Origin of the sequence: Enterococcus sp. S183_ASV_20 (genome assembly GCF_018919685.1) — a bacterium.
Taxonomy (GTDB): domain Bacteria; phylum Bacillota; class Bacilli; order Lactobacillales; family Enterococcaceae; genus Enterococcus; species Enterococcus faecalis.
The window spans coordinates 1-57,671 of record NZ_JAHLRI010000011.1; the positions used below are offsets into that span (position 1 = coordinate 1).

General features: G+C 37.7%; 54 protein-coding genes, 2 other RNA genes and 1 other annotated feature (1 of these 57 running past the window's edge). Of the genes, 37 read left to right on the forward strand and 19 right to left on the reverse strand.

From position 1 onward, the window contains the following. Nucleotides 1-795, forward strand: a 795-nt coding sequence (locus KQI94_RS05760; protein WP_216454334.1) for a LysM peptidoglycan-binding domain-containing protein, incomplete at its 5' end; no start/stop codon positions are given. 260 nt (nucleotides 796-1,055) lie between these two features. Here the strand turns inward: KQI94_RS05760 and ssrA are convergent. Continuing rightward, nucleotides 1,056-1,422: a transfer-messenger RNA gene (gene ssrA / locus KQI94_RS05765) on the reverse strand. A gap of 138 nt (nucleotides 1,423-1,560) precedes the next feature. Beyond that, a complete protein-coding gene (locus KQI94_RS05770; protein ID WP_002360604.1) occupies nucleotides 1,561-1,866 on the reverse strand; it encodes a DUF898 family protein in 306 nt (101 codons plus the stop codon). Nucleotides 1,867-2,200: 334 nt separating this feature from the next. Between KQI94_RS05770 and ace the strand changes: the two genes are divergently transcribed. From ace to KQI94_RS05785, 3 genes are all read left to right on the forward strand, one after another. Continuing rightward, nucleotides 2,201-4,225, forward strand: a complete 2,025-nt coding sequence (gene ace / locus KQI94_RS05775; RefSeq protein WP_216454335.1) for a collagen-binding MSCRAMM adhesin Ace — start codon at nucleotides 2,201-2,203, stop codon at nucleotides 4,223-4,225. Nucleotides 4,226-4,349: 124 nt separating this feature from the next. Continuing rightward, complete coding sequence (locus tag KQI94_RS05780) at nucleotides 4,350-5,945, forward strand: ABC transporter ATP-binding protein (RefSeq protein WP_002369640.1); 1,596 nt, start codon at nucleotides 4,350-4,352, stop codon at nucleotides 5,943-5,945. 69 nt (nucleotides 5,946-6,014) lie between these two features. Further along, nucleotides 6,015-6,749 (forward strand): class I SAM-dependent methyltransferase, encoded by a 735-nt coding sequence (locus tag KQI94_RS05785; protein ID WP_002390074.1) that lies wholly within the window; start codon nucleotides 6,015-6,017, stop codon nucleotides 6,747-6,749. Here KQI94_RS05785 and KQI94_RS05790 read toward each other — a convergent pair. From KQI94_RS05790 to KQI94_RS05805, 4 genes are all read right to left on the reverse strand, one after another. Further along, nucleotides 6,746-7,147 carry a YxeA family protein gene (locus KQI94_RS05790; RefSeq protein WP_002369637.1) on the reverse strand — a complete coding sequence of 134 codons (402 nt, stop codon included), beginning with the start codon at nucleotides 7,145-7,147 and terminating at the stop codon, nucleotides 6,746-6,748. The genes KQI94_RS05785 and KQI94_RS05790 overlap by 4 nt on opposite strands. 109 nt (nucleotides 7,148-7,256) lie before the next feature. After that, complete coding sequence (locus KQI94_RS05795; RefSeq protein ID WP_002390076.1) at nucleotides 7,257-8,609, reverse strand: amino acid permease; 1,353 nt, start codon at nucleotides 8,607-8,609, stop codon at nucleotides 7,257-7,259. A gap of 170 nt (nucleotides 8,610-8,779) precedes the next feature. Next, nucleotides 8,780-8,965 (reverse strand): hypothetical protein, encoded by a 186-nt coding sequence (locus KQI94_RS05800; RefSeq protein ID WP_002358046.1) that lies wholly within the window; start codon nucleotides 8,963-8,965, stop codon nucleotides 8,780-8,782. Nucleotides 8,966-9,145: 180 nt separating this feature from the next. Then, nucleotides 9,146-9,433, reverse strand: coding sequence for a hypothetical protein (locus KQI94_RS05805; protein ID WP_002390077.1), 288 nt, complete (start codon nucleotides 9,431-9,433; stop codon nucleotides 9,146-9,148). A 369-nt stretch (nucleotides 9,434-9,802) separates the two neighbouring features. Between KQI94_RS05805 and KQI94_RS05810 the strand changes: the two genes are divergently transcribed. The 9 genes from KQI94_RS05810 to pheT all read left to right on the forward strand — a co-directional run bounded on the left by KQI94_RS05810 (nucleotide 9,803) and on the right by pheT (nucleotide 25,228). Further along, nucleotides 9,803-10,564 (forward strand): (Fe-S)-binding protein, encoded by a 762-nt coding sequence (locus KQI94_RS05810; protein WP_002360596.1) that lies wholly within the window; start codon nucleotides 9,803-9,805, stop codon nucleotides 10,562-10,564. A 12-nt stretch (nucleotides 10,565-10,576) separates the two neighbouring features. Continuing rightward, entirely contained in the window at nucleotides 10,577-12,049 is a 1,473-nt protein-coding gene (locus KQI94_RS05815) for a LutB/LldF family L-lactate oxidation iron-sulfur protein (RefSeq protein ID WP_002365496.1), read from the forward strand. After that, nucleotides 12,042-12,761: a lactate utilization protein C gene (locus tag KQI94_RS05820; RefSeq protein ID WP_002369632.1), complete on the forward strand. Its 720-nt coding sequence runs from the start codon at nucleotides 12,042-12,044 to the stop codon at nucleotides 12,759-12,761. The genes KQI94_RS05815 and KQI94_RS05820 overlap by 8 nt, the downstream gene beginning before the upstream one ends. 220 nt (nucleotides 12,762-12,981) lie before the next feature. After that, nucleotides 12,982-13,530, forward strand: a complete 549-nt coding sequence (lepB, locus tag KQI94_RS05825) for a signal peptidase I (protein ID WP_002358039.1) — start codon at nucleotides 12,982-12,984, stop codon at nucleotides 13,528-13,530. A gap of 110 nt (nucleotides 13,531-13,640) precedes the next feature. Beyond that, nucleotides 13,641-17,231 carry a PD-(D/E)XK nuclease family protein gene (locus KQI94_RS05830; RefSeq protein ID WP_002369631.1) on the forward strand — a complete coding sequence of 1,197 codons (3,591 nt, stop codon included), beginning with the start codon at nucleotides 13,641-13,643 and terminating at the stop codon, nucleotides 17,229-17,231. Continuing rightward, the gene (gene addA, locus KQI94_RS05835) at nucleotides 17,224-21,018 is read left to right on the forward strand and encodes a helicase-exonuclease AddAB subunit AddA (RefSeq protein ID WP_002369629.1); all 3,795 of its coding nucleotides are present in this window, start codon (nucleotides 17,224-17,226) and stop codon (nucleotides 21,016-21,018) included. The genes KQI94_RS05830 and addA overlap by 8 nt, the downstream gene beginning before the upstream one ends. Before the next feature lie 69 nt (nucleotides 21,019-21,087). Beyond that, the gene (locus KQI94_RS05840) at nucleotides 21,088-21,432 is read left to right on the forward strand and encodes a helix-turn-helix domain-containing protein (RefSeq protein WP_002358035.1); all 345 of its coding nucleotides are present in this window, start codon (nucleotides 21,088-21,090) and stop codon (nucleotides 21,430-21,432) included. A gap of 43 nt (nucleotides 21,433-21,475) precedes the next feature. Next, nucleotides 21,476-21,694, forward strand: a binding site (T-box leader). Between the two features lie 56 nt (nucleotides 21,695-21,750). Next, nucleotides 21,751-22,797 carry a phenylalanine--tRNA ligase subunit alpha gene (pheS, locus tag KQI94_RS05845; RefSeq protein WP_002358034.1) on the forward strand — a complete coding sequence of 349 codons (1,047 nt, stop codon included), beginning with the start codon at nucleotides 21,751-21,753 and terminating at the stop codon, nucleotides 22,795-22,797. A 7-nt stretch (nucleotides 22,798-22,804) separates the two neighbouring features. Further along, nucleotides 22,805-25,228 carry a phenylalanine--tRNA ligase subunit beta gene (gene pheT, locus KQI94_RS05850; protein ID WP_002369627.1) on the forward strand — a complete coding sequence of 808 codons (2,424 nt, stop codon included), beginning with the start codon at nucleotides 22,805-22,807 and terminating at the stop codon, nucleotides 25,226-25,228. Nucleotides 25,229-25,425: 197 nt separating this feature from the next. On the opposite strand, the gene KQI94_RS05855 is transcribed toward pheT, so the two are convergent. The 4 genes from KQI94_RS05855 to KQI94_RS05870 are packed head-to-tail and all read right to left on the reverse strand — an operon-like array spanning nucleotide 25,426 to nucleotide 28,455. Beyond that, nucleotides 25,426-26,091, reverse strand: coding sequence for an amino acid ABC transporter permease (locus KQI94_RS05855; protein ID WP_002382114.1), 666 nt, complete (start codon nucleotides 26,089-26,091; stop codon nucleotides 25,426-25,428). 11 nt (nucleotides 26,092-26,102) lie between these two features. After that, nucleotides 26,103-26,816 carry an amino acid ABC transporter permease gene (locus tag KQI94_RS05860; RefSeq protein ID WP_002363695.1) on the reverse strand — a complete coding sequence of 238 codons (714 nt, stop codon included), beginning with the start codon at nucleotides 26,814-26,816 and terminating at the stop codon, nucleotides 26,103-26,105. A 45-nt stretch (nucleotides 26,817-26,861) separates the two neighbouring features. After that, complete coding sequence (locus KQI94_RS05865) at nucleotides 26,862-27,689, reverse strand: transporter substrate-binding domain-containing protein (protein ID WP_002360586.1); 828 nt, start codon at nucleotides 27,687-27,689, stop codon at nucleotides 26,862-26,864. Nucleotides 27,690-27,723: 34 nt separating this feature from the next. Then, nucleotides 27,724-28,455 (reverse strand): amino acid ABC transporter ATP-binding protein, encoded by a 732-nt coding sequence (locus tag KQI94_RS05870; RefSeq protein WP_002369624.1) that lies wholly within the window; start codon nucleotides 28,453-28,455, stop codon nucleotides 27,724-27,726. Between the two features lie 264 nt (nucleotides 28,456-28,719). On the opposite strand from KQI94_RS05870, the gene racE reads away from it, so the two are divergent. From racE to KQI94_RS05885, 3 genes are read left to right on the forward strand one after another with little or no spacing between them, the layout of a single operon-like run. Then, entirely contained in the window at nucleotides 28,720-29,547 is an 828-nt protein-coding gene (gene racE / locus KQI94_RS05875; RefSeq protein WP_002369623.1) for a glutamate racemase, read from the forward strand. Then, on the forward strand, nucleotides 29,540-30,895 hold the full coding sequence (gene rph, locus KQI94_RS05880; RefSeq protein WP_002369622.1) for a ribonuclease PH: 1,356 nt from the start codon (nucleotides 29,540-29,542) through the stop codon (nucleotides 30,893-30,895). The genes racE and rph overlap by 8 nt, the downstream gene beginning before the upstream one ends. Before the next feature lie 12 nt (nucleotides 30,896-30,907). Next, nucleotides 30,908-31,420, forward strand: a complete 513-nt coding sequence (locus tag KQI94_RS05885; RefSeq protein ID WP_002369621.1) for a metallophosphoesterase — start codon at nucleotides 30,908-30,910, stop codon at nucleotides 31,418-31,420. 93 nt (nucleotides 31,421-31,513) lie between these two features. Here the strand turns inward: KQI94_RS05885 and KQI94_RS05890 are convergent, their stop codons facing one another. Then, entirely contained in the window at nucleotides 31,514-32,278 is a 765-nt protein-coding gene (locus KQI94_RS05890) for a DeoR/GlpR family DNA-binding transcription regulator (protein ID WP_002382117.1), read from the reverse strand. A gap of 193 nt (nucleotides 32,279-32,471) precedes the next feature. Here KQI94_RS05890 and ulaG point away from each other — a divergent pair, with 193 nt between their 5' ends. The 10 genes from ulaG (at nucleotide 32,472) to KQI94_RS05940 (ending at nucleotide 40,779) form a co-directional block, all read left to right on the forward strand. Then, entirely contained in the window at nucleotides 32,472-33,539 is a 1,068-nt protein-coding gene (ulaG, locus tag KQI94_RS05895; RefSeq protein WP_002369620.1) for an L-ascorbate 6-phosphate lactonase, read from the forward strand. 17 nt (nucleotides 33,540-33,556) lie between these two features. Beyond that, nucleotides 33,557-34,015, forward strand: a complete 459-nt coding sequence (locus tag KQI94_RS05900; RefSeq protein WP_002369619.1) for a PTS sugar transporter subunit IIA — start codon at nucleotides 33,557-33,559, stop codon at nucleotides 34,013-34,015. 12 nt (nucleotides 34,016-34,027) lie between these two features. Then, entirely contained in the window at nucleotides 34,028-35,515 is a 1,488-nt protein-coding gene (locus tag KQI94_RS05905) for a PTS ascorbate transporter subunit IIC (RefSeq protein ID WP_002366460.1), read from the forward strand. A gap of 14 nt (nucleotides 35,516-35,529) precedes the next feature. Continuing rightward, nucleotides 35,530-35,829, forward strand: a complete 300-nt coding sequence (locus KQI94_RS05910; protein WP_002358018.1) for a PTS sugar transporter subunit IIB — start codon at nucleotides 35,530-35,532, stop codon at nucleotides 35,827-35,829. Between the two features lie 13 nt (nucleotides 35,830-35,842). Continuing rightward, on the forward strand, nucleotides 35,843-36,481 hold the full coding sequence (locus KQI94_RS05915; RefSeq protein WP_002381985.1) for a 3-keto-L-gulonate-6-phosphate decarboxylase UlaD: 639 nt from the start codon (nucleotides 35,843-35,845) through the stop codon (nucleotides 36,479-36,481). 4 nt (nucleotides 36,482-36,485) lie between these two features. Then, nucleotides 36,486-37,346 carry an L-ribulose-5-phosphate 3-epimerase gene (locus KQI94_RS05920; protein WP_002369617.1) on the forward strand — a complete coding sequence of 287 codons (861 nt, stop codon included), beginning with the start codon at nucleotides 36,486-36,488 and terminating at the stop codon, nucleotides 37,344-37,346. Further along, complete coding sequence (locus KQI94_RS05925) at nucleotides 37,336-38,046, forward strand: L-ribulose-5-phosphate 4-epimerase (protein WP_002369616.1); 711 nt, start codon at nucleotides 37,336-37,338, stop codon at nucleotides 38,044-38,046. The genes KQI94_RS05920 and KQI94_RS05925 overlap by 11 nt, the downstream gene beginning before the upstream one ends. A gap of 256 nt (nucleotides 38,047-38,302) precedes the next feature. Next, on the forward strand, nucleotides 38,303-38,791 hold the full coding sequence (cbpB, locus tag KQI94_RS05930) for a cyclic-di-AMP-binding protein CbpB (RefSeq protein ID WP_002358013.1): 489 nt from the start codon (nucleotides 38,303-38,305) through the stop codon (nucleotides 38,789-38,791). Nucleotides 38,792-38,871: 80 nt separating this feature from the next. Next, a complete protein-coding gene (gene dapD, locus KQI94_RS05935; RefSeq protein ID WP_002358012.1) occupies nucleotides 38,872-39,573 on the forward strand; it encodes a 2,3,4,5-tetrahydropyridine-2,6-dicarboxylate N-acetyltransferase in 702 nt (233 codons plus the stop codon). Nucleotides 39,574-39,609: 36 nt separating this feature from the next. Continuing rightward, nucleotides 39,610-40,779 (forward strand): N-acetyldiaminopimelate deacetylase, encoded by a 1,170-nt coding sequence (locus tag KQI94_RS05940; protein WP_002390083.1) that lies wholly within the window; start codon nucleotides 39,610-39,612, stop codon nucleotides 40,777-40,779. A gap of 44 nt (nucleotides 40,780-40,823) precedes the next feature. Here KQI94_RS05940 and KQI94_RS05945 read toward each other — a convergent pair whose 3' ends face one another. Continuing rightward, a complete protein-coding gene (locus KQI94_RS05945) occupies nucleotides 40,824-41,744 on the reverse strand; it encodes a mechanosensitive ion channel family protein (RefSeq protein WP_002382128.1) in 921 nt (306 codons plus the stop codon). Between the two features lie 169 nt (nucleotides 41,745-41,913). On the opposite strand from KQI94_RS05945, the gene KQI94_RS05950 reads away from it, so the two are divergent. Next, complete coding sequence (locus tag KQI94_RS05950) at nucleotides 41,914-42,276, forward strand: hypothetical protein (RefSeq protein WP_002358008.1); 363 nt, start codon at nucleotides 41,914-41,916, stop codon at nucleotides 42,274-42,276. 28 nt (nucleotides 42,277-42,304) lie between these two features. Then, entirely contained in the window at nucleotides 42,305-43,177 is an 873-nt protein-coding gene (locus KQI94_RS05955; protein WP_002382129.1) for an aldo/keto reductase, read from the forward strand. A gap of 50 nt (nucleotides 43,178-43,227) precedes the next feature. On the opposite strand, the gene KQI94_RS05960 is transcribed toward KQI94_RS05955, so the two are convergent. Beyond that, complete coding sequence (locus tag KQI94_RS05960; protein WP_002369613.1) at nucleotides 43,228-43,950, reverse strand: gamma-glutamyl-gamma-aminobutyrate hydrolase family protein; 723 nt, start codon at nucleotides 43,948-43,950, stop codon at nucleotides 43,228-43,230. A 142-nt stretch (nucleotides 43,951-44,092) separates the two neighbouring features. Next, a complete protein-coding gene (locus tag KQI94_RS05965; protein WP_002369612.1) occupies nucleotides 44,093-44,467 on the reverse strand; it encodes a VOC family protein in 375 nt (124 codons plus the stop codon). Between the two features lie 148 nt (nucleotides 44,468-44,615). Between KQI94_RS05965 and KQI94_RS05970 the strand changes: the two genes are divergently transcribed. Further along, nucleotides 44,616-45,062, forward strand: coding sequence for an NUDIX hydrolase (locus KQI94_RS05970; protein ID WP_002358001.1), 447 nt, complete (start codon nucleotides 44,616-44,618; stop codon nucleotides 45,060-45,062). A gap of 63 nt (nucleotides 45,063-45,125) precedes the next feature. Here KQI94_RS05970 and yidA read toward each other — a convergent pair whose 3' ends face one another. From yidA to KQI94_RS05985, 3 genes are read right to left on the reverse strand one after another with little or no spacing between them, the layout of a single operon-like run. After that, nucleotides 45,126-45,938: a sugar-phosphatase gene (gene yidA, locus KQI94_RS05975; RefSeq protein WP_002358000.1), complete on the reverse strand. Its 813-nt coding sequence runs from the start codon at nucleotides 45,936-45,938 to the stop codon at nucleotides 45,126-45,128. A gap of 18 nt (nucleotides 45,939-45,956) precedes the next feature. Further along, a complete protein-coding gene (locus KQI94_RS05980; RefSeq protein WP_002357999.1) occupies nucleotides 45,957-47,327 on the reverse strand; it encodes a dNTPase in 1,371 nt (456 codons plus the stop codon). Next, nucleotides 47,324-48,139, reverse strand: coding sequence for a lipoate--protein ligase family protein (locus tag KQI94_RS05985; RefSeq protein WP_002390086.1), 816 nt, complete (start codon nucleotides 48,137-48,139; stop codon nucleotides 47,324-47,326). The genes KQI94_RS05980 and KQI94_RS05985 overlap by 4 nt, the downstream gene beginning before the upstream one ends. A 331-nt stretch (nucleotides 48,140-48,470) precedes the next feature. Between KQI94_RS05985 and KQI94_RS05990 the strand changes: the two genes are divergently transcribed. The 3 genes from KQI94_RS05990 to KQI94_RS06000 all read left to right on the forward strand — a co-directional run bounded on the left by KQI94_RS05990 (nucleotide 48,471) and on the right by KQI94_RS06000 (nucleotide 51,520). Further along, nucleotides 48,471-48,908: a DUF1934 domain-containing protein gene (locus KQI94_RS05990; RefSeq protein ID WP_216454336.1), complete on the forward strand. Its 438-nt coding sequence runs from the start codon at nucleotides 48,471-48,473 to the stop codon at nucleotides 48,906-48,908. A gap of 76 nt (nucleotides 48,909-48,984) precedes the next feature. Continuing rightward, nucleotides 48,985-49,602, forward strand: a complete 618-nt coding sequence (gene rpoE / locus KQI94_RS05995; RefSeq protein ID WP_002357996.1) for a DNA-directed RNA polymerase subunit delta — start codon at nucleotides 48,985-48,987, stop codon at nucleotides 49,600-49,602. A gap of 307 nt (nucleotides 49,603-49,909) precedes the next feature. Next, nucleotides 49,910-51,520, forward strand: coding sequence for a CTP synthase (locus KQI94_RS06000; protein WP_002357995.1), 1,611 nt, complete (start codon nucleotides 49,910-49,912; stop codon nucleotides 51,518-51,520). 83 nt (nucleotides 51,521-51,603) lie between these two features. Here the strand turns inward: KQI94_RS06000 and KQI94_RS06005 are convergent, their stop codons facing one another. Both KQI94_RS06005 and recU read right to left on the reverse strand, forming a co-directional pair. After that, nucleotides 51,604-53,940: a PBP1A family penicillin-binding protein gene (locus KQI94_RS06005; protein WP_002360569.1), complete on the reverse strand. Its 2,337-nt coding sequence runs from the start codon at nucleotides 53,938-53,940 to the stop codon at nucleotides 51,604-51,606. A 41-nt stretch (nucleotides 53,941-53,981) separates the two neighbouring features. After that, a complete protein-coding gene (gene recU, locus KQI94_RS06010) occupies nucleotides 53,982-54,599 on the reverse strand; it encodes a Holliday junction resolvase RecU (protein ID WP_002388848.1) in 618 nt (205 codons plus the stop codon). Between the two features lie 62 nt (nucleotides 54,600-54,661). On the opposite strand from recU, the gene KQI94_RS06015 reads away from it, so the two are divergent. From KQI94_RS06015 to KQI94_RS06035, 5 genes are all read left to right on the forward strand, one after another. Further along, nucleotides 54,662-55,204, forward strand: a complete 543-nt coding sequence (locus KQI94_RS06015; protein ID WP_002369608.1) for a DUF1273 domain-containing protein — start codon at nucleotides 54,662-54,664, stop codon at nucleotides 55,202-55,204. Nucleotides 55,205-55,297: 93 nt separating this feature from the next. Next, the gene (gene gpsB, locus KQI94_RS06020; RefSeq protein WP_002357990.1) at nucleotides 55,298-55,708 is read left to right on the forward strand and encodes a cell division regulator GpsB; all 411 of its coding nucleotides are present in this window, start codon (nucleotides 55,298-55,300) and stop codon (nucleotides 55,706-55,708) included. A 107-nt stretch (nucleotides 55,709-55,815) separates the two neighbouring features. Next, nucleotides 55,816-56,184, forward strand: an RNA gene (rnpB, locus tag KQI94_RS06025) — RNase P RNA component class B. A 237-nt stretch (nucleotides 56,185-56,421) separates the two neighbouring features. Beyond that, nucleotides 56,422-57,585 (forward strand): class I SAM-dependent RNA methyltransferase, encoded by a 1,164-nt coding sequence (locus tag KQI94_RS06030; protein ID WP_002357989.1) that lies wholly within the window; start codon nucleotides 56,422-56,424, stop codon nucleotides 57,583-57,585. A gap of 18 nt (nucleotides 57,586-57,603) precedes the next feature. Continuing rightward, nucleotides 57,604-57,671 carry the 5' portion of a carboxypeptidase M32 gene (locus tag KQI94_RS06035; protein WP_002369606.1) on the forward strand. Its footprint extends 1,429 nt past the window's final position, so only the first 68 of its 1,497 coding nucleotides appear in the window; its start codon is at nucleotides 57,604-57,606; its stop codon lies off the right edge, out of view.

Below are 57,671 nucleotides of genomic sequence, written 5' to 3' on the forward strand. Positions count from 1 at the left end.
TTTACACTAAATCATGTAAACTATCAACAAATCATCAAAGAGTTTCCTAACTCTTTATGGATTGCTGCGTATCCTATCGATGGTGTGTCACCATATCCATTGTATGCTTATTTCCCAAGCATGGATGGTATTGGTATTTGGCAATTCACATCCGCTTATATTGCAGGTGGTTTAGATGGTAACGTAGATTTAACAGGAATTACGGATAGTGGTTATACAGATACCAATAAACCAGCAACAAACACACCAGCTATTGAGGAAGGTAAAGAAGTAGAAAATACGCCAAGTTCCGATGTTAAAGTGGGCGACACTGTTAAAGTGAAATTTAGTGTTGATGCTTGGGCAACTGGCGAAGCTATTCCAGATTGGGTAAAAGGAAACAGCTATATAGTACAAGAAGTAACTGAGAGCAGAGTATTGCTTGAAGGTATCTTGTCATGGATCAGCAAAGGCGATATTGAATTATTGCCAGATGCGGCAACTGTTCCTGATAAACTACCAGAAGCGACTCATGTGGTACAATACGGCGAAACATTATCAAGCATTGCTTATCAATACGGAACAAACTATCAAACATTGGCTGCATTAAATGGATTGACAAATCCAAATCTTATTTACCCTGGCCAAATTTTGAAAGTAAATGGATTAGTAGTAAGCAACATTTACACAGTTCAATACGGTGATAATTTATCAAGCATTGCAGCTAAGCTTGGTACGACTTATCAAACCTTAGCTGCATTAAACGGATTAGCAAATCCTAACTTGATTTATCCTGGTCAAAGCTTAAATTATTAATTAAAAACGTAAAAGCCTACTTCTCTTTGTGAGAGGTAGGTCTTTTTTTTGTATACGATTTTCAATACTATTTGTATGTATAAATATGCAAATAGTATTTGATGAAATAAAAGTAAACATTAAAATAATCATAATGCAAAATCAGTGCAAAATATTTTGCATTTCTCTACTTTTTTACCCTTTTCTTTTAGAAATAAAAAGAGCTAAAACCTCATAAAATAAAGGTTTTAGCTCTTTTTTGTTTTTCTCTACTTTTCTAAAAATGGAGACGGCGGGAGTCGAACCCGCGTCCAAACATATTGCCACTTAAATCTCTACGTTCATAGACACTCATTTAAAGGTTCGCTTTACAGCGTGCCGAGTGACAGGCATTCTGTATTGCTAGTCTGGTAAGCTCTTCTAAATTTTACAGACGGAAAAATTTAGCGTATCCCACTTCGATTAGGACCCTGACCCGAGCACATGGGCGATGCCGGGAGGATCTTCGCTAGCTGGTTTTTAGGCAGCTAAAGCGAAAGAATTGTTTTCGTTTTTAGCAGTTATATTTAACTGTAACGTTTTAACGTAGCCGTAACCTACGAAACGCAATTCAAGCTCAACTATGCCTGTCGAATCCGTAACGCCCCCGAAATAACATAAGTATCCCTTGATACTTATCAAAGTATAGCATAAATTCCTTGTTTTTTCAAAGAGTAGGATAACACTCTGTTAGATATTCATAAAAAGAGGAAGGATGGACCGTAATTCAGTTCATCCTTCCTCTTTTTATGAAAGTGTGTGGGTATGTTTTGTAATCCATTGTTGCAAACGGATATTCAACCAAAAACCATAAATTCCTAAAGTAATTATAGTTAATAAAAGCCATTTAATCCAATGACCGAATAATTGCATAGCTGTACCGTCAAAATAAAGGCGTTTACCATCAATAACGGTATGCTTGATTTTCCAGTTGTACATCATACAAATTCCCCAAGGTGCGCAAATGCCTAATGTAAAGACAGTAATCAAGGTTGCTAAAATTGAAGTCCCGATATACGTTGCTAAACCACCGTCAAAATATGAATTTTTCATTCTTTTCCTCCTTATCTCATAAACTTTATTATAACAAGAATAAATGGCCTGGGAAACAAAATGAGGATGAAATAAGTATTTTTATTCATTATTGATGTGAAATATGTTATTTATGCAACTCAAACTTGGCAGCATGAGATATTTTGTAACAAATGTTATCTAATGTAATTACCATAATAAAACGTTTTCCTTAGGAAGTGAATTAGAAATTTAAAAAAAAGGCTACTTAAATGAGCATTAATATTGTGCGAGACATATCTTTTTGCTATTGTCAACTTCTGAAAAAGACCACTAAGTGGAAAAAATAAGAGAAAAGAAGGGTGAATAATTTTTTATGACAAAAAGTGTAAAATTTTTAGTGTTACTGTTGGTAATGATTCTACCAATTGCGGGGGCGTTATTAATTGGTCCAATTTCATTTGGAGCCGAATTGAGCAAAAGTCCAATCGTTGACAAAGTAGAATTAGATCACACTACTTTATATCAAGGGGAGATGACCTCCATTAAAGTATCTTTTAGTGACAAAGAAAATCAGAAAATAAAACCCGGAGATACAATTACTTTAACCTTACCAGACGCACTAGTCGGAATGACCGAGAACGATGGCTCACCACGAAAAATCAATTTAAATGGTTTAGGAGAAGTTTTCATTTATAAAGATCATGTTGTAGCAACATTTAACGAAAAAGTTGAATCTTTACATAATGTGAATGGGCATTTTTCTTTCGGGATTAAAACGCTTATCACCAATAGTTCGCAACCGAATGTGATAGAAACGGATTTCGGAACAGCAACGGCGACTCAACGTTTGACGATTGAAGGAGTGACTAACACAGAGACTGGTCAAATTGAGCGAGACTATCCGTTTTTTTATAAAGTAGGCGATTTGGCTGGAGAGTCAAATCAAGTACGTTGGTTTTTAAATGTGAACCTCAATAAATCCGATGTCACAGAAGATATTTCAATTGCGGATCGACAAGGAAGTGGTCAACAATTAAATAAAGAGAGTTTTACATTTGATATTGTGAATGACAAAGAAACTAAATATATTTCACTTGCCGAGTTTGAACAACAAGGTTATGGCAAAATTGACTTTGTGACAGATAACGACTTTAATTTACGTTTTTATCGGGATAAAGCACGCTTTACTTCCTTTATCGTCCGTTACACTTCGACAATCACGGAAGCGGGGCAACATCAAGCGACATTTGAAAATAGTTATGACATCAATTATCAACTAAACAATCAAGACGCAACGAATGAAAAAAATACATCACAGGTTAAAAATGTTTTTGTAGACGGTGAGGCAAGCGGCAATCAAAATGTGGAAATGCCAACAGAAGAAAGTCTAGACATTCCTTTAGAGACAATAGAAGAATGGGAACCAAAGACACCTACTTCGGAACAGGCAACAGAAACAATTGAAAAGACAGACACAACAGAAACCGCAGAAAGCAGCCAACCAGAAGTTCATGTCTCGCCAACAGAAGAAGAAAATCCAGATGAAAGTGAAACACTAGGCACGATTGAGCCAATCATACCTGAAAAACCAAGTGTGACAACTGAAGAGAACGGCACAACGGAAACGGCAGAAAGCAGCCAACCAGAAGTTCATGTGTCGCCAACAGAAGAAGAAAATCCAGATGAAAGTGAAACACTAGGCACGATTGAGTCAATCATACCTGAAAAACCAAGCGTAACAACTGAAGAGAATGGCGCAACAGAAACTGCAGAAAGCAGCCAACCAGAAGTTCATGTCTCGCCAACAGAAGAAGAAAATCCAGATGAAAGTGAAACGTTAGGTACAATTTCACCAATTATTCCTGAAAAACCAAGTGTGACAACTGAAGAGAACGGCACAACGGAAACTGCAGAAAGCAGCCAACCAGAAGTTCATGTGTCGCCAACAGAAGAAGAAAATCCAGATGAAAGTGAAACGTTAGGTACAATTGCACCAATCATACCTGAAAAACCAAGCGTAACAACTGAAGATAATGGCGCAACAGAAACTGCAGAAAGCAGCCAGCCAGAAGTTCATGTCTCACCAACAAAAGAAATTACTACAACTGAGAAAAAACAGCCATCCACAGAAACAACTGTGGAGAAAAATAAAAATGTTACATCAAAAAATCAACCACAAATACTAAACGCTCCATTAAATACAGTGAAAAATGAAGGAAGCCCACAGTTGGCTCCCCAACTTCTTAGTGAACCAATTCAAAAATTAAATGAAGCAAACGGGCAACGAGAACTTCCCAAAACAGGCACAACAAAAACACCGTTTATGCTAATAGCAGGAATACTGGCAAGTACATTTGCCGTTTTAGGTGTAAGTTATCTACAAATCAGAAAGAATTAACAATAGAAAAGCCATCCAGCTTTCGCTGGGGGGCTTTTCTATTATCTGGAGATAAATTGCTGATAGGCGCCAATCAAAAACTATGCTACAGTAAGGTATGTACTGCTCGAAAAGGAGGGAGTAAATGACTAAAAAAATATGGTCGCACTTTCAGAAAAGCTTCACTTGGTACATTTTGATTGGTGTGATTGTTTCATTATGTAGTGCTTTAGCAATTTATTTTTTTCAACAGTTGTTAGATCATTATCAAAAAAGTTTCCAACTAGGGTTGTTAGTAGCGTATGGAACGACAATTATTTTAATTCCGCTATTGTCTTACTGTGAACAGAAACCGAAAGCTTACTTAACTAATGGCATCTATTTCTATTTGAAGAAATTAAGTTTAATAAAAATGAGCAAGATTTCCTATGAAGAATATCTAAAACTGGGAGCGGGAGCTTTACTACAAAAAGTAGAAGTTGGTGCAGCAGCTGGGAGAAATATCCACTTGAATTTTTATGGGCGCTTATTTCGAGAGCTAATTCCAGAGACGTTATTTAATTTATTTTTCATAGCATTGATTGATAAAAAATTACTGCCAGCAATTCTAATTGGTTATGTGATTGTATTTATTTTAACCAAAATACTTTTGAAAACGCTACAAAACATGAAAGAAAAAACACTTATTTCCGAAGAAGCAATGAATGCTACTTTGATACGAGGGATGACAGAACTAGTAACTTTTAGAATTAATCGAAAATATAAAAAAGAGATTGAAAATTACTCGTTAATGGCAGAGGAAAATAGTCAAAATATAACAAAAATGACTATGATCCATGAATTTTTCTTTGGCTTTTTTGCCTTGTTAGTCGCACTAATCAAAGTAAGTATTGTCGTACTTAGTTTTACTAACGTCGTGACGCTAAGTTTAGGTGGACTTGTAGCGATAGTGATGTATATCGATCGAATTTATACGCCGATAGCCATATTTAATGTTTTATTTGTTCAATATAATTTGGATAAAGTAGCCTATCAGCGCTTGGAAGATTTTTATAAAAAAGAAGATGATCCTGATTTAGCGGTTCCAGGCAAAGTGTTACCTGAAATTCAAACAATTTCATTAAAAGATGTATGTTTTAGCGTAGATAGTCAAACGATTATGTCCCAACAAAATCGACAATTTTCAATGAATAAAACTTATGGCTTGATTGGAAAAAGTGGTACAGGCAAATCTACCCTGATTAAATTGATTTTAGGATTATTGAAGCCGACAGAGGGGACAGTTTATGTGAATCAATTTCCTCTAACACAATTCAATTTGGAAGATTATTATGAAAAAGTTTTTTATTTATCTCAAGATGTGCCAATATTTCAAGGAACGTTGAAAGAAAATATTGTATTGAATCAAGAAATTTCTGATGAACAAGTAATTGAAGCTATGTATCGTTTTCAGTTGGGGGAACTTTATGAACGGTTGCCGGAAGGTTTAAACACTATTGTGAGTGAAAAAGGAATGAATTTTTCTGGTGGTGAAAAACAACGGATTGCTTTCACACGCTTAGCATTTACACAAGCAGAGATCCTTATTTTAGATGAGGCGACTTCTGCATTGGACGAAAAGACCGAAGAAAAAGTGTTACAAGAAGTACAAAAATTTACCCACAATAAGTTGACTATTTTGGTTACTCATCGACCTAAAACCCTGCGATTTGTAGATGAAATTATTGATTTAAATGAGTGAACTTGTTAGCTGTTTGGCGCTTCTTTTGCTACACTTTTTATAAGAATTGAGAGAAAGGGGCAACTGTTGATGAATAATAATGAGCAAGAATTAGCGGAATTTTGGGATGAATTTGCAGAAGAATATGAAGAAATTCAACAAGAATCGCCATTTCCAATTGCCCGAGAATTACGGGATTTCTTGGTCCAAGAAGGTCTTTTTCCGTGTCAGACATTTCTGGATATCGCAGGTGGGACGGGACGATATTTACCTTTTTTTCAAGAGCAAGTCACGGAGTATACGCTAGCCGATATTTCTCAGAGAATGTTGGAGATTGCGGAAGCAAAAGCACAAAGCAACGTTGTTTTTCTTCACCAAAGCCAAGAAAGACTGATTGAGACTGGGAAAAAATTTCAAGTCGTTTTTTCAGCGATGAACCCTGCTTTGGATACGCCGGAAAAAGTTAATGCATTGTGCCAATTAAGTGAAGAATGGTGTCTTATATTTCGGCTAGTGGAAGAGCAAGATTCGTTATTTTCTCCTTTTGAGCAAGAGAGCAACCCGCAGTTAAATTGGATGGCAAAATACAAAGCATTTCTAAAAAAAGAACAGCGACCTTTTTTCACAAAAAAATTTTTCTTTGAAGCATCAGAAACTATTTCAAAAGACTTTTTCCGCAACTATTTTGAAGAACAATGGTCAGTTCCAATTTTAGAACAACGCGTACAAGAAATTTTTGGTTCTCATGAAATTAAGCAAAATCAGCGTACCATTATTTATGAATTAATTGCGATTCCATGTAAAAAAACAACCAGCGATGACTAATTATCGCTGGTCGTTTTTCGGTTATTTAATTGTGCGAAAGCTTTTTCTGGAATCTCTTTTTTATCAATTTTGACAGGAGATTGGATGATTCTTTTTTTACTAATGGTTGCTTCTATGTAAGCATTTGGTTCCAAAGGTTGCGGATTTTTGTCTGTCCGTTCGTAATCCATGACTTGTGTTTTTCCATTACTTTTAACAAAAGTTAGTCGATAGTGTAAAGAATATTGGCCATCTATGCTTTTTTGATTGTCATCTACTGTTTGTTTTCGTTCAGGAATTTCTAGAGGAACTTGTGCATAGGCTTTTTCACCCTTATATGTATCTGCATAATAACGATAGCCTGTATAACCACCAACAATCAATAAGCCAATAAATAAAATAGCGCCGATTTTTTTCATTTTTTCTCCTCCTAACAATTTACAAAAATAGCATAGCAAAAGAAGAAGGAGATGGAACATCGAAAAAACGAACAGTTCTCTTACAAAACTGTTCGTTTTTTCAGTCTATTTAGCTTTCATCAGAGAGTAGAAAGGAATCATTTTTCTTACGATAACTAAAGAAAATAACAAAGTACAATAGGCCTGTTAAAAGAGTAACGCCTAACGAATTTGTAAATAAGATGCCAATAAAGATGAGGCCTAAAATGATTAAAGCAAGGAGATTAATACTTTTTTCAAAGAGAGACCCTCGTTTTAAAGACAGAACAAACGCCGCAGCGCTAATTAAAATCCAAATTAGCAAGACAGTGTAAGAGAGAGAACCGGCTAAGTAACCAAATAATTCATCGCCAACAAAATAAGAAAGAATAACGCCCAGATATAAAACACTTGCGCAGAAGAAAACTGAACGTTGAGGTACTTGGTGCTTGTTTAAAACCGCTAGTTTACTCATGGGTCCTTTTTTATCTTTTAAGCGAAAATATAAAAGGCGAGAAGAGGCGTATACCCCAGAATTAATAGAAGAAAACAAGGCTAAAATAATCACAAAATTTACGATGTCTGCAGCAAAAGGAATATTCATTTTTTCAAAAACCATAACAAATGGACTCACCGTTGTGCCTGCTAATGTATTCCAAGGGAAAATAATCAAAAGTAAGAATAATGGAATGATATAGAAGGAAATAATCCGTCCCATCACACCACGAATCGCTTTAGGAATGGCTTTTTTAGGATCATCTGCTTCACTGACAGTAATCGCGATTAATTCTGAACCGCCATAAGAATAAATAACTACTAATAAAGAATTAACAATACCTTTCATGCCATGTGGGGCGAAGCCACCATGCTTGGTGATACTTTGTAAAGTAGGGAAGACACCACTGCCTAGCATTTGTTGTCCCACCAGATAAACACCAAAAATAATTAACAAAATGATGACACTAATTTTAGCAAACGCCAACCAATATTCTGTTTCTGCAAATAAACGAACCGAGTAAAGATTAATGAGCGTCGTTAAAATAGCTAAAATAAAAACAAAAAACCAAGCAGGAATATTAGGAAACCAAAGTTGTAAAAAGGAAGCTGCGGCAACCGCTTCTGCGATAATATTAATTGTCCACATGGAATAATAAACCCAATCAATAAAATCAGCAGAATGTGCACCTAAAAATGGTCGAACTAAGCCAGACAAACCATGATGTGTGTCTCCGCCATCTAAAACGAGTTTTCCTAAACCACTCATGACGATGAAGAGAACAGCACCGCCAATTAGAAAGGCGATTAAAACAGAAGGACCAGCAATACCAATTGCTTCGCCACTTCCTTTAAAAAGACCTGCGCCAATCGCTCCCCCTAAGGCTAACATCGTAATGTGGCGCGAGCTTAATTGTTTTTTTAAGGTTGTTTGTTGTGTTTCACTCATAGGATTCTCCTTTAATTGAAAAAAATAATATGAAAATAACTTTCTTTATTATATACAATTTTCTGACAATTACAACTATTCTGTCAATGAAAATGAAAAAATAAGTGAAAAATATTATGAAAATAAAAAAATCGAGCAATTTAAGTGATTAAAATCGCTCAATTTTTTTATTAATTTTTATTTTTTAATAGAGTCATAATTGTTAATGGAACAGTAATGACTACATAGCCGATGATACTAGCCACTACTAAATAAGCTATAGGACTCGAGAAATTAAATAAGTCCGTTAAAAGTATTGCGACAATCATTGAAATAGCATAACAAATGAATAATTGAATAAACCGCTTTGCAGACAAAAAATCACCTCTTCCTAATTAGTTAAAGTCTCTTTTCAATCATTTAGTATACACCTGAAAAGAAGAATAAACTATCATTAATTAAAAGAAAAAGTGAAACAACTAGCGGATTTTTTGTTCAGCTGATTATCTTAAGAATTAGAAAATGGGACATAAGTCATCTCGACTTATGTCCCATTTTCATTTATGACGTTGGCTTCGTGTAAATTGAGAAGTCTCGTCCTCTCTAGTGGTTGGTTTCTGTGTTCGTTGTACGGCTTGCTTTTCCGGCTCGCTCTTTTTTGCAACATCAGTCACAACATTTGGCTTCTGAGAAGGGGGAACAGTTGTTTTTTTGTTTAAAGTTGGCGTAGTTCTTTTTGTTTCTTTCTTTTGTTTCTTTTTATTATTTTTATCATTTCCAGTGACTGTCAAATAGATAATCAGAAAAATCATTAGGATCGTTGCAACAATTAATAGAATAAACATGTTAAATGAAATGAACATGCATGGCCCTCGTTTCTCGTTTTTTCTTAGTTTACCAAAATTTCAAAATTTCGTCACTCTTTTCTTCAGAAAAAACGAATTTCGAAGGGGGTAAAAGAAACTTTTATAAAAAAGCCTCCTTTTTTGTGTGAAAATGCACAAAATTTCTGGAATCGTTTGCTGTTAAAACCAGATACTGGTAAAATAATTATTGTATAAGAATCATTTTAAAAAACGATTTTTGTTACAAATAACGTATTTGTTGAAAAGGCACTGTGAAGTAGTTAGAGACGACAGCCAAGTGACTTTTAATGACAGCCGCCCAATTAATTTCATGGAGCCTTTTCGTAGAAAACGAGGAGGTTATTTTGCGTGAAAGTGAGTATATTTTCGACATGCGTGGTGGATTTACTTTTTCCAAATGTAGGGCAAGCAATGGTAGAGGTTTTGGAACGTTATGGCTGTGAAACGGTTTTACCAACAAGCCAAACGTGTTGTGGTCAGCCAACGTACAATAGTGGCTATGTGACAGAGAGCACGACAACGCTTAAGAATCAAATTGATAGTTTTGACGGTGCCGATTATGTGGTGGGACCTGCGGGGTCTTGTGTCGGCATGATGAAAGAATACCACAAATTTTTAGCAGATGATCCTATTTATGGGCCAAAAGCACAACGTTTAGCTGAGCGAACTTATGAGTTTAGTCAGTTTCTTTATCGTGTCTTAGGGGTCAAAGATGTTGGCGCAACGCTATATGGGAAAGCCACTTATCATCGTTCTTGTCATATGACGCGAATTTTAAATGAACGAGAATCGCCTTTTGTTTTGTTGGATCATGTGAAAGGATTAGAAATGATTCCTTTAGGACATCTTGAAAATTGTTGCGGATTTGGCGGAACGTTTTCAGTGAAAATGCCAGCTATTTCTGAACAAATGGTGACGGAAAAAATGAACGATGTGATTGATACGGGCGCAGAAATTTTAATTAGTGCGGATATGGGTTGCCTGATGAATATCGGGGGTAAATTCAATCGTGATGGGAAAAAGATTAAGATTATGCATATTGCAGAAGTCCTTAATCACGAAGTGGATGAAGCACGCATGGACCAACCACAAATCATATCGGTAGGGTAAGGGGGAAGAACTGTGGGATTATCAACGAGCAATAAGCCGTTAAGTGAACGAATTGAAGAAAGTAAAAAAGATGTGTTTATGCAAAAGGCTGTCGCCAAAGCACAAGATGCCCAATGGGAGAAACGAGAAGGTGCGCGGGAAGCTTTAGGCAATTGGCCACAATGGCGTGAACTGGGAGAACAAATTCGCCAACATACAATTCAGTATCTGCCTGACTATTTAGAAGAGTTCAGTGATAACGTCGCCAAACGAGGTGGCAAAGTCTTTTTTGCTCAAACCGCCGAAGAGGCCAATGAATATGTGAAACAAGTGGTTCTAGAAAAAAAGGCGAAAAAAATTGTGAAATCTAAATCAATGGTGACGACCGAAGTCGATATTGATCCAATGTTATTGGGATTAGACGATGTCAGTGTGATGGAAACAGACTTGGCGGAATTCATTTTACAAATGGATGACTGGGATGAGCCGTCACATATTGTTTTCCCAAGTATTCATAAAAATCGCGAACAGATTCGTCAGGTTTTTGCGAAAAAATTAGGGTATCAAGGAGATAATGACCCGGTAAATTTGGCACGCTGTGCACGAGAAGTGATGCGCAAATTCTTTTTGGAAGCGGAGATTGGCATTACAGGTTGTAATTTCGCTATTGCGGATAGCGGCTTAATTAACTTAAATACAAATGAAGGAAATGCTGATTTGACCATCAGTATTCCTAAGACACAAATCGTGTTAATGGGGATGGAAAGAATCGTACCAACAATGCGTGAAGCAGAGGTTTTAGATAACCTTTTAGCCAGAAGTGCCGTTGGTCAAAATTTAACAACGTATGTGACGTTTGCCGGGCAAAAAAATGCGGATGAATCCGATGGTCCAGAAGAATTTCACGTGGTCATTTTGGATAACGGACGTTCAAAAGCGTTAGGAACAGCCTTTCAGCCAGTCTTACAGTGTATTCGTTGTGGGTCTTGTCTGAATGTTTGTCCGGTCTATCGCCATATTGGAGGGCACGGTTATGGCTCTATTTATCCAGGACCAATTGGTGCTGTGCTTTCTCCAATTTTAGGTGGATATAAACAGTTTGGGGAATTGCCTTATGCGTCTAGTCTTTGTGGGGCATGTACGGAAACGTGTCCTGTGAAAATTCCATTGCACGAATTATTAATTGAACATCGTAAAGTGATGACCGATGATCTGAAAATGAAACATGGATTTGAAGATTTCCAAATGCGTATGGTAGGTAAAGCCACTGGTTCACCAGCAATGTTTAAAGCAGCCATGAAAGTCGATCATGCTGCAGCGGGCATTTTAAGTAAACAAAAAGACATTACTGTTGAAAACATGTACAATCATGGGGGCTACCTTGATAAAGGACCAGGGTTAGTAAAAGGTTGGACCGATGTTCGTGATTTACCAAGACCACCAAAATCTTCAGAAAACTTCAGAAGTTGGTTCAAAAAACATCAAGAAGGTGAAAAAAATGACTAACGAAGCGATTCAAAATCGAGAACCTTTTTTACAAAATCTACGAGAAAAATTAGGCGTAGAAAAACAGCCTGTTTCGGCCCATCCATTTGAGCCAGTTAATCATTTACCAGAAGAACAGTTGGCAGATAAAACACCAGCAGAGCTATTAACGATTGTGAAAGAACGTGTGGAAACGATTCACACGAACTTAGTGGAAACCACACAAGAAAATTTACTGCCGACGATTCAGCAAATTGTTGCTGAGTTTGGTGGGGGCAATCTTTTATTGCCAACAGATGCACGTTTTGAAGCCTATGGATTAGCTGATTTAGCTAAGTCATTAGAGGCTGTTTCTGTTAAGCAATGGCAACCTGGAAGTGAGCAACGAGAAGCGAATATTCAAACAGCTGCTCAGGCAAATATTGCGATTGCCTTTGCTGAGTTTTTACTAGCTGAATCAGGAACGATTGTGGTGGAGTCCAATGCGGGACAAGGCAGAGCCTTACATTTTTTACCGAAGCATTATATTTCAATTATACCGTTTAGTAAACTCGTTCCACGTTCGACTCAGCCAGCAGCTTTTTATACAGAAAAAATAGAAAAAGGCGAAAAAATCGGCTCAGCGATTCACTTTATTTCAGGGCCTTCTAATTCAGGAGATATTGAAATGCAACTGGTTGTCGGGTTGCATGGTCCTTTAGAAGTTTGTTACGTGGTTGTGATGGATCGCTAAAACGCTAGAAGCATAATCAATTCAGCCTTTTTTAGAATTGATTATGCTTTTTTTATGAGCAGGATCAAAAAAGTAAGAATCAAATTTGAAAGAAATACGTTTTTTTTCTGACCATTTTGTAAAAAAAGCGTACATAAAAATTAATTGGGTGTTAAGCACTATAGGATTGATTTACTTTGTGGTAGAATATGAGACATAAGATAATAAGGTTTTTGGAGGAATGAGTTTGAAATCAAAAGAATTAATTAAAACAGTCGTCTTTTTTGCCTGTTTAGCTTTGGGTCTGTTTTTACTGAGACAATTTGTATTTACGCCTGTCGTAGTGAGAGGTCATTCAATGGATCCAACGTTAGCAGATGGTGAACGGGTAATTACGTTAAAAAACACAGAAATTAATCGTTTCGATATTATTACTTTCCCAGCGCCAGATGAACCAGATAAAAATTATATTAAACGTGTGATTGGTTTACCTGGAGATACAATTGCGTACAAGGATGATACGTTGTACATCAATGGAAAAGAAGTTGACGAACCCTATTTAGATGAATTTAAAAAAGCCTTAACAGATGGTCAACCTTTGACAGGCGATTTTTCATTAAAAGAAAAAGTACCAGCAGATAGCTACTTTGTTTTAGGTGATAATCGACGGAATTCAAAAGACGGTCGTGTCATTGGTTTTATTCATAAAAAAGATATTTTGGGTGAAGTGAAATTTGTGATGTGGCCATTCTCACGGTTTGGTCCAATACCAGAAGTGTCAAAACAATAAAAGAGACAATGAGTAAAAGAGAAGGACGGAAATGTGTAAAAACAAACACATGTTTCCGTCCTTCTTTTGTGGTAAAATAAAGGCAGTGCAAAGGAAAAGGATGTGAAACCATGAGTGTGCAGTTTATTAGAGGAACCGCCGTGGCAGACTTAGAAGCGCCACTTATAAAGGCGACAAAACAATGGCTAGAGGAAGACGCACAGCATGAAGTATTCTATTTAGTCCCGAACCATATTAAGTTTGAGCAAGAAATTCAAGTCTTGCAAAAGTTACGTCAATTACAGACAACTACGTCTGATTCAATAACCAGTACCCGTCTGCAGGTTTTTAGTTTTTATCGTTTGGCTTGGTACTATTTACAACATACACCTTTTTACTCGGCAGATGTTTTATCTGACGCAGGTGCTGCGATGATTTTTCGCAAAATTTTAGTAGAAGCAGAAGAAGAGTTACAAATTTTTAGAGGTGAAATTAACAAGCCCGGCTTTATTCAGCAACTATTTCAGCTTTATCAAGAAATGCGCGAAGGCAATATTGAGATTGCGGAGCTTTATCCATTTTTAGAAAAACAAACGGAGAACCCTAAAGGACAAGATTTACAACTTAAGTTTCAAGATTTAACGTTAATTTTTACGCGATTCCAATTACAAATGAGTCAGTATGGCTATGAATCAGCGGAGATTATTCAACATTTAAGCGAGTATTTACAAACGGTTGATTTGTCGAATGTTCAATTCGTTATTTCAGGCTATCAGCAGTTTACTGCCAGAGAATTAAAGTTGATTGAAGTGCTAATGGCGCAAGCAGGTTCTGTGAAAGTAGCCCTTTTATTGGACAAACAATATCCGCATGACTTACCTGATCCGCGGTCGTTATTTTATGAAGCGGGACAAACCTATCATCAGCTTTATCAACTAGCAAGGCAGAAGCAAATCCCGATTCTTTCAGATTATGTGGAAAAGAAAGAGGTATTAATTACAAATCCAGACTTGCAAGGATTAAACGATTATTGGATTCAATCACAAGAACACCTGCCTCCATTAAGCACATCTGACTGGAGTGGCGATGGCTTATTTCTGTGGCGTGCTGAAAACGTTAAAGAAGAATTAACACATGTTGCAACCGAAATTCGCCGTTTAGTGGTGGAAGAAGGGTATCGGTACAAAGAAATTCAGGTGTTGACTCGTGATTTAGATTGTTATGAAAATTTATTAGAACCGATTTTTGCGGAACACGAGATTCCTGTTTATGTCGACCGAGATATGGCTATGGATCGGCATCCTTTAGTCGAATGGATTGAATCTTTATTTGCTATTCATTCGTACAATTATCGTTATCGCGATGTGCTCCGTTTTTTGAGAACGGAATTATTTATGCCAATGAATCAACACGCTACTTCTGAAGAAAGCTTGACTGATTGGTTAAACCAACGGAACGCTTGGCGCAGAAAAGTTGATATTACCGAAAATGTAGTCCTGGCATACGGCTATGAAGGTTATTATTGGTCGCAAGAAAAAGATTGGGAATTTATTCGGTATGATTTTGAAGCGGAAGAGCAAGAAGATGTCGCTACGATGGAAGAAGAGTCAAATGCGATTCGTCAATCGCTTCAACGGCTGTTACCTAGTTACTTTCAAGCAATGATAAGTGCCAAAACTGGTTTGGAAGCAGCGACCGTCTTCTATCACTTTTTACTGCAAAGTGGTGTGGCAACACAATTAAAAATGTGGCGCTTACAAGCTATCGAAGCAGGTCAACTAGAAACAGCTCGTAACCATGAACAGACTTGGGATGCATTGATGTCGTTACTAGATGAATACGTCACTGTTTACGGAGAAAGTTCGTTTGATTTTACAACGTTTCAAGAAATATTTGTTAGTGGCTTGGAAGGTTTGCACTATAGTAAAGTGCCGACAGCGATTGACCAAGTACAAGTTCGCGCAATGGATTTAACTCGACCTGGCGCTGCCAAGGTTACTTTTGCTATTGGGATGACGGAAGAAATTTTTCCACAAAAGATTGAAAATAAAACACTATTGTCTGATGAAGAACGGCAGACAATCAATGATACTTTAACGGAAAACCAATATTTACGTGGGACAACCGGACGCAAAATTGCGCAAGAACCTTATGTTGCGTATCTTGTCTTTTCTTCAGCGCGAGAACGGTTATATTTAACCTATCCAAGTGTTAAAGATACCGCTCAAGAAGTCAAACCGTCTCCTTATTTTAAAAATATCCAAAAAGATTTAAACTTGCCCGTTTTTGAAAAAAATGAAACAACCATTTTCGATGATGAAACGACCAGTTTAGCCCATATTAGTACGTATCGGACGTTAATCGGTGAATTAACGCGTTTGAAAAGACAACGGAAAGAAACGCAAGAAGGATTGTTGACTTTCTGGTTAAATATGGAAAAAGCACTAATGAACCAACCAATTGCTCCGCTAGCCAAGCAAGTTTTCGAAAGTTTAACGCATCAAAATATTCCTGAAAAGATTGATGAGGTCTTAGCAGAACCTTTATATGGTAAAGATATTTATACATCTGTTTCTCGGATGGAGAGTTTTTATCGGTGTCAATATCAATACTTTTCTCGCTATGGCTTACGTTTGAAAGAAAGAGATGTCTTTGGGCTTTCACCAGCAGCTACAGGAGAATTTTTCCATGAAGCATTGGATCAGTTCTTTAAATTATTGATTATGAATCAACGGAATTTATCTGAATTAACCGATCAGGAAGTCAATTTATTGGCGGAGGAAGTACTAAATAGTATTTTAGGGGATGCACGTTTTTCTGTATTAACGACCTCTAGTCGCATGAACTATATTCGCTATCAATTAAGTCAAACAATTAAAAAAGTCAGTTGGGCGCTGAAACGCCAAAGCCAACGAAGTGGCATGACGACTGTTCAAACAGAAGTGTTATTTGGCCAAATTGCCGCTAAAAAAGGAATTTCTGGTTTGGAATTACCATTAAAAAATCAAGGGAAGATTCATGTTCGGGGAAAAATCGACCGGATTGATCAATTGGTTACACCCGAATCAACCTATTTAAGTGTGATTGATTATAAATCGAGTCACCGTAAATTTAATATGACAGAAGCGTATTACGGCTTAGCCATGCAAATGCTGACGTACTTGGATGTGGCTTTAATGGATGCTGTGCAATTAGTTGGTCAAGAAGCTAAACCTGCTGGCTCACTTTATCTGCATGTACACAATCCTACGTTATCTTACGAAGGCAAAGACGACATTGAACAACAAATGCTTAAAAAATATCAGTTTGATGGTCTTTTGATGAAAGACCCAGATTTATTGGATCATTTAGATACGAGTCTGCAAGCTAAACAAAGTTCGTTGCTGTTTCCGATTGAAGAATCCGCCAAAGAACAAATTAAACCTGGTCGTCGCCAAGAAGATAAATTTGTGACAGAACCAGAATTAGGCGCGTTGCTTTCCCATAACCGAAATAAATTTATTGAAGCGGGGAATCAAATTATTGGCGGCGAAGTTCAACTTAATCCCGCTTATCAAGGCAAGGAACGGATTGCTTGTCGCTATTGTCCGTTTCGAAGTGTCTGTGATTTTGATGTGATGTTAAAAGAAAATAATTATCATCGTATTGAGAATTTATCCAAAGAGGAAATTATGGCGCGCTTGTTAAACAAAGATGAGGAAGGAGCAACCGAAGATGAGTAAAACAATTCCACTACGTCCAGCCAATGAGCAATTCACCGACAGTCAATGGCAAGCGGTGTTTGATGGCGATGAAAATATCTTAGTTTCTGCTTCGGCTGGCTCAGGAAAAACCACCGTTTTAGTCCGCCGTGTCATTGAAAAAGTCAAAAGCGGCGTCGATATCGATCGTCTCTTGATTGTGACGTACACTGAAGCCGCCGCCCGTGAGATGAAAGAACGTATCCAAGTGGCTTTACAAAAGGCAATGAATGAAGAACAAAATCCAGAAAGAAGACGGCATTTTTCTCGTCAAATTGCTCTTTTGCCAACAGCCAATATCAGCACGTTACATGCCTTTTGTTTAACTGTTATTCGTCGTTTTTATTATTTAATTGACATAGATCCGGTTTTTCGGATGTTAACAGATGAAACAGAAACATTGTTATTAAAAGAAGATGTTTGGGATGCATTACGTGAACAATTTTATGCGGAAAATCAAGAAGAATTTTACCAATTAACAGCGAATTTTTCCAATGACCGTAGTGATGATGGACTCACTAACTTAATTTTTTCTTTTTATGAATTTGCCAAAGCAAATCCTGATCCAGAGGCGTGGATTAATGGCTTAACACAAGCCTACGAAGTAGGAAATCAGCTAGGCGAATCAACGTTATTTCAGACGTATTTAAAACCGCTAGCCGTTGAGACGTTACAACGAACTCTTCAGCGTTACGAAGAAATGGTGACCTTAACAGAGGGCGAAGAGAAACTTCAAAAGATTTGGTATTTAGCTCAAAATGAAAAGGAACAAACAAAACAATTTTTACAATTTTTAGAGAGAAATGATTTAGAAAGCGCCTATAATTTGACTGAATTGTTAAGCTTTGACCGCTACCCAACGGTTCGTGCCGAAGAGTTGAAACCAACTGCGGAACAAGCCAAACAGTTACGAGAACAAAATAAAAAAGCGTTAAATGATTTGAAAAAACAACTGTTTACACTTTCTCCAGATGCCATGAAACAAGTCTTGAAAGAGGCCACGCCCATTGTTCAAGAAATGGCTCACGTGGGGAAACAATTTATGGAGGCCTATGGCGCAGAAAAACGGCTTAAAAATTTAGTGGATTTTAACGATTTAGAACATTATACGTTAGCTATTTTAGCGAAAAATCAGGCAGATGGCTGGCATGCATCAGAAGCCTCTCTTTACTATCGCGAAAAATTTGATGAAGTGTTAGTCGATGAATACCAAGATATCAATCAATTACAAGAATCTATTTTGTATTGGTTGCGCCGCCCGCTTAGCGCAGAAGGAAACCTTTTTATGGTAGGGGATGTGAAACAGTCTATTTATTCTTTCCGCTTGGCAGATCCTACGTTGTTTATTGAAAAATACAATCAGTATGGGTACGGCAAAGAGGGCAAACGAATTATTCTAGCTGAAAATTTTCGTTCCCGCAAAGATGTTTTAGACTTTACGAATTTAGTATTTAGTCAATTAATGGATGAGCGAGTGGGCCAAATTGCTTACGATGAGTCAGCCGCTTTGGTTCATGGCTTTGATCAATTTTCGGAGGCGGCTGATTATTCAACTGAATTGCTAATTTATGAAAAAAAAGCAACAGAATCAGTTGAATTTCCAGAATTACAATCCCCTGAGTTGTTGATTGAAGATAAGACAGAAGGGGAACTTTACGTTACTGCTTTGAAAATTCGTGAATTAATTGACCAAAATTTCTTAATTTATGATAAAAAGCTGAAAACGGATCGACCGATTACTTATCAAGATATTGTCTTATTAACGCCTACAAAGAAAAATAATTTAACTATTTTAGATGTTTTTAAATCATTAGAAATTCCAGTTCAAGTCAATGATGTTCAAAATTATTTCCAAGCAACGGAAATTCGTACAATGATTGCCTTGCTTCAATTGATTGATAATCCCTATCAAGACATTCCTTTGGCAGCTGTGTTACGTTCACCAATTGTTGGATTAAAAGAAAACGAATTAGTGCTTATTCGTTTGGCTAATAAGGAAACCAGTTACTACGAAGCATTTTTAACGTTTAATCAAAAAATGGAACCAACCATGGAGGAAGCAGTTGTTCAGGAAAAAACTATACGTTTTGCTGAATCATTAGAAAAATGGCGGGAACAGGCTCGACGCAACCAGATTAGCACCTTGCTGTGGACAATTTATCGGGAAACGGCCTACCTTGATTATGTTGGCGGGTTGCCTGTTGGCAAACAACGCCAAGCCAATTTATATGCGTTGGTCGATCGGGCCGCGGCGTATGAAAAAACAACCTTCCGCGGATTATTTCAATTTGTTCGCTTCATCGAAAAAATGCAAGAAAAAGACAAAGATTTAGCAGAACCAGTCGTTTTAAGTGAAGAGAATGCCGTACGCGTCATGACGATTCACGCTAGTAAAGGGTTAGAATTTCCGGTGGTATTCGTTTTAGATATGACCAAAGAATTTAATGTCAGTGATTTGAATGAACGCTATATCTTTGAAGAAAATTTAGGGGTAGGCATTCGTTATTTACAACCTGAAGAACGAGTTATGTACGATACTTTACCATTTTTGGCGATTAAACAAGTACGATTAAGAAAATTATTATCCGAAGAAATGCGGAAGTTATATGTGGCGTTGACACGTGCAGAACAGAAACTTTTTCTGGTAGGCTCCTATAAAGACCAAGCGGCGATGTGGAAAGAGTGGCTGAAAGTTGGCGATGTAGAAACACTGGTGCTACCAGCTGAAAATCGCTTGCAAAGTAAAAGTAGTTTAATGAATTGGGTTGGGATGACATTGGTACGTCATCAAAAAGCCGATGAATATCAGCAAGAAGTAGTAGTAAGTAACGTTCCGCAAGTCAAAAAGCACCCAGCTAATTTCCATATTCAGTGGTTCAACGAAGAACAACTACGAGCAGCCATTCAGCAATTACAATTGCCAGAAAGACAAGCAGAGGATTTAGCCGAAAAAGCGCAATTATCTGCTGACAAAATCAATCGTGGCCTTGCACGGTTAAGTTTCAATTATCCGTTTGAAGTGGCTACTCGGACCACCAGTTATCAGTCTGTTTCTGAAATCAAGCGAGTATTTGATGACCCCGATAACAAAGAAATTGGTAAAATTGAGGTTCGGGAAGACAATACTATTCAAGCGCAACCGTTGATTGTCAATCGAATGATTGAAGGAGATTTAAGTAAGCCTAAATTTTTAGATACGGTTCAAGCGCCCTCAGCAGCTGAAATTGGGACAGCAACCCATTATTTATTACAACTAATTGATTTAAGTAAGCAACCTTCTTACGAGGAAGTGCGAGCTGTTCAAGAACGCTTAGTGGAAAATAAATTGATTTTACCAGCAATTGCTGAAAAAATGAATCTGGAACAAATCGTGGCCTTCTTTGACACCGCCTTAGGAAAACAATTGATTCAACACCATCAAACCGTTAGAAGGGAACAACCTTTTTCTATGCTGATTGAAGCAGAAGAGCTCATTCAAAATTATCCAGAAACGACACAAGATGATTTATTAATTCATGGGATTATTGATGGCTATATCGAATTAGACAATCAATGCATTTTGTATGACTATAAAACCGATCATGTAAAAGGCACCTCTCCCCAAGCGATTTCTGAAATTGTCGAACGGTATCGCGGACAGATGAATCTTTATCGTAGAGCGCTACAAGAGGCAACGCATAAAGAGGTGTCGCACGTCTATTTAATTTTATTAAATGGAGGAGTAATTATTGACATGCAGACAGGAAATGTTGTAGATTTTATAAAGTAGAAAAAATTAGAAGCAGAAACACTTACATTTTGTAAGGAATGTGCTATACTCATTGAAGAGGTGAGGAAGATGGAAAAAGTAAAAACAGAATCGTTTGTACTTTGTCCCAAATTTGAAAAATCATTTTCAATACTTGGTAAAAAATGGAATGGTTTAATTATTGATGTTTTATTAGAACGAGGTCCTCAACGTTTTGGCGAATTAAAAGAAAAAATTCCAATGTTAAGTGATCGTGTCTTAGTAGAGCGATTGAAGGAACTAGAAGCTGAAGGAATTATCACCAAAGCTGTTCGTTGCGGTGAAGGAAATCGCTTAGAATATTTCCTGACCGAAAAAGGCGAAGACTTGCAATTAGCAATGGAACAAATTCAACATTGGGCAGAAAAATGGGTAAAAGACGAAGAATGCAGTTGACCGCAAGCAAAACTTCTTGTAAACTAAACGTAATTAAATAACTAAAAAAACAGTGATGGAAACAAGTAGTTTGAATTGACGTGTTTTAGGGAGAGTCAGCCAGAGACTGGAAGCTGATTTACACAGTCACCAAGCGAAATTCACTTCCTGAGTTTGTTTGTTTTCAAGAAGAAAGCAAACCGGTAATTGCCGTTAAATGAAATGAGTGCATGACAACAATTTGTTATGAATTAGGATGGTAACACGATAGCTCGTTCCTTTGAAAGGAATGGGTTATCGTTTTTTTTAGTTTAAATAAAAGATAGAGGGGAACGCATAATGACATTACAAGCGCAATTAGAAGCTCTTAGAGACAATACGCTCAAAGAAATCGCACAAGTTGCTACTTTAAAAGAATTAAACCAAATTCGCGTAGAAACATTAGGGAAAAAAGGGCCAATCACCGAAGTATTAAGAGGCATGAAAAACCTTTCACCAGAAGAACGACCAGTGGTGGGGGGCTTTGCAAATGAAATTCGTGATTTATTAACAGAAGCAATTGAAGCGCGCAAAGTTGTTTTAGAGAACGAAGCGTTAAATGCGGCACTAAAAGAAGAAAGTTTAGATGTAACTTTACCTGGAAAACAAATGCCTCAAGGCACACGTCATATTTTGACACAAGTTATGGAAGAGATTGAAGATATTTTCTTAGGCATGGGTTATCAAGTAGTGGAAGGATACGAAGTAGAATCGGATCACTATAATTTCGAACGCATGAATCTACCAAAAGATCATCCAGCACGCGACATGCAAGATACGTTTTATATTTCAGATGAGATGTTAATTCGTACGCATACTTCACCAGTTCAAGCTCGAACAATGGAAAAACACGATTTTTCAAAAGGTGCATTACGAATGATTTCTCCTGGGAAAGTATTCCGTCGTGATACAGATGATGCGACACATAGTCACCAATTCCATCAGATTGAAGGCCTTGTTGTCGATAAAAATGTCACAATGGGTGATTTAAAAGGGACGTTAGAAGTCATGATGAAAAAAATGTTTGGTGAAGATCGTAAAATTCGTTTACGTCCTAGCTATTTCCCTTTTACAGAACCTTCAGTCGAAGTAGATGTTAGCTGTTTTAAATGTGGCGGCGCAGGTTGTAACGTCTGCAAACATACAGGTTGGATTGAAATTTTAGGTGCGGGGATGGTTCATCCAGATGTATTACAAATGTCAGGGATTGATCCAACAGAGTACTCAGGCTTTGCCTTTGGCTTAGGACCAGATCGCGTTGCTATGTTACGTTATGGTGTAAATGATATCCGTAATTTTTATCAAAATGATTTACGTTTCTTAAATCAATTCAAGGTAAAGGAGTAGTTGAAAAATGTTAGTTTCTTATAAATGGTTAAATGAATATGTTAATCTTTCAAACGTTACTCCGCAAGAATTAGCGGACAAAATGTCTGTGACAGGTATCGAAGTTGAGGGCGTTGCTGTACCTGAAGAAGGATTAAAGAAAATTGTTGTCGGTGAAGTAAAAGAATGTGTTCCTCATCCAAACTCTGACCACTTATCAATTTGCCAAGTAGATATCGGTGAAGAAGAATTGTCACAAATTGTTTGTGGAGCACCAAATGTGAAAGCCGGAATTAAAGTCATCGTAGCATTACCTGGTTCAAGAATTGCAGGAAATCAAAAAATTAAAAAAGGTAAAATGCGTGGCGAAGTCTCTAACGGAATGATTTGTTCGTTAGAAGAGCTAGGATATTCAGACAATGTCGTACCAAAAGCCTATGCTGAAGGGATTTATTATTTACCTCAAGAAGCAGTGAATGGGACACCTGTTTTCCCTTATTTAGACATGGATGATGCGATTATTGAATTATCAATTACACCAAACCGTGCAGATGCACTAAGTATGAGAGGGGTAGCCTATGAAGTTGGCGCAATTTATCGTCAAACGCCTCAGTTTAATGATCCCGAACTCAAAGAAGATGCTTCAGATAACGTGGGAAATTACGTAACAGTGACTGTTGAAGATTCACAAGATGCGCCAGCGTATCAAATTCGTGTCATTAAAGATGTGACGATTGCAGAAAGTCCTCAGTGGTTGCAAAATCGATTGATGAATGAAGGAATCCGTCCGATTAACAATGTGGTGGACGTGACAAATTATATTTTATTATTATTTGGTCAACCATTGCATGCATTTGATTATCAAAAATTAGATAGCAAAGAAATCTTGGTTCGTCGAGCAACAGCAGCAGAAAAACTAATTACATTAGATGGTGAAACACGTCAATTAACAGAAGAAAATATCGTCATTACGAATGGAAAAACGCCTGTCGGCTTAGCCGGTGTAATGGGTGGGGCTAATTCTGAAATCAGTCAAGAAACAACAACTGTGGCTTTAGAAGCGGCATTGTTCAATCCATTGTCTATTCGCAAAACGTCTAAACAATTCAATTTACGGAGTGAATCTTCAAGTAGATTTGAAAAAGGCATCAACCAAGCGACAGTTGGGCTAGCTTGTGATGTGGCAGCCGCGATGATTGCAGAGTTAGCCGACGGAACAGTAGTCTCAGGCACTGCAATTGGTTCTGAAGTGGCCGTTAAAGAAGCGCAGGTAGCTGTGACTTTAGAACGAATCAACCAATATTTAGGCACTGCATTAGATGAAGCAACGGTGAATGAAATTTTTGAAGCACTCGGTTTTGCTTATGAAGTAAATCAAGGCGCATATGAAATTACGATTCCACCAAGACGTTGGGATATTGCGATTGAAGCAGATATTATTGAAGAAGTGGCGCGCATTTATGGATATGATCATTTACCTTCAACATTGCCAAGTGGAGAAACAGTTGCTGGAAGTCTAACCAAAGCACAACATGTTACGCGCCAATTAAAGAGCTTACTGGAAGGTCATGGTACGAGTGAAGCCATCAGCTATGCGTTGACAACAGAAGAAAAATCCCGTCAATTTATGATGAAAGAAAGTCAAACAACACGGTTGCAATGGCCAATGAGTGAAGAGCGTTCTGTGTTACGTATGAACTTAATTTCTGGTTTATTAGATGATGTCGCATACAATGTGGCACGTAAAAATAATAATATCGCCTTCTACGAAGTAGGACGCGTTTTCTACCAAACAGAAGATCCAACAAAAAATTTACCTACAGAAGAAAATCACTTAGCACTTGCTTTAACTGGTAATACAATGGTTAAAGATTGGCAAACAAAAGCAACAGCCGTTGATTTTTATACAGTAAAAGGCTTAGTGGAAAGTATTGTAGCTGTTTTAGGATTAACAGAAAAAATCAGTTATCAAGCGACAACGGCGATTCCAGAAATGCATCCAGGCCGGACAGCATGGATTTATTTAGAAGATGAAGTGGTTGGTTTTGTCGGACAAGTTCACCCAACGACAGCGAAAGCGTACGATATTCCTGAAACATATGTTGCTGAATTAAACTTGCAACAATTAGTAGCCACAGAAGCAGGCGGGGTTACTTATGAAGCAGTTTCTAAATTCCCAGCAGTTTCTCGAGATATTGCTTTATTAGTCGATGAAACAGTTACCAATCAAGAACTAGTTAAAACTATTTCAGATAACGCAGGTAAATATTTAAAAGAGATTCATTTATTTGATGTATATCAAGGTGAAAAACTAGGCGCTGGCAAAAAATCAATGGCGTATAGTTTAACTTTCGTTAATGCAGAAGCGACATTAGTGGATGAAGAAATTAACCGTTCAATGGAAAAAGTTGAAAAAGCGCTAATTGAAAAACATCAAGTAGAAGTAAGATAAAATAAAAACAGGAAAGTGGGGCATAAGTCGAAATGACTTATGCCCCACTTTCTAAATCTTAAGATAATCAGCTGAACAAAAGCAGCTCCTTCGGAAATAAGCCGAAATTCTCCAAAAATTAAAGAACAATTTTCGGAAATTCCTTCTTATTTCTTGGAGCTAAACACTTTTGTCTCAGCCTCCTGTTTTTAACTACATTAATAACTTTTCGCCCAATTTCGTGAAAGCCAACGTGAAAATTGTGAGATACTAAAGTTAATAATGAAATAAATTAGGGCGACGATTCCGTAAATAGTGAATACTTGTCCTGTTTGTGCGTAGCGCCCCATTAAGATATAAGATTTGCCAAAGAGTTCTTGCAAAGCAATCACGGAATACAAGAAACTTGTATCCTTGATGACAGTAACAAACTGAGAAACGATCGCTGGTAAAACATTGCGAATGGCTTGAGGCAAAACAATATGATAAAGAATTTGCCAATTTGAAAACCCTTGAGAACGCGCCGCTTCAATTTGTCCTTTATCAACACCATTTAAACCACCACGAATAATTTCCGCTAAAGCAGCGGTAGTAAACACAGTAAAACTCACAATTCCAGCAGGTGTGGATTTGATTTTGAAAATCAAAAAAATAACATAAATCCACAATAAGTTTGGAATATTACGCACTACTTCTACATAAATACTGGCAAGTAACTTCAGTGGTCCATGGGTTTGATTTCGCAAAACGGCTAGAATGGTGCCAAAAATCGTACTCAAAATAATTGAGACGAAGGAAATATAGAGCGTCAATTTTAAGCCGTTAAATAGAAATTGAAAATTATTTGCTGTCAGTAATTGACGCATTTCTTCTGAAAAAGGCATCTGTTTTCCTCCTATCTGCTATATGCTTTCTTATTTTTTTCTTCCATTTTTCTAGCCAAATTCGCTAATGGGAAGCAAAGAATGAAATATAAGAAACCAGCAAGCGCAAAGGCGGGAATATAGTTCAAGTTGACAGACGACCAACTATTGGCAGCAAACATTACGTCAGCGCCAGAAATAATGGCAACTGTTGACGTATTTTTAATTAGATTCACTACTTGATTGGTTAAAGGCGGTAACATAATCCGCCATGCTTGTGGTAAAATCACATACCGCATCGTTTGACCATACGTTAATCCTTGGGAGTAAGCCGCTTCAAATTGCCCTCTTGGGACAGCTCCGATTCCTGAGCGAACCACTTCAGAAATGTAGGCGCCATGATAGAGGCCTACACACAGAATGGCAATCGTAGTAATAGAAAATGAAAGCAGCGGGCTTAGCAGAGGAAAGCCATAATAGACTACGATAAATTGAATCAACAAAGGTGTGTTTTGAAAAAATTCTACATAGACACGACTAATTGCGTGTAAAAGTTTACTTTTGGTCGCTGATAAACTGCCAAAGAAAATGCCTAAAGCAAAGGCAACTAAGATCGCTCCTAAAGAAAGCAGAATAGTATAGAGAAATGCCTGACCAAAAATTCGCCAATCTTGAAATAAAGCTTCCCAACGATATAAGGCAAATGGCCCTTCTTCAAGCCAGGAAATATTGGCTAACAAAAACATAAAAATCCCTCCTAAAATTTTTGATTCTTCAAGTCTTAGGAATGATTAATTTTTTAAGCCCCAGTCTTGATAAATTTTTTCTAGTGTGCCGTCTTTTTCCCATTTTTCAATTAAACCATTTAGATAATCATTTAATTCAGTATTTGCTTTCTTTGTGGTAATTCCATATTCTTGTGGCGAAAAACCATCTTTTAAAATTTCTGTCTTGCCATCCACATAGCCAGATAGGATTGATTTATCCACTGAAAATGCATCAATTCGTTTAGAAGTTAACGCTGTTTTTAATTCTGGATAGGAACCTAATTCTTGATAAGTAAATTTGATTCCTTCCTCTTGCGCTTTTTTCTCTAAGTTTTCTTTTGTCGTAGCAGATTGTGCAACGCCGATTGTTTTTCCGTCTAAATCTTTCATGCTGGAGAAGTTATCCTCTTTGCGCACAAGGAAACCAATCTCATCTGTATAATAAGGAGTTGTAAAATTATAAGTCTTTTTACGTTCATCAGTAATTGTAAATGTAGCAATTACCATATCTAGTTCACCATTGTCTAAAAGGGGACCGCGCGTTTTCGCTGTCACGCCTACAAATTCCACATTCTCTTCGCTGCCGGTAATTTCTTTCGCAATCAAGCGTGCAATATCTGGTTCCATTCCTTCATTTTTGTTTGTATCAGGATTCATATAGCCAAAATTAGGAATGTCTTCTTTGACACCTACTTTAATTTTCCCTGCTTTTTTTAATTGTTCTACTGTGACCGTTTTGTTTGATGAAGCACTTTTGGAAGTTGAGTCATTGTTGCCGCTACCACAGCCCACAATGATGCCTGCTAATACAAGTAGGGAGAGTCCAGCCAGCCATTTATTTTGTTTTTTCATTCCTTCATTCCTCCAATTTTTTGTTTTTTATTCATTACCCGTTATGAATAATTTTACTTAGAAATTCTTTTGCACGAGGGTTTTCAGTGCTTGTAAAGAAATGTTCAGGCGTTCCTTGTTCAATAATCTGTCCTTGGTCCATGAAGATTACACGGTCAGCCACTTGGCGAGCAAAGCCCATCTCATGTGTGACACAAACCATGGTAATATTTTGTTTGGAAAGATCGACCATTACATCTAAAACTTCTTGAATCATTTCTGGATCAAGTGCCGAAGTCGGTTCATCAAAAAGGATAATCTCAGGATGCATATTTAAGGCACGAGCAATAGCGACCCGTTGTTGCTGCCCGCCAGAAAGCTGCGAAGGATAAGCAGAAGCTTTATCAGCCAAACCGACTCGTTCTAAATACTCCATGCCAGTACGAACCGCTTCGTCTTTGGAAACGCCCATCACTTTAATCGGTGCTAACGTTAAATTATCAATAATCGTTTTATGAGCATATAAGTTAAAACTTTGAAAGACCATGGCAACTTTCTGGCGAACCTTTTGAATCGGTGCTTTCGGTTTGGTGATGTCAATGTTATCAATTACGACGGAACCATCATTGACTTTTTCCAATTGGTTCATGCACCGAATTAATGTACTTTTGCCAGAGCCAGAGGGTCCGATAATGACAATTTTTTCTCCTTGTTCTACATTTAAAGTAATATCTTTTAAAACGTGATGCTCCCCAAAATACTTATTTACATGTTCTAAAGAAATCATAGGCAGTCTCCTTTGCAATCATTTGGTAGAAAAGATAACAGAGGATTCGGTGAGAAACATGTTATTTAAATTAAATTAACCAAATGTATTTCTAATTGTATTCTCAATGTTAGGAATTATAACATACAAAAAAATGAATTACTAGTTTTTTAATCGAAAAAGATTTCCTTCAAAAAAAGAAATAAATGAGAGCAAAACAGGAAAAATTGACAATAGTCCTTAAAAAGTAGAAAATAAAGGCAGTGAATAAAAGGCAAAGGTAGGATGAGAATGAGCAATCAAGAAGCCATTGGATTAATTGATTCTGGCGTTGGTGGATTAACTGTTTTAAAGGAAGCGCTAAAACAATTACCAAATGAACGATTAATTTATTTAGGAGATACAGCCCGTTGCCCATATGGTCCACGACCAGCCGAACAAGTCGTTCAGTTTACTTGGGAAATGGCCGATTTTTTATTGAAAAAACGAATAAAAATGCTAGTAATCGCATGTAATACCGCGACGGCTGTCGCATTAGAAGAAATTAAAGCTGCCTTGCCAATTCCAGTTGTCGGTGTTATTTTACCTGGCGCACGAGCAGCCGTTAAAGTCACAAAAAATAACAAGATTGGTGTCATAGGTACGTTAGGGACAATCAAAAGTGCTTCCTATGAAATCGCCATTAAAAGTAAGGCACCAACAATTGAGGTGACTAGTTTAGCTTGCCCTAAATTTGTCCCCATTGTTGAAAGTAATCAATATCGTTCTTCCGTAGCAAAAAAAATTGTGGCAGAAACACTTCAAGCACTACAATTAAAAGGACTTGATACGTTGATTTTAGGTTGTACCCATTACCCGTTGTTACGTCCGGTGATTCAAAATGTGATGGGGAGTCATGTGACATTAATTGACTCAGGAGCCGAAACAGTTGGCGAAGTCAGCATGCTTCTCGATTATTTTGACATTGCCCACACGCCTGAAGCGCCTACACAGCCCCATGAATTTTATACAACTGGTTCTGCAAAAATGTTTGAAGAGATTGCAAGCAGTTGGCTTGGTATAGAGAACTTAAAAGCACAACAGATTCACTTAGGAGGAAACGAAAATGATTAGACATGATAGTCGTGCACCAAAAGAATTGCGAAAGATCACTATTGAAACCAATGTTTTTAAACATCCAGAAGGTTCGGTGGTTATTTCGTTTGGCGATACAAAAGTAATTTGCTCAGCCACTGTCGAAGAAAAGGTTCCCCCATTTTTACGAGGCGGGGGAACAGGTTGGGTAGCAGCTGAATATAGCATGCTCCCTCGCGCGACGAACACAAGAAATATTCGGGAAAGTGCGAAAGGAAAATTAACAGGGCGAACAATGGAGATTCAACGTTTGATTGGGCGGTCATTGCGAGCTGTTGTTGACTTAGAAAAGTTAGGGGAACGGAGCATTGTTGTCGATTGTGATGTGATTCAAGCAGATGGGGGAACCCGTACAGCTAGTATTACAGGCGCTTTTGTTGCTCTACGCTTAGCAGTCAATCATTTATTGATGACTGGTGCGCTAGCGGAAGACCCAATTAAAGAGCATTTAGCTGCTGTCAGCGTGGGTATTTTACCCGATGGTTATTGTGTGCTGGACTTAGATTACGCAGAGGACTCGAATGCTGCAGTGGATATGAACATCGTGATGACCGAGTCTGGTGAATTTGTGGAAATTCAAGGAACGGGTGAAGAAGCTACCTTCTCAGGAGATGAGTTAAATGCCATGCTCTTTTATGGAAAAACAGGGATTGAGGAATTAATTGCGTATCAGAAAGAAGCGCTTTATGCTTTAGCCTCTGAAGAAGTCCCTTCGCAAGATTCAGAAGAGAAAGTGATTGTCATTGCAACTAGAAATCCTGGTAAAGCGAAAGAGTTTAGTTCAATTTTTGGTGAAAAAGGATATACAGTTAAGACGTTATTAGATTATCCGAATTTGCCAGATGTAGAAGAAACTGGTCGAACATTTGAAGAAAATGCTCGTCTAAAAGCTGAAACAATTGCAGAAATTTTACAGAAACCAGTACTAGCAGATGATTCAGGATTAATTGTTGATGCCTTAGGAGGAATGCCAGGGATTTATTCTGCTCGTTTTGCTGGTGAGCCAACTAACGATGCTTCAAATAATGCGAAACTACTACATGAGTTAACGGGCGTGCCAAAAGAAAAAAGACAAGCGCGTTTCCATTGTACATTGGTTTTTGCTGAACCAAAGAAAGAGAGTCTGGTGGTCGAAGCTGAATGGCCAGGAGAAGTCGGTACGATTCCTCGTGGTGAAGGAGGCTTTGGGTACGATTCACTTTTCTATGTTCCAGAGCTTGGTAAGACGGCAGCTGAATTGTCTGGAGAAGAGAAAAATAAAGTCAGTCATCGTGGACAAGCAGTGGCAAAATTAAAAGAACAATGGGAAGAATGGCTAAAAAAATAGGAGTTGAAACGTATGAAAATCTTGGTAGTAAGCGATAATCATGGCGACCGTGACTGTTTAGTTGACTTAGTGAATCATTATGAAGGACAAGTCGATGCACTCTTTCACTGTGGTGATTCTGAATTAGAACCGACAGATGAACTTTGGCAGAAATTAATTGTAGTCCAAGGAAATTGTGATTTTTATGATGAATTTCCCAAAACTGTGACTAAAAAAGTGGGAGATCAAGTTATTTATATGACACATGGTCATTTGGCCAATGTTAGAATGGGGCTCACGACACTTGCTTTACAAGCGGAAGAAGCAGGAGCGACAATTGCCTTATTTGGTCACACTCATGTACTCGGCGCAGAGCGACACAATAACATTCTCTTTGTTAATCCGGGAAGTATTCGTTTACCTCGTGGACCAGTTCAAGAGAAAACATATGCCATAATTGAAAGTACACCTGAACAATATCTCGTTCAGTATTATAACAAAGAGCACCAACTGTTGGAACGATTAAAGGCAACGTTTACGAAGTAAGTGAATGTTAAGAAATAAGTGCTACTTTTTTATTTATCAGATTTTGAGCGTAGGACAAAAATCCAAAAGAGATTTTTGTCCTACGCTCTTTTTTTAGTCGACTTGGATAACCTTTAAGCCGGTCTTACGAAGTTCTGTAATTAAAGTTGATGAGCAATGTTTGTCTGTAATCAAACAATCAAAAGCGGTAATATCAGCAATTTTAAATTTAGACGTCAAGCCGATTTTTCGATGGTCTGCGACCAGAATTTTTACTTTTGTTGTTTGTTTTATCATAAGCTCATTAATTTTTGCTTCATTGAAAATTTTTGTAGTGACGCCATGTTCTAAACTGACCCCGCTACAGCCAATTACGCAAACATCGGCATGCGTTGCGGTGATTGTGTTAATGGCAATATCTCCTACCAGAACTTCTTTGGGAAAACGTAATTCGCCTCCGGTCAAAATATAATTGTATTGAGAAACATGAGGCTTGGTGGCAATTTTTAAATTATTCGTTACGATGGTCAGATGATCGGCCTTTAAATAATGGAGAATATTCAAAGCAGTGGAACTTGAATTAATGAAAACGGTATCATAATCGCTTAGATAGCTACAAGCAACACGAGCAATGGCTTGTTTTAATAACTCCGGTCCTGATTGATCAAAGTCTTTCTGATTTTGGTCGTTGTAAATACAATACCCATATTTTCGAATGATGTCATTCTTAGTTTCTAAGACATTTAAATCACGACGAATTGTGCTTAAGGAAACATTTAAAGCATCTGCTAATTTATAGGTAGTCATTTGTTTGTTTTTTTGCAGCAGCGCGAGAATGTTTTGTTGCCTTTTTTCAATGGTTTCTAATGAACTTTTCAAGTAATACAACCTCCTTTAGTTATTTTTTTGGACACGGTCCCCCATGAAATAGTATAACTCATAGGAAAACAAAACACGTAAAAGAATCATTAAAAGTGCAAACAATCATATAAAAGGGTTTTCATTGTGATTTTTTGCGGCTATGATTTTCTTATAAAGCATAACACAATCATTTGAGAAGAGGAGTGGTAGCATGAGCAAATCGATTCATGAAATTACAAAAGAAAGTTGGTTGAAGGCGACATTTCCAGAATGGGGCACTTATTTAAACGAAGAAATTAATCAGACAACTGTGCTTCAAGGAACGGTTGCACTCTGGTGGCTTGGTTGTACAGGCATTTGGCTGAAAACGCATGAGAACACGAATATTTTATGTGATTTATGGTGTGGAACAGGAAAACAAACGCACGGGAACGGCTTAATGAAAAATGGCCATCAAATGATGCGCATGAGTGGTTGCCAAAAAATGCAACCTAATTTAAGAACACAACCTTTTGTGATTGATCCTTTTGAAATAAAAGAGGTAGATGCTTTAGTTGTCACACATATTCATTCAGACCATTTGGATATTCACACAGCTGCTGCTGTTCATCAAAATTGTCCTAAGGCTCTATTTATTGGTCCAAAAGAAGTAGTGAAAACATGGCAGCGTTGGGGTGTTCCGGCAGAAAAAACACGGGTTATAGAGCCTGGTCAAGAAATAAAAGTGAATGATGTGAATGTAGTGGCCTTGGAAGCTTTTGATCGAACCGCGCTAATTACTTCTGATGATCCTGAAAATACATTTAAAGGTAAAATGCCTCAGGACATGAATGAACTAGCTGTCAATTATCTATTTGAAACCTCAGGTGGTACGGTATATCACGCCGGAGACTCTCATTATTCTAACTTGTTTGCGAAACATGGTAATCAATATGCAATTGATGTTTGCTTAGGAGCATATGGCGAAAATCCTCGCGGTATCACGGATAAAATTACTTCTGTTGATATGTTGAGAATGGCAGAATCTTTAAATGCGAAAGTAGTCATTCCTGTTCATTATGATATTTGGTCTAATTTTATGGCGGATCCAAAAGAAATCATGGAAATTTGGAAATTTAAAAAAGATCGTTTACATTATCAATTTAAACCATATATTTGGCAAGTGGGTGGCAAATTTGTTTATCCAGATGACAAAGACAACTTAGAATTTAACTTTGATCGTGGCTTTAATGATGTTTTTGTTAAAGAAAATGATACACCATTTCCTTCATTCTTGTAAGAAAGGCTGGATGTACAATGTTAACTTATTTTTGGGAGCAAGAGCTTATTCATTACTCTGATAAAGAACCGGTTAGTTGGCAAGAGGCGATTCAGGAAAGTTGTTTGATTTTACTCCAAAAACACATTATCGATCAGAGTTACGTCGATGAGATTATCCAGTGTGTCGAAACGTTTGGACCTTATATCATCATTGCTCCTGAAGTAGCTATGCCACATTCATCAGAGGAAAGCGCAGGCGTTTTTGGAACGGCCATTTCTTTTACAAAATTTAAGCAATCTGTCACTTTTACTGGCGATCAAGAAGCAAAAACAGCAACATTATTTTTTACATTGGCAGCCCAAAATCCCGCCGAACATCTGGAAAATATTCAGCAATTGATGGATTTATTGATGACGGATGGCGTGATTGCTGACTTGTTAGAAACAAACACGCTAATGGATTTTAAAGAAGTTATGGAGAAATATCAATTATAGGGGGAAAAATCAATGGGGGAGTTCTTGTTAAATAGTTGGACTTATTTTGCTACGAACGTTTTAACACAGCCAGCATATTTGATTGGTTTCATCGTGTTATTAGGTTATCTCTTGTTACGGAGGCCCTTTTATGAATGTTTAGCAGGTTTTCTGAAAGCGACAGTTGGTTATTTTATTTTGAGTGTTGGTTCTGGTGGTTTGGTTAATAATTTTCGCCCTATTCTAGTAGGCTTGAAAGAGCGATTTAATTTACAGGCAATGGTTACCGATCCATATTTCGGGCAAAATGCAGTCGATGCAGGCTTGATGAAAACCTTTGGACGAACCTTTGGTGATGTGATGATTTTGTTATTGATCGCATTTATTATGAATATTTTGTTGGTTCGTTTTCAAAAATATACAAAATTGAGAGCCGTTTTTACAACAGGGAATGTTCAGATTCAACAAGCAGCTACCGCTTTCTGGATTTTACTCTTTTGTTTTCCTAACTTAGGTAGAATCGAAGTACTAATTTTTATGGGCTTAATTCTTGGGTGTTATTGGGCAGTTGCTTCAAATTTAACGGTAGGGATTACGCAGGAATTAACAGAAGGTGCTGGTTTTGCGGTAGCCCATCAACAAATGTTTGGCATATTTATTTTTGCAAAATTAGCAGAATGGTTGAAAAAACGTGATCAAAAGAAACATCGTTCAGAGAAGGTCGATAAAAAATTGGAAGATATTGAATTACCAGGATTTCTATCCATTTTTAATGAAAATATGGTTGCTACGTCCATTTTGATGCTCTTTTTCTTTGGCATTATCTTGCTTGTTTTGGGACAAGATTATTTAATTCAAGCTAAATTTATGCAAGAAGGGCAGAGTTTCTTCTTTTATATCATGACCACTTCATTAAATTTTGCTGTCTATTTAGCTATCTTACAATTAGGCGTTAGAACCTTTGTCGACGAGTTGACGCAGTCATTCCAAGGGATTTCAAATACCATTTTACCAGGCGCTGTTCCTGGGATTGATGTAGCAGCGACTTTCGGGTTTGGCTCGCCCAACGCAGTAACAATTGGGTTTCTCTTTGGCGCATTAGGCCAGTTTTTAATGATTGGCTTACTGATTCTATTAAAGTCTCCGACAATCGTTATTGCAGGTTTTATCCCATTGTTTTTTGATAACGCTGTCATAGCTGTTTATGCAAATAATCGTGGCGGAGTAAAAGCTGCTTGTTTATTCCCCTTCCTTTCAGGTTTAATCCAAGTAGGTGGCTCAGCTTTATTTGCTACATGGATTGGATTATCTCAATATGGCGGTTATTTGGGCATGTTCGATTGGGCAACTGCTTGGCCATTATTTACAATTATTATGAAAGTTCTAGGCTATGTTGGTGTAGCAGTGGTGGTGATTGGGTTACTAATAATTCCGCAACTTCAGTATCGGAAAAATCCAGAAGGTTACTTTATGATTGTCAATGATTATGAACAATATGCTAAAAAATTTCAAGAGAATTAAAGGAGGAATTTGAAATGAGAATACTTGTTTCCTGTGCCAATGGTTCTGGCACGAGTCTAATGATGATGCGGAGTGTTGAAAAAGCAATGAAAGAACTAGGCGTACCGATTACAAAAATTCATCATTGCGCCATTTCAGAAGGAAAAAGCTCTGCTAGCCAATACGACGTTGTTTTTACTCCAGTCAATTTTTTACAAATGTTTCAGCAAGCAGAAAAACGCGGAGTCACAGTGATTGGCATTAAAAATGTAATGTCTGCAAAAGAAATTCAAGAAAAATATATGGCTTCAGATCGTTATCAAAAATCTGAATAAAAGGATGGGAAAGATGAAAAGACCAAACTTACAAATCGCTTTAGATCATAATAGCTTAGAAGACGCTTTAGCAGATTGTATGAAAGTCGGAGAAATTGTCGATATTATCGAAGTTGGCACTATTTTGTGTTTACAAGAAGGCCAAAAAGCAATTCGTTGTTTAAAACGCATGTTTCCTAATAAGACAATTGTTGCTGATACAAAATGTGCTGATGCGGGCGGTACAGTTGCTCGTAATGTCGCACAAGCAGGCGCTGATTTCATGACGGTCATTTGTTGCGCCACCTTGCCAACGATGGCTGCAGCTCAAAAAGAAGTCCGAGAATTACAAGTAGAACTATATGGAAATTGGACAATGCAACAAGCTCGACAATGGCGAGAATTAGGGATTAATCAGGTGATTTATCATCAAAGTAGAGATGCTCTTTTAGCTGGCGGCAGTTGGGGAGAGAAAGATTTGAATAAAGTTCAAGAACTAATTGACTTAGGCTTTGAAGTGTCCGTCACAGGTGGTTTAACTGTCGAAACGCTTGAATTGTTTCAAACAATGGCAGTTGCAACATTTATTGCGGGCCGTGGGATTACTGAATCAAAAAATCCTGAACAAGCAGCCAAAGATTTTCAAAAAAAAATCGATCAGATTTGGAAGTGATAAAATGGCACGAATTGGACTGTATGAAAAAGCACTCCCGCAAAATTTAACTTGGGCAGAACGATTAACATGGGCCAAAAAGTTAGGGTTTGATTTTTTAGAAATGTCAATTGATGAATCCGATGAACGATTAGCACGATTGGCTTGGACACCAAGCCAGTTACAAGAACTTTCTCAATTAATGGTGAAAGAAGATTTTTTTATCCATTCTTTGTGTTTAAGTGGTCATCGGCGGTTCCCTTTAGGCTCTTTAAATAAAGAAACACGTGAAAAAGGACGGAAAATTTTATCTCAAGCGATTCATTTGGCCCATCAATTAAACATACGGGTAATTCAAATAGCTGGCTATGACGTCTTTTACGAAGAAAAAACTGCCGAAACGAGGGAATTTTTTCTTCAAGGTCTGAAAAAGGGCGTTGAGGAAGCTGCACAATACGGTGTCATTCTGGCTGTTGAGATTATGGATGACCCTTTTATGAATAGCATACAAAAATTTCTAGAAATTAAGGAACAAATTCCGTCTCCTTTTTTGCATGTCTATCCTGATTTAGGTAATTTGTCTGCTTGGCCGGAAAATAATCCGGCGGTTGAGCTTGAAAAGGGAATTGCTGAAATCGCTGCTATTCACTTAAAAGATACCTTCGCTGTAACAGACACATTTGAAGGGAAGTTTCGGGAAGTTACTTTTGGAGAAGGCTGTGTTGATTTTACAGGCTTATTGAAAACACTCAAGCGGTTAAACTATAGTGGTCCTTTTTTAATTGAAATGTGGAATGAAACGGATTTGAATTTTCAAGAAAAAATTCAAGCCGCGCAGCAGTATCTCTATCCCAAATTAGCAGAGGTGGGTTATTATGAACAATAAAGCGATCATCCAAGCAATGAAACAACGTGTTTATGAAGCGAATCTGGCTTTGCCAAAACTGGGCTTAGTCAAATTAACGTGGGGCAATGTTAGTGAAATCAATCGGTCATTAGGGATTATCGTAATTAAACCAAGCGGCGTCAAGTATCAAGAAATGTCCAAGGAACAGATGGTAGTGACTGATTTAAACGGACAACTATTGGAAACCAATGCATTAAAGCCGTCTTCTGATTTACCCACGCATCTTTATCTTTATCAAAAAATGCCAGAAATTGGAGCGATTGCGCACACGCACTCCCTGAATAGTGTTACGTGGGCTCAAGCAGGGCGAGCCTTACCTCCTTACGGTACCACCCATGCGGATGCTTTTTATGGCGCTGTACCTTGCACAAGAGCGCTCTCTGAAAGTGAAATTAAAGAAAACTATGAAGAAGAGACTGGCAAAGTCATTGTTGAAACATTTCATGAACAAGAACTAGATCCTTTAGCAGTTCCAGGAGTGCTAGTTTATGGACATGGCCCATTTACTTGGGGAATGACTCCGGAAAAAGCAGTTGAAAACAGCTTGATTTTAGATGAAATCTGTTCAATGGCACGTTTGACGGAAACAATTAACCCAGCTGTTGAACCAATTGATCATTTTTTATTGGATAAACACTATCTTAGAAAACATGGGATTTCCGCTTATTATGGTCAGTGATGGCTGTGATGAAACGTGTGAAAAAGAAGGATAATTGACTGATTAATTGGTCTTTTATAAAAACTTAGTTGTCTGTTATGGGACAACTAAGTTTTTATTTTTTTAAGAAAGCGTTCTCTTTTTTGGGGGAGAATAGAACAAAACGTTAATTTTCGTTTGTTAAGTTATGAAGAATTTGCGAATTCCAAGACTTTTTCCGCAGAATTAGGTACAATAAGTTACGTGTTAAAGAATTAGAAATGGAGGCAACCCAATCATGATAGGGACTGCTGTAAAAGAATTATTATTAGAAAAACAAGAAACATTTTTAGTACCCGCTGAAAATGTCGCCAATGTAATGTGTTTAAATCCGTTAAGTCACGCGGCATTAGTCTTATCGCAAGTTCGCTATTCCAAGATTCCTGTGTTAGATAAGGGAGATCGCTTTGTTGGCTTAATCGGCTTGACAGACGTTGTAGATAAAATGTTTGATTTGACTTCAGTGGATTTTGAAAAATTGAATGAATTTACTGTGGCCGATGTAATGGAAGTCAATGTTCCTGTAATTGGTGAATCGTGGGATTTAGAAGAAGTGTTACATTTATTAGTAGATGCTTCTTTTTTACCAGTGGTTGATGATAATCAACGCTTTAAAGGTATCATTACACGCAAAGAAATTTTAAAAGCGGTCAATCATATGGCGCATGAATTAGAAAAACATCATCTTGTTCTGCCTAAATCAGAAGAAGAAATGAAAGTAATTTAAATAAAACGCAAGAAACTCTTTACTTTTTTCTCATAAATGCGTTATTCTGTATGATAACACGAAGTAAAGGAGTGCTGTGATTGGACGCATATGAGATTATTCAGTATATTGGCGATGCCAAAAAGCAAACGCCTGTTAAAGTAACACTGAAAGGGCAATTAAAAGAAGTCACGTTTCCGGAAACAATTAAGGTCTTTAATAATTGTAAAACTGGGACATTGTTTGGCGATTGGGCTGACGTAAAACCTTTTTTAGAAGCAAACAAAGAAAAAATTGAGGATTATGTTGTAGAAAACGATGCACGTAACTCAGCAATTCCTTTTCTTGATCTGAAAGACATTAATGCTCGGATTGAACCAGGTGCTTTGATTCGCGAAAAAGTTGAAATTGGCGATCAAGCGGTGATTATGATGGGGGCTATTCTAAATATTGGCGCCGTCGTTGGTGCAGGGACTATGATTGATATGGGCGCTGTTTTAGGCGGTCGTGCAACTGTAGGGAAGCATTGTCATATTGGCGCAGGAACGGTTTTAGCTGGTGTCATTGAACCACCAAGTGCCGCACCTGTGGTTATTGAAAACGAGGTTGTCATTGGAGCGAATGCGGTCGTACTAGAAGGGGTTCGTGTTGGTGAAGGTGCCGTTGTGGCTGCTGGGGCAGTAGTTGTGGAAGACGTTCCAGCGCATACCGTTGTCGCAGGCGTGCCAGCAAAAGTAATTAAACAAATTGATGATAAAACCAAGAGTAAAACAGAGATTTTAGAAGAATTACGTAAACTCTAAAAATAAATTAGTCAGTCGCGATGAAGAAACTTCTTCATGGCGGCTTTCGATTACCCAAAAAATGAAGGAGTGGCTTTTGTGGAGCAAGAAGAATTAATTGCTATTAGACGGCAACTACATCAAATACCTGAAATCGGTTTAGAAGAAAAGGAAACACAAGCCTTTTTACTTAATGAAATTGATAAAATGAAGCAACCTTATCTGCAAGTTCGAACATGGCAAACGGGGATTTTAGTATTCATAGAAGGCAAAAATCCTCAGAAAACCATCGGCTGGCGTGCTGATATTGATGGTTTGCCTATTCAAGAGGAAGTGGTTTCTGCTTTTCAATCAAAACGACCAGGGTTTATGCATGCCTGTGGGCACGATTTTCACATGACAATCGGCTTAGGGGTTTTGAAAGAATTAAGTCAACAGCAACCAGACAATAACTTTTTATTTTTGTTTCAACCTGCTGAAGAAAATGAAGCAGGGGGGATGTTGATGTATGAAGATCACGCGTTTGGTGAGTGGTTACCTGATGAATTTTATGCGCTTCATGTTAATCCTGATTTGCCAGTCGGAACTATTAGTACCAGAGTAGGGACATTGTTTGCTGCCACTTGTGAAGTGAACATTACCTTAAAAGGAAAAGGTGGACATGCGGCTTTTCCGCATCAAGCAAATGATATGGTCTTGGCGGCCACCAATTTAATTCAGCAAGCGCAAACGATCGTTAGTCGAAATGTTGATCCTGTGGTCGGGGCAGTCGTTACCTTTGGGACTTTTCATGCAGGGACTGCCTGTAATGTGATTGCCGAAGAAGCAACTTTATCTGGTACAATTCGCACATTGACAGCAGAAACTAATGAACAAACGCAGCGAAGAATTCGCGAAATTAGTGAAGGTATTGCGCAATCTTTTCAATGTGAAGTAACTGTTCATCTTGATCAGAAAGGGTATTTACCTGTAGTGAATGAGCCAGCATGTACCACGAATTTGATTGAATACATGAGCAAACAAGCAACAGTTCAATTTCAACAAGCATCGGTTGCAATGACAGGTGAAGATTTTGGCTATCTATTGTCTAAAGTCCCAGGCACGATGTTTTGGTTAGGCGTGGCAAGTCCCTACAGCCTTCATTCTGCTAAGTTTGAACCGAACGAAGAGGCGTTATTGTTTGGAGTGGAGGCAGTTAGTGGCTTTTTAAAATCATTGGACAATTAGAAAAACAGCCACCAGATAACTAATAAATATCTGGAGGCTGTTTTTTATTTTGCAATAATGGGCGTATTGGGAATCGTAAAGCCGGCCTCTGTTAATGCTTTGATATATTGGGCTAGAAATTCTTCTTTGACCGCAAATTGTTTGCCGTTTAGTACATACATGGTCGTTCGCACCGCAAAGTTGCCATTGCCTAAATCGACCATACCAAAAATATCTGGCCCAGTTTGAATACTTTCGATATACTTTTCTTTTAATGTTTCATTGACTTCTGTAATCACTTCACAAATTTTTTCATAACCTTCTTCAGGATTGATGCGGACATCAATTAACACTTGCATATTGGCACGAGACAGGTTACTGATTGTGGTGATGTTTCGGTTTGGAATAAAATGAACAGTTCCATCAACTGCTTTAATTTGAGTGGTTCGTAATCCGACAGAAGTAACAGTTCCTTCAATATTTAACGCCAATAAGCGAATATAATCGCCTACATCCATTTGTTGTTCTAAAATAATGAAAAATCCGGTAATTAAGTCATTCATGAATCCTTGAGCCCCTAAACCAATGGCAACACCGGCAATTCCCGCTCCGGCTAATAATGAGCCAACAGGCACACCGACAATGGTCAAAAGAGAATAGATGAAGAAAAAGAACAGCGTATATTGAAATGCATTAATGATTAAAGTGTGTAACGTTTTTAAACGGCTTTCACTAAAATGTTGCTTTTTACTATAATTTGCATAGGTGCGATCAATTAAATATTTCCCGATTCGCTGAATAATAAAAAATAGAAAAATTAAAAATAAAATTGATAAACTTTTTTCAATTAAGGTAGCGACAATGGCATCCCAATTAATATTGTTCCAAAAGCGTTGTAGCGCGCTCACTTTTTTTACGGTCGCTTCTGCTAAATCAGGAGCAGAAGAATCGACTGTTTCAGTACTGGCTAAACCAAGTATCAACATAAAAATCCAACTTTCTCTAAAATTTCTTCTTTTAGTATACTAAATCTCTCGGCGAAAGGGGAAGAAAATAGAAAGTTTTTTTAAAGACTTAACATGTTTTTTTAGGAATGTTATAATTTTGTAAATAAATAATATATTTTATAATTTTGTTAAAGGTTGTGAGTGCTGCGTGAAAGTTTCAATTGAATGGGCAAAAAATGATTTACTTTCTAAATTACCTGTAACAATTTTTATTGATGAACGATGTGCCACTCGCTTGACGGCTGACAAGCGACGAACATTCATCTTCCATAATCCAGTCGCTTTACGATTAGGGAGTCGTTTTTTTAGTAGTCAGATAATCGAAATTGCGGAATCATGTACATTGAAAGTTTCCTTTAATTGGTCCTGTGTTTATCTCTTTTGTATCTGGTTACTTGCAGTTAAACTGTGGATTGGAAGCGTTAGCGGTCGAACAATTGTAGTTGTGGCACTAATCGGAGTGCTGACTTATTGGCGTCGTTATTTATTAAAAATAAAGAAAATGACCTGACAAGTCGTGATTGTTTCGTGAAAGAAGAATGCGTAGTATACTAAAAGTAATGAAAATGAAGGGACTGAAGAAACACATGACTTTGGATAAAACAAAAAAATTAGCAAACGGCAATGAAATGCCACGCCTAGGTTTAGGTGTTTGGCGTGTAGAAGATGGCTCAGAAGCAACAAATTCAGTAAAATGGGCTTTAGAAGCGGGTTATCGCTTGATTGATACGGCAGCCGTTTATAAAAACGAAGCAGGGGTGGGCGAAGGCATTCGTCAATCGGGTATTCCCCGCGAAGAAATTTTCGTGACGACGAAATTATGGAATGAAGATCAAGGCTATGAAAATGCGATTAAAGCGTTTGATAAAAGCTTAGAAAAATTAGGGTTAGACTATGTTGATTTATATTTAATTCACTGGCCTGTTGCTGGTAAATATAAAGAATCATGGAAAGCATTAGAAGAAATTTACGCAAGTGGTCGTGCCAAAGCAATTGGCGTTTCCAATTTTCATCAACATCATTTGGAAGATTTATTAACAGAAGCAAATGTTGTGCCAATGGTGGATCAAATTGAATTACATCCTACGTTAACACAAGAACCGCTACGAAAATATTTAGCCGAAAATAAGATTGCCGTGGAGGCTTGGTCTCCTCTAGGACAAGGTAATTTATTATCTGAACCAGTACTAGTGAAAATTGGTGAAAAATATGGTAAATCAGCGGCCCAAGTGATTATTCGTTGGCACTTACAAAATGATATTATCGTGATTCCTAAATCTGTTCACGAAAAAAGAATTCAGGAAAATTTTGCTGTCTTTGATTTTGAATTAACACCAGAAGAAATAACCGCAATTAATCAGTTAAATAAGGATCATCGTTTTGGTGCAGATCCAGATAATTTTGATTTTTAAGTATGATAGCAAGCAAAAACGGAGGGGCGAAAGACGTCCCTCCGTTTTTACTATAATTTTTGAACAAAGTAGTTAAAGAGTGCTTGGGATTTGGCATCACGTGCGTACATTAGTTCAGGATGCCATTGAACAGCTAATAAAGGCTGCTGTTCATTTGTTGATTCCACTGCTTCTGCAAGGCCATCAGAGGACCAAGCAGTAACGCGTAAATCTTTTCCTAAAGTATGTAGTGCTTGGTGATGGTACGAGTTGACTTGACCAGTTGTACCATATATGTTTGATAATTGACTGTCTGGTTCAACATCAATACGATGCGTCGCAAAGATTGGTTGAGTGGGTTGTTGTCCGTGCTTAACTGACCATTGAGGATACATCGATAAATCTTGATATAATGTGCCACCTAAAGCAACATTGACTAATTGCATTCCACGGCAAACCGCAAAAATAGGTTTGTTTTGTTTTAAGGCTTCTTCAATTAGGGCTAACTCAAACTCGTCACGATCACGATTCGTTTCTTCTAATTTTATATGGGGTTCTTGTCCGTAAAATTCAGGGGCAACATCTTGACCGCCTGCTAAAAGTAGTTTATCAATTTGTTGTATATACGTAGCGGCTAATTCTTTGGGGCCAATTGGCAAAACGAGAGGAACGCCACCTGCGGCTTGAACAGCGCTGACAAAACCATGTGGGGTGTACGTCACTTGGTTACCGTGAAACACTTCAGCTGCCTGCAAAAGTTGATTGCCAGCGATTCCAATAATTTTTTTTGTCATAATAACATCACATCCTCAATAAATTCATACGTTCTATTGTAGCACTTTTTTTGAAAAAAGTGTTTGAGAAGAAGTCGAGACAAGTTTTGTCTCGGACAGCTCTCAAACACAAAAAGCTCAGTAAGTGAACAAGTGAAACTTTTTAACGTTCACGAATGACTTCGATTTTATAACCATCTGGGTCGACAACAAAGTAATAAGATGGTGCAGTTCCAGGTAAGCCTTTTAAGTCAGTGACAGTAAAGCCAGCCGCTTGATGTTTTTCGTGTAATCCTTCTAAATCATCTGTACTGATGGCGATATGACCATAACCGTTTCCTAAATCGTATGCTTCATGATCATAATTATAAGTTAGTTCTAGTTCGTAGTCGTCTCCTGGTAAAGTTAAATAAACCAAAGTAAATTTATTTTCTGGAAAATCACGACGGCGACTTTCTTCAAAATTGAAGGCTTTTTGATAGAAATCTAATGATGCCTCTAAATCTTTTACACGCACACATGTATGAGCCATTTTCATAGTTAAAAACTCCCTTTCAAACTTAATTATATTTCCAACGTTAATAGTAGCATAGATAAACGTGAAATGTAGAGAAAAACGCTTGGTTTCTGACTTGTTCTAAAGGAATTTCTCAGGTAAAATAGATGAAAAGAGAAGAGGTGCGCCAATGAAAACGCCAACGTTTGGAAAAAGAGAAGAGACATTGACCTATCAAACAAGATATGCTGCATACATTATTGTTTCAAAGCCAGAAAATAACACAATGGTTCTGGTACAAGCGCCAAATGGAGCTTATTTTTTACCAGGAGGCGAAATTGAAGGCACCGAAACGAAAGAAGAAGCGATCCATCGAGAAGTGCTAGAAGAATTGGGAATTAGTGTAGAAATTGGCTGTTATTTAGGGGAAGCTGATGAATATTTTTATTCGAACCATCGCCAAACTGCCTATTATAATCCTGGATATTTTTATGTAGCGAATACTTGGCGGCAACTTAGCGAACCCTTAGAAAGGACCAATACTTTACACTGGGTTGCACCAGAAGAAGCAGTCCGTTTATTAAAAAGAGGAAGCCACCGCTGGGCCGTTGAAAAATGGCTAGCGGCAGCATCATAAAATAACGAATAACCCTCAATCTATGTTGATTAGATTGAGGGTTATTGTTATTGAAAAGAATGTTTAAATTAAAACCATTTTTTCAATAATTTGAGCGACACCATCTTCGTCATTACTAGTGGTATGCACATCGGCAATTGTTTTAACATTTTCTGTCGCATTGCCCATCGCAACACCAATCCCAGCGTAATCAATCATGGATAAGTCATTTTCATTGTCACCAATGGCCATCACTTCGTCTTTATTTAAGCCTAAATGGTCTGCCAATTTTGCTAGAGCATTGCCTTTGCTAGCATTTTTATTCATGATTTCATAGTAAAAAGGCGTACTTTTAACAGTCGTATATTTTTCGGTAAAATGTAATGGTAATTTTGCAATGGCAGGATCTAAAACTTCCGGCTCATCAATCATCATCATTTTAATAATGTTCATCTCTGGTGTCATTTCATCCACCGTACGATATTTCAAAGGCATGTTCACTAAAGATGCTTCGTGAATCGTATATTTACCAATATTGCGATTGGCAGTGTAAATAGCGGAATCATCAATTGTGTGCAAGTGAGCGCCGACTTTACGAGAATACATTTCAATTTCTAAAAAATCCTCATAACTTAAGGTATAGCGTGAAATAATCGCATTATCTTTGGTTGCTTGGACAAGCGAACCGTTGTAGGTAATCACGAAATCATTTTCACCATATAAGGCTAATTCATCCAATTGTTCTTTCACGCCTGGCAAAGGACGGCCTGTACATAAAACAATACGAACGCCTTGCTCATTTGCTTTTTGGAGCGCTTCTTTGACCCGTGGGGTAATCTTGTGTTGTGAATTTAGCAATGTTCCGTCGATATCAATAGCAACTAACTTAATTGACATAGAATCCTCCTAGAAAACCTATTTTTTTAAAACTAACGCACCATTATGAATGTAACTTGAAAACTCACGATACGTCTCATCAAATAAATCGTAATGTTTTTTATTTCCTTGGTCAAGCATTTCTTTAGGGAAATAGAAACGTTCATCTCCTTGACTTTGACCAGCAAGTGCTGCAACTAGGGGACTGACCGTTGCTAATTCCACTAATGAGCCATCTTTTTGCATTAATTCAATTTGTGTACGATGACGGTCTTTATTTGGACGATAAAAATCGTAAGGTAAATCATAGCTTGAATTAATGGCAGTATAATATTTAGGGTTGAAACCAACTTTTTCAATCAATTCCCTTAAATAAGCAATCGTTGCTGCGCTCTCTTTTTCGTTCGTAAAGGTGGCTGACTTCAGAGGCTTACGCATAAGGAAACGTTTGGCTAAATCACCTAGAATTGAATCAGGCACATCCATCCATTGTGTAAAGTACGTAGAGAGGACGCCATCATCTAATTTTAAATATTCTTGTAAGGTGAAGTCCCCTTTAAAGAATGGTACAAGCAGAGAGGCTTGTAAATCATAGTCAAATTCAGGGTTTTCAAATAATTCTTTCGCCCGATGCAATAAATGATCAAGAATCACTTCCATCCCTCGAGAAACAGGGTGGAAATAGACTTGGACATACATTTGGTAACGACTAACGATATAGTCTTCCACAGCATGCATCCCATTCATAGCAAAGGCAATGCCTCCTTTGTATGGTCGAATCACACGTAAGATTCTAGTTAAATCGAAGGTTCCGTATTCCGTCCCTGTAAAGTAAGCATCACGTAACAGATAGTCCATGCGATCGGCATCAATTTGACTAGAAATCATTTGCACCACTTGAGGATTTGGGTATTGTTTAGTAATAACGCTGGCGACTTTTTCAGGAAAATCTGCCGAAACACGATTTAAAATTTGATAGACTTCCGTTTCTGGTGAGGTGATGATTTGGACCGTGATTGCTTCATGGTTTGTATCAAAAATATGCTCGAATGTATGTGAATAAGGACCATGACCGACATCATGTAATAAAGCTGCGCAAAGTGTAATCAGGCGCTCGTCGTCATTCCAGCCGTTTTCACCTAATCGTTCCACAGAGTAGTTACGTTGGAAAATCTCACAAATCCGACGTGTAATTTCGTAAACACCCAAAGAATGGGAAAAACGACTATGTTCGGCACCGTGAAACGTAAAAGAAGAAGTACCTAGTTGCTTAATGCGACGTAATCGTTGCACTTCAGCAGAATTAATAAGGTCTAAAATCACTTGATGTTGGACATGAATATAATTATGGACGGGATCACGAAAAACTTTTTCGATTGGTAATCGTTGCTCTTTGTACGGAATCGTCATACGATCTCTCCTTTAATTAAGGCGTTTCGTTGCGCCATTTTTTCCAGCTGGACAGTTAAATTTGTTTGGAACCATTCTGAGGTTATAATTGGTTCGGTTAAGTTTGGATCAATAGATTTTTCAAATTGTTGAGGTAATGCTTCGATTAAACGGGTTTTTACGGCGTCTATTGTTAATGGAGTCTCAATCAGGGTTTCTAAATTTGCCATCACTGCTGGATCAACGGGTGGATAGCCATTTTCTCCAAATTGTTCTTGTAAGCCAGCAAGGTAAAAGTCTCGAACCACTTCTCCACGAGCAAGTTGATTGCCGTTAACGCTGATGTAAATCATGACAGCAATACCGTCTTTGACGCGTCGTTGGGCAATCCCTGCAAACTTTTGACCGCCAATACTTAAATCATAAGTACCGGGACAATAGGATGTAGTAATTTCAAAGGCGTCAATCTCTTTCTCCGGAAAACTCTGACGGAGCCAAGCCCACATTAATTCATAAGCCGCATCGATACTTAATTTGTGTTCAGAATTATTTGGTAAAATAAGTGAAACATTTAAAATACCCGAATCGGCAATCACCCCTAAACCGCCGGCATTGCGAACGACTACAGAATAATCGTTTTCTTGCAGAGAAGCGATGCCTTCTTTTAGATGTGGTACACGGGTATCTTTCATGCCAAGAATCATTGCTTGATCCAATTGCCAGAAATGAATGATTGGTTGGTGCTGCATTCCTGAAAAAGTGGTTAAAACATCGGTCAAGGCAAAAGGTAAAAAATAGTCACTGTTTGTTAAACAACCTGAATCAAGGAGCATAAATGATTCGGTGTGAAGGGGAAAAGTTGTGCTCATAAAAAACGTCCTGTCTATTTATAATTACGTCATTTAATACGTTTATTTTCTTACTCTCTCTTATATTATATACAAAAAACGCAAAAAAGCATGTTATATAAACGAATTCTGAAGGAATTCTCTAAAATAGTAAACGGTTTTCTTATTAAATAGATGAAACAAATGCTTGCAACCCGTGAAAAGAGCTTATACAATAAGAAAAGGTACATAAGCAAGGAAAAATTGACTTTAGTTGACAAATACATTGAAAAAGTCAACAATAAGAAAGTTATATTTTGGAAAAGGAGTGACCATTATGGATTTATCAACAGGCGTTCCTGTATCGATTCAACTAAAAACGATTGTCCAACAAGGCAACGAACAAAAAGATTTTTTCTTTGACTTAGAAGGTCAATTAGTAAAAATGGGTGATACATTATACATTCGTTACAAAGAAGAATTATTAGAGGATACAGAGCCAACCCCCGTAACCATTAAAATTGAACCAGACGGGCATGTTCAGTTGATTCGTGCCGGTGAATTACGGATGCGTTTAAGATTTGGCTATCAGGAAAAATTAGATACAAGTTATCGAACCCCTTATGGCTTGCTACAGATTAGTACGTTTACACATAATTTGCGTGTTAGTTTAAAAGACCAACCAATGTCTGGTAAGATTTTAGTTGATTATGATTTATACTCTCAAACAGAGCGAATCGGAGAATCTCATTTAGAATTAGAATTTACTGCATAAATATTGCAGAATAGAATTGATTTTTTTTCAATGTTTTTGTATGATAAGGAGTAGACTGTGAAAGGACGTGTACCTCTTGGAAATTAATGTATTTGAAGGGTTGAACAAAAAAGAATTATCCATGATTGAAGTAGCACACGCTATTTTAGAACAACATGCAGATGTAATGGATTTTTCTGATTTAGTTAACCAAATCCAAAATTATCTTGGCAAGTCTGATAGTGAAATTCGTGACCAATTAGCACAATTTTATACAGATTTAAACATCGACGGTAGCTTTATCTCATTGGGAGACAATCGTTGGGGCTTACGTTCATGGTATCCAATCGATTCAATCGATGAAGAAGTTACACATGGCTTGGAAGAAGACGAAGAAGATGCACCACGTCGTAGAAAACGTAAAAAAGTAAATGCCTTCATCACTAATCCAAACGATGAAGATGTAATTGACTATAACGATGACGATCCAGAAGATGCTGAATTAACAAATGATGATGAAGAAGACATCTTGTACGATGATGAAGAAGATGAAGATGAAGAAATCAAAGCATACAACTCTGACTTACAAGAGATTGGTGCAGATTCAGACGATGATGAAGAAGACATTCCGCAAATCGAAGAAGATTTAACGATCATTGATGACGATGATGTTGAAGATGAAGACGATTTTGATGACGAATATTCTGAAGAGTAAGAAACCAAAAAGCTTGATTCCTAAGAAGGAGTCAAGCTTTTTAGTTGAATGCCCAAGAAAAATGAGAAAATAGAAAAAATTATTTTCTTGAATAGAAGTACTTGACCTGATGTCCGTTTGCTTGTATTATACTACTTGGGCACCTTTAAGAAGGTCAGAAGTTTGAACGAACTTACAAGCTCCCTATTCGTAATGGATAGGGAGCTTTTCTATTTTTGTTTCTTTTTTATTTGGAGAAACGTAAGAGTCTCAAAGTTGTTTTACTTCTCTCTACAAAATATTATCAAAGAAAGGGTTTTTAACTATTATGACAAAATACATCTTTGTTACAGGTGGCGTGGTTTCTTCTATTGGAAAAGGGATTGTCGCAGCATCTTTAGGACGATTATTGAAAAATCGTGGATTAAAAGTAACGATTCAAAAATTCGATCCATATATTAATGTGGATCCGGGGACAATGAGTCCTTACCAACATGGAGAGGTTTTTGTCACAGATGATGGTGCCGAAACAGATTTGGACTTAGGTCACTATGAACGTTTTATTGATATTAACTTAAATAAATACTCAAACGTAACCACTGGAAAAATTTATTCAGAAGTCTTACGTAAAGAACGTAAAGGGGAATACTTAGGTGCAACAGTGCAAGTTATTCCACACATTACCAATGAAATCAAAGAAAAAATCATGCGTGCAGCGAAAATGACGGATGCCGATGTGATTATCACAGAAGTAGGTGGTACTGTCGGCGACATCGAATCATTACCTTTCCTAGAAGCATTGCGTCAAATGAAAGCTGATATGGGTAGTGACAACGTAATGTACATCCATACAACCTTGATTCCTTACTTAAAAGCGGCTGGCGAAATGAAAACTAAACCAACACAACATAGTGTCAAAGAATTAAGAAGTTTAGGGATTCAACCAAATATTTTAGTGGTCCGTACGGAATTACCTGTTTCTCAAAACACTAAAAACAAATTAGCACAATTCTGTGATGTTAATCCGGAAGCGGTAATTGAATCTCGTGATGTTGAAACGTTATACTCCATTCCATTAGCACTTCAAGCACAAAACATGGATCAAATTGTTTGTGATCATTTAAAATTGGATGCACCGGCTGCAGACATGACTGAGTGGCGTGCATTAGAAGAAAAAGTTCTTAACTTGAAAAAGAAAACAAAAATTGCGCTGGTTGGTAAATATGTTGAATTACCAGATGCCTATATTTCTGTTGTAGAAGCATTAAAACATGCTGGGTTTGATTTTGATTCAGATATCGAAATTGATTGGGTTGATTCACAAGAATTAACTGCTGAAAATGTCGCTGAAAGAATTGGCTCAGCAGATGGTATTTTGGTTCCTGGTGGTTTTGGTGATCGTGGAATTGAAGGAAAAATTGAAGCGATTCGTTTTGCTCGCGAAAATGACGTACCATTCCTTGGTATTTGTTTAGGTATGCAAATGGCCTGTGTAGAATTTGGTCGTAACGTTGTGGGCTTAGAAGATGCTGGTTCTGCAGAAACTAATCCTGACGTGACAAATAACATTATTGATTTAATGGCAGATCAAGAAAACATCGAGAATTTAGGTGGCACACTACGTTTAGGTTTATATCCATGTAAATTGAAAAAAGGAACGAAAACTGCGGCAGCATACGGAAATGAAGATGTTGTCCAAGAACGTCACCGTCATCGTTATGAATTTAACAACAAATACCGTCAATTATTTGAAGAAAATGGCTTAGTCTTCTCTGGAGTTTCACCAGATAATCGTTTAGTTGAGATTGTTGAAATTCCTGAAAAACAATTCTTTGTGGCTTGTCAATTCCACCCAGAATTAATTTCTCGTCCAAATCGCCCACAACGCTTAATCAAAGGATTTGTTGGTGCAGCTTTGGCAAATAAAGAAAGTAAATAAGCAAAAATGGACGAAGTGATTCAGTTCACTTCGTCCATTTTTAATCTAAAAAAGTACGGGGCTCATCATGAGCCCCGTACTTTTTATGCTGCTTTATTTTCATCTGGTTTAGAACTACTTTCAGGTGGTTGCGGCGGTTCTTGTGAACTAGAACTTGATGGTTCAGGTGGTTGTTCCGATGTTGCCGGTTGCTCTGCTGAGGAAGAGCTTGCCGGTTGTTCGGTTGATGGTGGCGCTTCAGAGGAAGAAGGCGCACTTTCTGAACTAGAACTTGATGAACTTTCCGCTTCTTTTGTGGAAGAGGATTCCACCGTACTGCTAGATTCCGGCTGTGGTGCTGAAGAGGTAGTACTTGGTAAAACTTGTACATTTGGTACCTCATAGGCATCTTTCACGTATAATTCATTACCTACCCGCACAACACTGTCTGGCTGCACCCAGTCATCGTTTGAAACATTTTGAGACAAGTAACTCATTATTTCACGATAAACATCCGAGGCAATCCCATAGTATTCTTGATAGATTGGTGTATTTCGATCATTGTATCCAGTCCAAACAGAAACGGCATAGTGTGTTGTATAACCAACAAAGGTACTATCCGGGGCAATTCCTTTTTCTGTTGTGCCCATTCGTGCTAAATCTTCATCAGTATAGTTAGAAGTCCCTGTTTTGGCCGCTTGGATTAAGCCTGGAATGGCGCCGTTAAATCCTGTTCCGCCGTTTAAAACATCTTTTAACATATCCGTCATCATATAGGCGGTAGAGTCTTTCATCGCACGTTTACCATCAGGTTGATAATCAACGCTAGTTCCATCATTGAAAACGACTTTGTTTACGTAATACGGTTTGTTGTAAATCCCGTTATTGGCGAAAGCCGCATAAGCTGCTGCTAACTTCAATGAGGAAATTCCATATTTATCGCCATCTACATCGCTTGTGTTACTTGAAATGGCATTCGACGCTTCTAAGTTTTTATAGTCAATTCCTAGTCCTTTAATGAAAGGCATGATGTTTTCTTTACCAACTTCATCAAACGTCTGGACCGCGGTGGTGTTACGAGAACCCATAATCGCACGGCGCATAGTAATGACGCCTTGATATGTTAAATCAGAGTTGAAAACATCAATGTCGGTACCAGGATATTTCGTTGGTTTATCCACCATGAGACGACCTGTCGAATAATTTAAATTCTCAATTGCGGGACCATAATCCATGATTGGTTTCACAGTTGAACCAACATCACGTTGGGTGTTAACAGCTAAATTGTTTCCTAATTGCACATCATCAGGAATGTGACGACCACCAATTTGTGCTCGGACCTGTCCAGAGGCAACATCAATAACGGTTGAAGCCACTTGCATTTTATCATCTGGAAACGCAACGTATTGATCACTGTTGACAATATCGTAAAGTTGTTTTTGGGCATTCATATCTAAGTTTGTGTAGATATCTAGTCCGTCTGTGTAAACATTTTTACCAGTTTTTGCTTTCACTTCATTGATTACTTCTTTGACGTAATTATCTACGACTTTTCGATTGTCATCACTGGCTTTTAATGGCACTAAGCCTTCATCGATTGGAGTAGCTTTAGCTTTTTCGTACTCTGCTTTCGAGATTTTTTTATTGTCGTACATTGTGTAAAGTACAACATCCCGACGTTCTTTAGCAGTATCTGGTTTTGTATAGGGATCGTATGAGTTTGGCGCTTGTGGCATTCCTGCCAGTAGGGCCGTTTGTGGTAAATCAAGTTCAGATAAATGTTTACCATAATAATTTTCAGCCGCTGTTTCCATTCCATAAAAACCATTCGCCATGTAGACTTTGTTAATGTAGTAAGTTAAAATTTCTTCTTTTGATTTTTCACGTTCTAAACGAACAGCCATCCATGCTTCTTGTGCTTTCCGTTTCAAGGTTTGGTCAGATTCTTTTGTAGAGAAGTAGGACAATTTAATTAATTGTTGGGTTAAGGTACTTCCGCCTTGTAATCCACCATTTTTGACATTTGAAAGGGCAGAACCGATAATCCGAATCGGATCCACACCAATGTGTTTATAGAAACGACGGTCTTCGACAGAAACAATGGCATCTTTTAATAATTGAGGCACATCATTTGGTTGAATTAATTCACGCTTTTCTGCGCCTAAATCCTCAAAAATTTCATTATTAATATCGTAAAGCTTCGATGAAACTGTCGCATTCAGTTTGTCATCTTCTAATTTTGGGGCTTGTCGTGCATAGAACCAAAAAAGACCAACGCCTGCTAAAAAAGCGACCATCCCAGCGATAAGTAAGCCAAGAAAGATTTTTAAAACAAGCCGTTTTTTCTTTTTCGGCGGTTGTGTCTTTTTCTTGTAACTCGACTTCGATGAGGTGTTGGATGCATGTCTAGCAGCTCGCGAGCCTGAATTTGCGGTTGGCATAAATAGCAACTCCTTTGTTATACTTTCAAAACTTTATGAATCTAGTGTGTCTGAATATATTGTTCCACTGCGTCGAGATAAGGGATTCGCGGTGCGATTCCAAAAGATAATTCAATTCCTTCTTTCTCGATGAGTGCAAGCGGCATAGATTTTTTTCCAGTAACTGCTTGGTTTTTCCAATGCGTTATTAGATTTTCACCACTAAAAAAGAAGCAGCGTTTTAAGCTTGAAAACCATAATAGCACAAAACAAATCCCTTGTTGTGCTATACATTGTTCCATATGATCAATTTGATGTTGATGAAAATTTTTAAAGGGAAAGGACGTGGTATTTTTCGTTTCTTTCGCTTCAAAATCTATGTAACGGCCTTGATATACACCGTTATAATCAGTCGTTGAAGCTTGTCTAAAGTAGGCCTCCTTAATAACAGCCGCACTTCGTTTGGGATAATCTACTTTAACAATTTGAACAGGAGTTGGTTTCTTATGAACGACTGCTTGCTTATTCAATAGATAATATTGATTGCTTTGATTGATCGCTTCTTCGAAATCCATCCCACGATTACCAAATTCAACGGGGCGTTTCTTTTTTACTTGTTTTTTTGGTGATTGTGCTTCATGATGATTATAAGGTATTCCGTTAGGATAATGGAACGTCACGTTTATCACACTCCTAGCCTGTATTATACCAAAAAAAAGACCTGAAAGAAAAGGGATGACTTATGGAAATGATAAAAACCCTCTATGTCACCGGTTATCGCAGCTTTGAATTGGGGATATTTCAAGGAAAAGACCCGAAAATCACAGTTATTAAAAATGTCTTAAAAAAAGAGTTAGCCAGTTATATTGAAACGGGAGTAGAATGGATTTTGATTTCTGGCAATTTAGGTGTTGAACTTTGGACAGCTGAAGTAGTTGGGGAATTAAAAACGGAATATCCAGAAGTTCAGCTAGGTTTACTTTATCCGTTTAAAGACTTTGGCAATAATTGGAATGAACAAAATCGAGAACTGTTAACGAAAGCGGAAAGTTTGGCTGATTATATCAACTCAGTAAGTCACCAGCCCTATCAATCGCCAGCACAATTAAAAATGCATACAAAATTTCTTTTGGAACATTCTGGGGGCAGCTTACTTATTTATGACAAAGAGTACCCTGGCAAAACGGAGTATTTTTTAAAGGATGCACAACATTTTTCGGAACGAGAACCCTATGATATTCGCTTAATTACAATGGATGATTTACAAAACTCGGTGATTGATTAGAGAATCTGTTTGATTTTCTAGCTATTTTTCGTTACAATAGTATTTGTGGAACTATGAAATTTTCTATCGTAAATAAACAAATGAGGTGTAAACATGGCAAATTTAGTATATAGTCCTAAAGACATTTTACAAAAAGAATTTAAAACGAAAATGATGAACGGGTATGACCCAATTGAAGTAGACGAATTTTTAGACAATGTTATTAAAGACTACGAAGCTTATAATAAAGAATTATTAAGCTTGCAAGAAGAAAACAGCCGCTTAATGGCAAAATTAGACCAATTATCAAAAGCCCAACCAACGCCTCGTGTTGCTCAAGAAGTACCAAAAAGTGCAGCAGTGACCAACTTTGATATTTTAAAACGTTTATCAAACTTAGAGCGTGAAGTTTTTGGTAAAAAGTTAGATGAAACACCTTCAACGCCTGTAACGCCTTCTGCACCGTCAATGACTGCAGAACCAGCGAACCATGATGTTGATAATGCACAAACACGTCAATTTTAACAAGACAATTTAAGTCAAGTTTTCACGAGGAACAGAAAGCATTTGTTAGAATAGCGGACACTTGTTGTAGTGTGTAAATTTTTGCTGTTCGTTTAAACAGATTTGTAATTTTCGGGTGATCGCGGTTTGCTTTTGCAAGCTGAGGAAAGTCCATGCTCGCACAAGCTGAGATGCTTGTAGTGTTCGTGCTTAGCGAAATCATAAGCTAAGGTACTCTTTTAGAGTAACGGCAGGAAAAATGACTAAGGTTTCGACTATGTCAAAGTATCCTTGAAAGTGCCACAGTGACGAAGCGATGTGGGAAACTCCATCGGTGGAACGCGGTAAACCCCTCGAGCGAGCAACCCAAACAATGGTAGGGGCGCTCTTCTAAAGGAAATGAACGAGTAGAAGAGGCAGAGTTTACTCTGCAGATAGATGATGACCGTCACCATTTTTTCCTGAAGAATTGGTGATACAGAACATGGCTTATAGAAAATTACAAGTAATTCAGGAAGACCTTCCAACGTAGTTGTGAAGGCTTTTTTTACGAAAAGAATAAAAAAATGTTAAAATAAAGAAACTGAGATAAAAGTAGTAAGCTGTCTGTTCTAAAGAGGCCGGGACAGGACCGTTTAGTTCAGAGAAAGCGGACAATTACAAAAAACAAGCGGAGCAGTAGTCGGCAGGACTGTTAGCTCCAGACAATAAAAAAGAGTCAAGAAGGAGTTTTTATGACGAAAGAAAAAACATTCAAACTTGTTGCAACGGCTGCTAGTGGCTTAGAAGCATTAGTTGGAAAAGAATTGCGTGATTTAGGGATTCCCTGTGAAGTAGAAAATGGTCGGGCCGTCTTTGAAGGCACAGTTGAAACAATTGCCACTGCCAATTTATGGCTACGAACAGCAGATCGGATTAAAATCGTCGTTGGCGAATTTAACGCCTATAGTTTTGATGAATTATTTGAAAAAGTTAAAGCACTTCCTTGGGAAGATTATTTGCCTTTAGATGCAGAATTTCCAGTTGCAGGTAAATCAATTAAGTCAAAATTGTATAGTGTTCCTGATTGCCAAGCCATCACCAAAAAAGCCATTGTTAACCGTTTAAGAGAAGTTTACCATCGTCCAGCGACGGTGCCTTTAACCGAAACAGGAGCTTTGTTTAAATTAGAAGTGGCTCTTCTAAAAGATAAAGTGACGTTGACGTTGGACACGACTGGACCAAGTTTATTTAAACGAGGCTATCGCATTGAAAAGGGGGGCGCACCTCTTAAGGAAAACATGGCAGCTGCTTTAGTGATGTTGACCAATTGGCGCAAAGATCGTCCTTTTTATGATCCAGTTTGTGGTTCTGGAACAATTTGTATTGAAGCAGCATTAATTGGCCATAACATTGCCCCTGGCTTTAATCGTAGTTTCACTTGTGAAACATGGGATTGGGTTGATCCAGCAATTTTTGAAAAAGTACGTAACGAAGCCGAGGCAAAGGCAGACTACGATGTTGAATTAGATATCTGTGGCTCAGATGTTGATGGGCGAATGATTGAAGTCGCACGAGCGAATGCTGAGGAAGTTGGTTTAGGTGATTCAATTACTTTTAAACAATTGGCATTAAAAGATTTTACAACCGAGAAGGAATATGGTGTAATGGTAGCTAACCCGCCTTATGGTGAGCGTTTAGGAGAAGAGGAAAGTGTTCGTCGTTTGTATAAAGAAATGGGCCATGTTTTCCGTCCGTTAACTACTTGGAGCAAGTATATACTGACGAGTGATCTTGCTTTTGAAGAATATTATGGTGCCAAAGCTACTAAAAAACGGAAGCTTTACAACGGAGCCTTACGAACAGATTTATTCCAATACTGGGGAACACGTCCACCAAGAAAACCACGGGAAGACTAAGAAAGCTGGTGTAAAAAAATGAAGGAAGCTGTATTTTTACAAGAAGTGAAAGAAATTCAATTACTAAAAAATGCCTTGACATTATT

Coding starts and splice junctions, on each gene's coding strand:
- KQI94_RS05770 (WP_002360604.1), bottom strand. CDS start 1,866: ATGAAAAATTCATATTTTGACGGTGGTTTAGCAACGTATATCGGGACT.
- ace (WP_216454335.1), top strand. CDS start 2,201: ATGACAAAAAGTGTAAAATTTTTAGTGTTACTGTTGGTAATGATTCTA.
- KQI94_RS05780 (WP_002369640.1), top strand. CDS start 4,350: ATGACTAAAAAAATATGGTCGCACTTTCAGAAAAGCTTCACTTGGTAC.
- KQI94_RS05785 (WP_002390074.1), top strand. CDS start 6,015: ATGAATAATAATGAGCAAGAATTAGCGGAATTTTGGGATGAATTTGCA.
- KQI94_RS05790 (WP_002369637.1), bottom strand. CDS start 7,147: ATGAAAAAAATCGGCGCTATTTTATTTATTGGCTTATTGATTGTTGGT.
- KQI94_RS05795 (WP_002390076.1), bottom strand. CDS start 8,609: ATGAGTGAAACACAACAAACAACCTTAAAAAAACAATTAAGCTCGCGC.
- KQI94_RS05805 (WP_002390077.1), bottom strand. CDS start 9,433: ATGTTTATTCTATTAATTGTTGCAACGATCCTAATGATTTTTCTGATT.
- KQI94_RS05820 (WP_002369632.1), top strand. CDS start 12,042: ATGACTAACGAAGCGATTCAAAATCGAGAACCTTTTTTACAAAATCTA.
- lepB (WP_002358039.1), top strand. CDS start 12,982: ATGAGTTTGAAATCAAAAGAATTAATTAAAACAGTCGTCTTTTTTGCC.
- KQI94_RS05830 (WP_002369631.1), top strand. CDS start 13,641: ATGAGTGTGCAGTTTATTAGAGGAACCGCCGTGGCAGACTTAGAAGCG.
- addA (WP_002369629.1), top strand. CDS start 17,224: ATGAGTAAAACAATTCCACTACGTCCAGCCAATGAGCAATTCACCGAC.
- KQI94_RS05840 (WP_002358035.1), top strand. CDS start 21,088: ATGGAAAAAGTAAAAACAGAATCGTTTGTACTTTGTCCCAAATTTGAA.
- pheS (WP_002358034.1), top strand. CDS start 21,751: ATGACATTACAAGCGCAATTAGAAGCTCTTAGAGACAATACGCTCAAA.
- pheT (WP_002369627.1), top strand. CDS start 22,805: ATGTTAGTTTCTTATAAATGGTTAAATGAATATGTTAATCTTTCAAAC.
- KQI94_RS05855 (WP_002382114.1), bottom strand. CDS start 26,091: ATGCCTTTTTCAGAAGAAATGCGTCAATTACTGACAGCAAATAATTTT.
- KQI94_RS05860 (WP_002363695.1), bottom strand. CDS start 26,816: ATGTTTTTGTTAGCCAATATTTCCTGGCTTGAAGAAGGGCCATTTGCC.
- KQI94_RS05865 (WP_002360586.1), bottom strand. CDS start 27,689: ATGAAAAAACAAAATAAATGGCTGGCTGGACTCTCCCTACTTGTATTA.
- KQI94_RS05870 (WP_002369624.1), bottom strand. CDS start 28,455: ATGATTTCTTTAGAACATGTAAATAAGTATTTTGGGGAGCATCACGTT.
- racE (WP_002369623.1), top strand. CDS start 28,720: ATGAGAATGAGCAATCAAGAAGCCATTGGATTAATTGATTCTGGCGTT.
- rph (WP_002369622.1), top strand. CDS start 29,540: ATGATTAGACATGATAGTCGTGCACCAAAAGAATTGCGAAAGATCACT.
- KQI94_RS05885 (WP_002369621.1), top strand. CDS start 30,908: ATGAAAATCTTGGTAGTAAGCGATAATCATGGCGACCGTGACTGTTTA.
- ulaG (WP_002369620.1), top strand. CDS start 32,472: ATGAGCAAATCGATTCATGAAATTACAAAAGAAAGTTGGTTGAAGGCG.
- KQI94_RS05900 (WP_002369619.1), top strand. CDS start 33,557: ATGTTAACTTATTTTTGGGAGCAAGAGCTTATTCATTACTCTGATAAA.
- KQI94_RS05905 (WP_002366460.1), top strand. CDS start 34,028: ATGGGGGAGTTCTTGTTAAATAGTTGGACTTATTTTGCTACGAACGTT.
- KQI94_RS05910 (WP_002358018.1), top strand. CDS start 35,530: ATGAGAATACTTGTTTCCTGTGCCAATGGTTCTGGCACGAGTCTAATG.
- KQI94_RS05915 (WP_002381985.1), top strand. CDS start 35,843: ATGAAAAGACCAAACTTACAAATCGCTTTAGATCATAATAGCTTAGAA.
- KQI94_RS05920 (WP_002369617.1), top strand. CDS start 36,486: ATGGCACGAATTGGACTGTATGAAAAAGCACTCCCGCAAAATTTAACT.
- KQI94_RS05925 (WP_002369616.1), top strand. CDS start 37,336: ATGAACAATAAAGCGATCATCCAAGCAATGAAACAACGTGTTTATGAA.
- cbpB (WP_002358013.1), top strand. CDS start 38,303: ATGATAGGGACTGCTGTAAAAGAATTATTATTAGAAAAACAAGAAACA.
- KQI94_RS05940 (WP_002390083.1), top strand. CDS start 39,610: ATGGCGGCTTTCGATTACCCAAAAAATGAAGGAGTGGCTTTTGTGGAG.
- KQI94_RS05945 (WP_002382128.1), bottom strand. CDS start 41,744: ATGTTGATACTTGGTTTAGCCAGTACTGAAACAGTCGATTCTTCTGCT.
- KQI94_RS05955 (WP_002382129.1), top strand. CDS start 42,305: ATGCGTAGTATACTAAAAGTAATGAAAATGAAGGGACTGAAGAAACAC.
- KQI94_RS05960 (WP_002369613.1), bottom strand. CDS start 43,950: ATGACAAAAAAAATTATTGGAATCGCTGGCAATCAACTTTTGCAGGCA.
- KQI94_RS05965 (WP_002369612.1), bottom strand. CDS start 44,467: ATGAAAATGGCTCATACATGTGTGCGTGTAAAAGATTTAGAGGCATCA.
- KQI94_RS05970 (WP_002358001.1), top strand. CDS start 44,616: ATGAAAACGCCAACGTTTGGAAAAAGAGAAGAGACATTGACCTATCAA.
- yidA (WP_002358000.1), bottom strand. CDS start 45,938: ATGTCAATTAAGTTAGTTGCTATTGATATCGACGGAACATTGCTAAAT.
- KQI94_RS05980 (WP_002357999.1), bottom strand. CDS start 47,327: ATGACGATTCCGTACAAAGAGCAACGATTACCAATCGAAAAAGTTTTT.
- KQI94_RS05985 (WP_002390086.1), bottom strand. CDS start 48,139: ATGCTCCTTGATTCAGGTTGTTTAACAAACAGTGACTATTTTTTACCT.
- KQI94_RS05990 (WP_216454336.1), top strand. CDS start 48,471: ATGGATTTATCAACAGGCGTTCCTGTATCGATTCAACTAAAAACGATT.
- KQI94_RS06000 (WP_002357995.1), top strand. CDS start 49,910: ATGACAAAATACATCTTTGTTACAGGTGGCGTGGTTTCTTCTATTGGA.
- KQI94_RS06005 (WP_002360569.1), bottom strand. CDS start 53,940: ATGCCAACCGCAAATTCAGGCTCGCGAGCTGCTAGACATGCATCCAAC.
- KQI94_RS06015 (WP_002369608.1), top strand. CDS start 54,662: ATGGAAATGATAAAAACCCTCTATGTCACCGGTTATCGCAGCTTTGAA.
- gpsB (WP_002357990.1), top strand. CDS start 55,298: ATGGCAAATTTAGTATATAGTCCTAAAGACATTTTACAAAAAGAATTT.
- KQI94_RS06030 (WP_002357989.1), top strand. CDS start 56,422: ATGACGAAAGAAAAAACATTCAAACTTGTTGCAACGGCTGCTAGTGGC.